Origin of the sequence: Brevibacterium sp. NPDC056726 (assembly GCF_042790515.1) — a bacterium.
Lineage (GTDB): Bacteria > Actinomycetota > Actinomycetes > Actinomycetales > Brevibacteriaceae > Brevibacterium > Brevibacterium sanguinis.
In genome coordinates, this window is the sequence record NZ_JBHTYZ010000001.1 from 271641 (window position 1) to 328490 (window position 56850).

At 66.7% G+C, this 56850-nt stretch carries 55 protein-coding genes, 1 tRNA gene and 1 pseudogene (2 of these 57 running past the window's edge); 26 read left to right on the plus strand and 31 right to left on the minus strand.

The genetic code is table 11. The features are described from left to right. On the plus strand, positions 1-104 hold the end of the coding sequence (locus tag ACFQ91_RS01215) for a helicase-associated domain-containing protein (RefSeq protein WP_376870133.1). It extends 1987 nt beyond the left edge of the window; 104 of the gene's 2091 nt are visible here — the last part of the coding sequence; its start codon lies off the left edge, out of view; it ends in the stop codon at positions 102-104. Between the two features lie 88 nt (positions 105-192). Then, entirely contained in the window at positions 193-1827 is a 1635-nt protein-coding gene (locus ACFQ91_RS01220) for a DNA repair helicase XPB (protein ID WP_376870132.1), read from the plus strand. A gap of 15 nt (positions 1828-1842) precedes the next feature. On the opposite strand, the gene ACFQ91_RS01225 is transcribed toward ACFQ91_RS01220, so the two are convergent. Next, entirely contained in the window at positions 1843-3522 is a 1680-nt protein-coding gene (locus ACFQ91_RS01225; RefSeq protein ID WP_376870131.1) for an ABC-F family ATP-binding cassette domain-containing protein, read from the minus strand. A gap of 82 nt (positions 3523-3604) precedes the next feature. Then, entirely contained in the window at positions 3605-4564 is a 960-nt protein-coding gene (locus tag ACFQ91_RS01230; RefSeq protein WP_376870130.1) for a DMT family transporter, read from the minus strand. 138 nt (positions 4565-4702) lie between these two features. Here ACFQ91_RS01230 and ACFQ91_RS01235 point away from each other — a divergent pair, with 138 nt between their 5' ends. From ACFQ91_RS01235 to ACFQ91_RS01275, 9 genes are all read left to right on the plus strand, one after another. Continuing rightward, entirely contained in the window at positions 4703-5383 is a 681-nt protein-coding gene (locus ACFQ91_RS01235; RefSeq protein ID WP_376870129.1) for a CGNR zinc finger domain-containing protein, read from the plus strand. A 173-nt stretch (positions 5384-5556) separates the two neighbouring features. Further along, entirely contained in the window at positions 5557-6312 is a 756-nt protein-coding gene (locus tag ACFQ91_RS01240) for a response regulator transcription factor (protein WP_137824402.1), read from the plus strand. A 30-nt stretch (positions 6313-6342) separates the two neighbouring features. Beyond that, positions 6343-8130 (plus strand): sensor histidine kinase, encoded by a 1788-nt coding sequence (locus tag ACFQ91_RS01245; protein WP_376904016.1) that lies wholly within the window; start codon positions 6343-6345, stop codon positions 8128-8130. After that, positions 8127-10205, plus strand: a complete 2079-nt coding sequence (locus tag ACFQ91_RS01250; protein ID WP_376870127.1) for a S1C family serine protease — start codon at positions 8127-8129, stop codon at positions 10203-10205. The genes ACFQ91_RS01245 and ACFQ91_RS01250 overlap by 4 nt, the downstream gene beginning before the upstream one ends. A 429-nt stretch (positions 10206-10634) precedes the next feature. Further along, positions 10635-10922 (plus strand): WXG100 family type VII secretion target, encoded by a 288-nt coding sequence (locus ACFQ91_RS01255; RefSeq protein ID WP_198499570.1) that lies wholly within the window; start codon positions 10635-10637, stop codon positions 10920-10922. A 387-nt stretch (positions 10923-11309) separates the two neighbouring features. Further along, positions 11310-12056, plus strand: coding sequence for a PspA/IM30 family protein (locus ACFQ91_RS01260; RefSeq protein WP_171007134.1), 747 nt, complete (start codon positions 11310-11312; stop codon positions 12054-12056). Further along, on the plus strand, positions 12056-12340 hold the full coding sequence (locus tag ACFQ91_RS01265) for a hypothetical protein (protein ID WP_198499571.1): 285 nt from the start codon (positions 12056-12058) through the stop codon (positions 12338-12340). Before ACFQ91_RS01260 ends, ACFQ91_RS01265 begins: the two co-directional genes overlap by 1 nt. A 131-nt stretch (positions 12341-12471) precedes the next feature. Beyond that, entirely contained in the window at positions 12472-13383 is a 912-nt protein-coding gene (htpX, locus tag ACFQ91_RS01270) for a zinc metalloprotease HtpX (protein WP_137827046.1), read from the plus strand. Between the two features lie 99 nt (positions 13384-13482). Then, on the plus strand, positions 13483-14079 hold the full coding sequence (locus ACFQ91_RS01275) for a hypothetical protein (protein ID WP_376870126.1): 597 nt from the start codon (positions 13483-13485) through the stop codon (positions 14077-14079). A gap of 43 nt (positions 14080-14122) precedes the next feature. Here the strand turns inward: ACFQ91_RS01275 and ACFQ91_RS01280 are convergent, their stop codons facing one another. From ACFQ91_RS01280 to ACFQ91_RS01295, 4 genes are all read right to left on the minus strand, one after another. Continuing rightward, on the minus strand, positions 14123-14749 hold the full coding sequence (locus tag ACFQ91_RS01280; protein ID WP_376870125.1) for a M23 family metallopeptidase: 627 nt from the start codon (positions 14747-14749) through the stop codon (positions 14123-14125). Between the two features lie 26 nt (positions 14750-14775). Beyond that, the gene (locus ACFQ91_RS01285) at positions 14776-15003 is read right to left on the minus strand and encodes an RNA-binding S4 domain-containing protein (RefSeq protein WP_198499574.1); all 228 of its coding nucleotides are present in this window, start codon (positions 15001-15003) and stop codon (positions 14776-14778) included. Beyond that, the gene (locus ACFQ91_RS01290) at positions 15003-15833 is read right to left on the minus strand and encodes an OadG family protein (RefSeq protein WP_198499575.1); all 831 of its coding nucleotides are present in this window, start codon (positions 15831-15833) and stop codon (positions 15003-15005) included. Before ACFQ91_RS01290 ends, ACFQ91_RS01285 begins: the two co-directional genes overlap by 1 nt. 172 nt (positions 15834-16005) lie before the next feature. Beyond that, the gene (locus ACFQ91_RS01295; RefSeq protein ID WP_198499576.1) at positions 16006-16755 is read right to left on the minus strand and encodes a sulfite exporter TauE/SafE family protein; all 750 of its coding nucleotides are present in this window, start codon (positions 16753-16755) and stop codon (positions 16006-16008) included. Positions 16756-16930: 175 nt separating this feature from the next. On the opposite strand from ACFQ91_RS01295, the gene ACFQ91_RS01300 reads away from it, so the two are divergent. Beyond that, a complete protein-coding gene (locus ACFQ91_RS01300; protein ID WP_376870124.1) occupies positions 16931-17698 on the plus strand; it encodes a DUF1707 domain-containing protein in 768 nt (255 codons plus the stop codon). An 89-nt stretch (positions 17699-17787) separates the two neighbouring features. On the opposite strand, the gene groL is transcribed toward ACFQ91_RS01300, so the two are convergent. The 5 genes from groL to ACFQ91_RS01325 form a co-directional block, all read right to left on the minus strand. After that, a complete protein-coding gene (gene groL, locus ACFQ91_RS01305; RefSeq protein ID WP_198499578.1) occupies positions 17788-19425 on the minus strand; it encodes a chaperonin GroEL in 1638 nt (545 codons plus the stop codon). Positions 19426-20003: 578 nt separating this feature from the next. Then, entirely contained in the window at positions 20004-20207 is a 204-nt protein-coding gene (locus tag ACFQ91_RS01310; RefSeq protein ID WP_009376446.1) for a cold-shock protein, read from the minus strand. A gap of 278 nt (positions 20208-20485) precedes the next feature. Further along, positions 20486-21145: a LytR C-terminal domain-containing protein gene (locus ACFQ91_RS01315; RefSeq protein ID WP_376870123.1), complete on the minus strand. Its 660-nt coding sequence runs from the start codon at positions 21143-21145 to the stop codon at positions 20486-20488. Between the two features lie 3 nt (positions 21146-21148). Further along, on the minus strand, positions 21149-21415 hold the full coding sequence (locus ACFQ91_RS01320; RefSeq protein ID WP_137826675.1) for a DUF3263 domain-containing protein: 267 nt from the start codon (positions 21413-21415) through the stop codon (positions 21149-21151). Between the two features lie 383 nt (positions 21416-21798). After that, positions 21799-23265 carry an aldehyde dehydrogenase family protein gene (locus ACFQ91_RS01325; RefSeq protein WP_198499580.1) on the minus strand — a complete coding sequence of 489 codons (1467 nt, stop codon included), beginning with the start codon at positions 23263-23265 and terminating at the stop codon, positions 21799-21801. Positions 23266-23452: 187 nt separating this feature from the next. Here ACFQ91_RS01325 and ACFQ91_RS01330 point away from each other — a divergent pair, with 187 nt between their 5' ends. Next, positions 23453-24154, plus strand: coding sequence for a uracil-DNA glycosylase (locus ACFQ91_RS01330; RefSeq protein WP_344249368.1), 702 nt, complete (start codon positions 23453-23455; stop codon positions 24152-24154). Between the two features lie 31 nt (positions 24155-24185). On the opposite strand, the gene ACFQ91_RS01335 is transcribed toward ACFQ91_RS01330, so the two are convergent. Further along, a complete protein-coding gene (locus ACFQ91_RS01335; RefSeq protein WP_376870122.1) occupies positions 24186-26060 on the minus strand; it encodes a threonine/serine exporter ThrE family protein in 1875 nt (624 codons plus the stop codon). Further along, positions 26057-27325 carry an amidohydrolase gene (locus tag ACFQ91_RS01340; protein WP_376870121.1) on the minus strand — a complete coding sequence of 423 codons (1269 nt, stop codon included), beginning with the start codon at positions 27323-27325 and terminating at the stop codon, positions 26057-26059. Before ACFQ91_RS01340 ends, ACFQ91_RS01335 begins: the two co-directional genes overlap by 4 nt. 257 nt (positions 27326-27582) lie before the next feature. Here ACFQ91_RS01340 and ACFQ91_RS01345 point away from each other — a divergent pair, with 257 nt between their 5' ends. Continuing rightward, positions 27583-28464, plus strand: coding sequence for an SGNH/GDSL hydrolase family protein (locus ACFQ91_RS01345; RefSeq protein WP_232623687.1), 882 nt, complete (start codon positions 27583-27585; stop codon positions 28462-28464). Beyond that, positions 28457-29272 carry an alpha/beta hydrolase gene (locus ACFQ91_RS01350; protein WP_376870120.1) on the plus strand — a complete coding sequence of 272 codons (816 nt, stop codon included), beginning with the start codon at positions 28457-28459 and terminating at the stop codon, positions 29270-29272. Before ACFQ91_RS01345 ends, ACFQ91_RS01350 begins: the two co-directional genes overlap by 8 nt. Positions 29273-29348: 76 nt before the next feature. Here ACFQ91_RS01350 and ACFQ91_RS01355 read toward each other — a convergent pair whose 3' ends face one another. Genes ACFQ91_RS01355 through ACFQ91_RS01365 form a run of 3 tightly spaced genes read right to left on the minus strand, consistent with a single transcriptional unit; the run spans position 29349 to position 31898 of the window. Beyond that, the gene (locus tag ACFQ91_RS01355; RefSeq protein WP_211978815.1) at positions 29349-30248 is read right to left on the minus strand and encodes a tryptophan 2,3-dioxygenase; all 900 of its coding nucleotides are present in this window, start codon (positions 30246-30248) and stop codon (positions 29349-29351) included. 52 nt (positions 30249-30300) lie between these two features. Then, positions 30301-30777: a hypothetical protein gene (locus tag ACFQ91_RS01360; RefSeq protein WP_211978814.1), complete on the minus strand. Its 477-nt coding sequence runs from the start codon at positions 30775-30777 to the stop codon at positions 30301-30303. After that, positions 30774-31898, minus strand: a complete 1125-nt coding sequence (locus ACFQ91_RS01365; protein ID WP_211978813.1) for a M4 family metallopeptidase — start codon at positions 31896-31898, stop codon at positions 30774-30776. Before ACFQ91_RS01365 ends, ACFQ91_RS01360 begins: the two co-directional genes overlap by 4 nt. A gap of 165 nt (positions 31899-32063) precedes the next feature. Between ACFQ91_RS01365 and ACFQ91_RS01370 the strand changes: the two genes are divergently transcribed. After that, entirely contained in the window at positions 32064-33422 is a 1359-nt protein-coding gene (locus ACFQ91_RS01370; RefSeq protein ID WP_211978812.1) for an MFS transporter, read from the plus strand. 320 nt (positions 33423-33742) lie between these two features. Here ACFQ91_RS01370 and ACFQ91_RS01375 read toward each other — a convergent pair whose 3' ends face one another. Continuing rightward, positions 33743-33910 carry a helix-turn-helix domain-containing protein gene (locus ACFQ91_RS01375; protein ID WP_376904017.1) on the minus strand — a complete coding sequence of 56 codons (168 nt, stop codon included), beginning with the start codon at positions 33908-33910 and terminating at the stop codon, positions 33743-33745. Positions 33911-35410: 1500 nt separating this feature from the next. On the opposite strand from ACFQ91_RS01375, the gene ACFQ91_RS01380 reads away from it, so the two are divergent. From ACFQ91_RS01380 to ACFQ91_RS01390, 3 genes are all read left to right on the plus strand, one after another. After that, positions 35411-35755: a hypothetical protein gene (locus ACFQ91_RS01380; protein WP_211978811.1), complete on the plus strand. Its 345-nt coding sequence runs from the start codon at positions 35411-35413 to the stop codon at positions 35753-35755. A gap of 489 nt (positions 35756-36244) precedes the next feature. Beyond that, positions 36245-36784, plus strand: coding sequence for a phospholipase A2 (locus ACFQ91_RS01385; protein WP_211978810.1), 540 nt, complete (start codon positions 36245-36247; stop codon positions 36782-36784). Then, the gene (locus tag ACFQ91_RS01390) at positions 36781-37032 is read left to right on the plus strand and encodes a hypothetical protein (RefSeq protein ID WP_198499591.1); all 252 of its coding nucleotides are present in this window, start codon (positions 36781-36783) and stop codon (positions 37030-37032) included. Before ACFQ91_RS01385 ends, ACFQ91_RS01390 begins: the two co-directional genes overlap by 4 nt. A gap of 201 nt (positions 37033-37233) precedes the next feature. On the opposite strand, the gene ACFQ91_RS01395 is transcribed toward ACFQ91_RS01390, so the two are convergent. From ACFQ91_RS01395 to ACFQ91_RS01420, 6 genes are all read right to left on the minus strand, one after another. After that, positions 37234-37554, minus strand: a complete 321-nt coding sequence (locus tag ACFQ91_RS01395) for a hypothetical protein (RefSeq protein WP_211978809.1) — start codon at positions 37552-37554, stop codon at positions 37234-37236. Positions 37555-37895: 341 nt separating this feature from the next. Next, the gene (locus ACFQ91_RS01400) at positions 37896-38369 is read right to left on the minus strand and encodes a hypothetical protein (protein WP_211978808.1); all 474 of its coding nucleotides are present in this window, start codon (positions 38367-38369) and stop codon (positions 37896-37898) included. Between the two features lie 11 nt (positions 38370-38380). Beyond that, entirely contained in the window at positions 38381-38548 is a 168-nt protein-coding gene (locus ACFQ91_RS01405; RefSeq protein WP_211978807.1) for a hypothetical protein, read from the minus strand. Positions 38549-38584: 36 nt separating this feature from the next. Beyond that, entirely contained in the window at positions 38585-38998 is a 414-nt protein-coding gene (locus tag ACFQ91_RS01410; protein WP_376870119.1) for a transposase, read from the minus strand. Then, the gene (locus ACFQ91_RS01415) at positions 38995-39417 is read right to left on the minus strand and encodes an IS3 family transposase (RefSeq protein WP_376870118.1); all 423 of its coding nucleotides are present in this window, start codon (positions 39415-39417) and stop codon (positions 38995-38997) included. The genes ACFQ91_RS01410 and ACFQ91_RS01415 overlap by 4 nt, the downstream gene beginning before the upstream one ends. A gap of 88 nt (positions 39418-39505) precedes the next feature. Further along, positions 39506-39811, minus strand: a complete 306-nt coding sequence (locus ACFQ91_RS01420) for a transposase (protein WP_211978805.1) — start codon at positions 39809-39811, stop codon at positions 39506-39508. A gap of 340 nt (positions 39812-40151) precedes the next feature. On the opposite strand from ACFQ91_RS01420, the gene ACFQ91_RS01425 reads away from it, so the two are divergent. Beyond that, the gene (locus tag ACFQ91_RS01425; protein ID WP_376870117.1) at positions 40152-40598 is read left to right on the plus strand and encodes a hypothetical protein; all 447 of its coding nucleotides are present in this window, start codon (positions 40152-40154) and stop codon (positions 40596-40598) included. Between the two features lie 468 nt (positions 40599-41066). Here ACFQ91_RS01425 and ACFQ91_RS01430 read toward each other — a convergent pair whose 3' ends face one another. Both ACFQ91_RS01430 and ACFQ91_RS01435 read right to left on the minus strand, forming a co-directional pair. After that, entirely contained in the window at positions 41067-42074 is a 1008-nt protein-coding gene (locus ACFQ91_RS01430) for a phospholipase A2 (RefSeq protein WP_211978803.1), read from the minus strand. A 121-nt stretch (positions 42075-42195) separates the two neighbouring features. Further along, entirely contained in the window at positions 42196-42573 is a 378-nt protein-coding gene (locus ACFQ91_RS01435) for a hypothetical protein (protein WP_211978802.1), read from the minus strand. Between the two features lie 1050 nt (positions 42574-43623). On the opposite strand from ACFQ91_RS01435, the gene ACFQ91_RS01440 reads away from it, so the two are divergent. Next, entirely contained in the window at positions 43624-44193 is a 570-nt protein-coding gene (locus ACFQ91_RS01440; RefSeq protein WP_211978801.1) for a recombinase family protein, read from the plus strand. A 191-nt stretch (positions 44194-44384) separates the two neighbouring features. On the opposite strand, the pseudogene ACFQ91_RS01445 reads toward ACFQ91_RS01440, so the two are convergent. The 4 genes and pseudogenes from ACFQ91_RS01445 to ACFQ91_RS01460 form a co-directional block, all read right to left on the minus strand. Continuing rightward, a pseudogene (locus tag ACFQ91_RS01445) lies at positions 44385-45521 on the minus strand (IS3 family transposase). 345 nt (positions 45522-45866) lie between these two features. Further along, positions 45867-45939: transfer RNA gene (locus ACFQ91_RS01450), tRNA-Thr, on the minus strand. Between the two features lie 306 nt (positions 45940-46245). After that, entirely contained in the window at positions 46246-47106 is an 861-nt protein-coding gene (locus tag ACFQ91_RS01455; protein WP_211978800.1) for a thioredoxin domain-containing protein, read from the minus strand. Positions 47107-47371: 265 nt separating this feature from the next. Then, entirely contained in the window at positions 47372-49510 is a 2139-nt protein-coding gene (locus tag ACFQ91_RS01460; protein ID WP_376870153.1) for a protein kinase, read from the minus strand. 65 nt (positions 49511-49575) lie between these two features. Here ACFQ91_RS01460 and ACFQ91_RS01465 point away from each other — a divergent pair, with 65 nt between their 5' ends. Further along, complete coding sequence (locus tag ACFQ91_RS01465) at positions 49576-51231, plus strand: trehalose-6-phosphate synthase (RefSeq protein ID WP_376870116.1); 1656 nt, start codon at positions 49576-49578, stop codon at positions 51229-51231. A gap of 8 nt (positions 51232-51239) precedes the next feature. Further along, a complete protein-coding gene (locus tag ACFQ91_RS01470; protein ID WP_376870115.1) occupies positions 51240-52238 on the plus strand; it encodes a trehalose-phosphatase in 999 nt (332 codons plus the stop codon). Here ACFQ91_RS01470 and ACFQ91_RS01475 read toward each other — a convergent pair. Both ACFQ91_RS01475 and ACFQ91_RS01480 read right to left on the minus strand, forming a co-directional pair. Further along, on the minus strand, positions 52186-53274 hold the full coding sequence (locus tag ACFQ91_RS01475) for a LacI family DNA-binding transcriptional regulator (RefSeq protein WP_376870114.1): 1089 nt from the start codon (positions 53272-53274) through the stop codon (positions 52186-52188). The two genes, ACFQ91_RS01470 and ACFQ91_RS01475, sit on opposite strands and share 53 nt — an antisense overlap. Further along, the gene (locus ACFQ91_RS01480) at positions 53271-54251 is read right to left on the minus strand and encodes a LacI family DNA-binding transcriptional regulator (protein WP_198499599.1); all 981 of its coding nucleotides are present in this window, start codon (positions 54249-54251) and stop codon (positions 53271-53273) included. Before ACFQ91_RS01480 ends, ACFQ91_RS01475 begins: the two co-directional genes overlap by 4 nt. Before the next feature lie 383 nt (positions 54252-54634). Between ACFQ91_RS01480 and ACFQ91_RS01485 the strand changes: the two genes are divergently transcribed. From ACFQ91_RS01485 to ACFQ91_RS01495, 3 genes are all read left to right on the plus strand, one after another. Next, positions 54635-55342, plus strand: a complete 708-nt coding sequence (locus ACFQ91_RS01485; protein ID WP_376870113.1) for an ABC transporter ATP-binding protein — start codon at positions 54635-54637, stop codon at positions 55340-55342. A 3-nt stretch (positions 55343-55345) separates the two neighbouring features. Continuing rightward, positions 55346-56644, plus strand: a complete 1299-nt coding sequence (locus ACFQ91_RS01490; RefSeq protein ID WP_376870112.1) for a DUF4032 domain-containing protein — start codon at positions 55346-55348, stop codon at positions 56642-56644. Between the two features lie 155 nt (positions 56645-56799). Continuing rightward, positions 56800-56850: the beginning of an SDR family NAD(P)-dependent oxidoreductase gene (locus ACFQ91_RS01495; RefSeq protein WP_376870111.1), read on the plus strand. It continues 921 nt past the right edge of the window; the window shows 51 of its 972 coding nt (coding positions 1-51); the start codon lies at positions 56800-56802; its stop codon lies off the right edge, out of view.

Sequence of the window (56850 nt, forward strand, 5' to 3'; positions counted from 1 at the left end):
TCAACGGCGGGCGCGTCCGCGGCACGGTGACGACGACCGGCGCCGAGGCGTCCCTGTCGATCGCGCGCATCGTCAGCGTCGAACCGGCGCCGGAGCCGAGGTGAGCACTCGCCGGCGGTCGGGGGCACCGGCGGGAACAATCGCGCCGCCCGGCGCGTTGACCTCGTCGTTGTCACCTCGGCGAAGGAATTCATGAACGGACCTCTCATCGTCCAGTCCGATCGGACTGTGCTCCTCGAATCGGGGCACCCCCTGGCCACCGAGGCGGCGGTGGCGATCGCCCCGTTCGCGCAGCTGGCCCGGACCCCGGAGTACATCCACACGTACACGATCACCCCGCTGGGCCTGTGGAATGCGCGCGCGAGCGGCCACGACGCCGAATCGGTCGTCGATGTCCTCCTCGAGTTCGCGAAGTACCCGGTCCCCCACGAACTGCTCGTCGACATCGTCGACATCATGGACCGGTTCGGGGTGCTCACCCTCATCGACCATCCCATCCACGGCCTGACGCTGACGTCGACGGAGACCGCACTCCTCGACCGGCTGACCGGTCAGCCCGACCTCGTCGGCAAGTTCGGCAGGCGGCTCGATGACGAATCCGTCCTCGTCCACCCCTCGGAACGGGGCGAGCTCAAGCACGCCCTCCTCCAGCTCGGGCATCCGGTCTCCGACCACGCCGGCTACGTCGACGGCGAAGCCCACGACATCGAGCTCAGCGACGACGCCCACGGCGGGGCCTGGCATCTGCGCGACTACCAGCGGGAGGCCATCGACCAGTCGCTGTCCGGGGAGTCCGGGGTCGTCGTCCTCCCCTGCGGGGCCGGGAAGACGGTCGTCGGGGTCGCGACGATGTCGCGGGTGCAGACGACGACGCTCATCCTCGTGACGAACTCCGTGTCGGCGAAGCAGTGGAAGGACGAGATCCTCGCGCGCACGACGCTGACGGAGGACGAGATCGGCGAGTACTCGGGATCGGTCAAGGAGATCCGCCCGATCACGATCGCGACCTACCAGGTGCTCACGACGAGGCGGAAGGGCTCCTACCTCCACCTCGAACTCCTCGACGCCAAGGACTGGGGGCTCGTCATCTACGACGAGGTGCACCTGCTCCCGGCCCCGATCTTCCGGCTCACCGCGAGCCTCCAGGCCCGGCGCCGACTCGGGCTGACCGCCACGCTCGTGCGCGAGGACGGCCGGGAGGACGAGGTGTTCTCCCTCATCGGCCCCAAGCAGTACGAGGTGCCGTGGAAGGAGCTCGAACGCCTCGGCTTCATCGCCACCGCCGCGTGCCATGAGGTCCGCGTCCGCCTCGACGGTGGCACCCGCACCGCGTATGCCCGCGCCGACGGCGAGGATCGCTACCGCCTGGCCGCGACCTCGGATGCCAAGCTGCCGATCGTCAAGACCCTCGTCGCCGACCATCCGGAGGCGCAGATCCTCGTCATCGGCCAGTACCTCGACCAGCTCGAGGAGATCGGCGAGGCCCTCGGCGCCCCCGTGCTCACCGGGCAGACCCCGGAGTCACAGCGGCAGGAGCTCTTCCGCGACTTCCGGTCGGGGGCGATTCGGGTCCTCGTCGTGTCCAAGGTCGCGAACTTCTCCGTCGACCTGCCCGCCGCCTCGGTGGCCATCCAGGTCTCCGGTGCCTTCGGGTCGCGGCAGGAGGAGGCGCAGCGCCTCGGCCGGATCCTGCGGCCCAAGGAGGATTCGGGCTCGGCGACGTTCTACACCGTCGTCGCCGCCGACACCGTCGACGAGCACTTCGCCGCGCAGCGCCGCCGCTTCCTCACCGAGCAGGGATACAGCTACGACATCGAGGTGCGGTAGGCGCGTCCGCGAGGCTCACCCTCGGGCGCGGGACACGCGCCCCTCGTCCCAGACGGGCTCGTTCGATTCGTAGATCTCGCCGTCGGCGCCGAAGACGAGGAACCGATCGAAATCACGGGCGAACCAGCGATCGTGGGTGACCGCGAGCACCGTGCCGTCGAAGGCGGTGAGCGCATCCTGGAGCGCCTCGGCGGAGACGAGGTCGAGGTTGTCCGTCGGCTCGTCGAGGAGGAGCAGTGTCGCGCCGGCGAGTTCGAGCAGGAGGATCTGGAACCGCGCCTGCTGCCCGCCCGAGAGCGAGTCGAAGGTCTGCTCGGCGGCCCCGGCGAGTTCGTAGCGGGCCAGGGCCCGTGACGCGGGTTCGCGCGGCAGTCCGCTGCGGTGCTCGTCGCCCCGATGGAGGATGTCGAGCAGGGTCCGTCCGACGAGGTCGGGCCGCCCGTGGGTCTGCGCGAACCAGCCGGGCCGCACCCGGGCCCCCAGCCGCACCCGACCCTCATGAGCGACAGCGGGGATGTCGATGTCGCTGACCGGCCGATGCTCGGGTTCGGGATCGGTGCCGCCGGCGGCGAGCAGGCGCAGGAAGTGCGACTTCCCCGACCCGTTCGACCCGAGCACCGCCACCCGATCGCCGTAGTGGACCTCGAGGTCGAAGGGCAGCATGAGGTCGGTGAGCTCGAGTGCGTCGGCGACGATCGCGATCTTCCCCGTCCGACCCCCGCCGAGGCGGATCCCGAGGTTCTGCTCCCTGGGCATCGCCTCGGGCGGACCGGCGGTCTCGAACCGCTCGAGTCGGGTCTGCGCCGCCCGGTACCGTGAGGTCATATCCGAGTTGTACGCGGCCTTCTGCTTGTACATCTGGACGAGGGCCTTGAGCTTCGCATGCTCCTCATCCCACCGTTTCCGCAGCTCCTCGAGCCGGTCGAACCGGGCGACCCGCGCCGCATGATACGAGGCGAACCCGCCCGGGTGCACCCAGGCGGTGTTGCCGGCGGCCGAGAGCTCGAGCGTGATGATCTCCGTCGCGGCCTGCGCGAGCAGCTCCCGATCGTGGGAGACGAAGAGGACGCTCTTGTCCGTCTCCCGCAGCTGCGCCTCCAGCCACCGCTTGCCCGGCACGTCGAGGAAGTTGTCCGGTTCGTCGAGGATGAGCACGTCGTCATGTCCGCGCAGCAGCGCCTCGAGGACGAGCTTCTTCTGCTCCCCGCCCGAGAGCGTCGCGATCGCCCGGTCCCGACACCGGTCGAAGGGGATCCCCAGCGCCGAGGTGGTGCACGTGTCCCAGAGGACCTCCGCGTCGTAGCCTCCCGCATCCGCCCACTCGCTCAGGGCGTTCGCGTACGCCATCTGGACCTCGGTCGTCTCACCGTCGGGGCCGAGCAGCCGCTCCTCGGCCCGCCGGACGACGGCGGCGGCCCGCTGGATCCGCTGGGGTGCGAGCTCCTCGAGCGCCTCGGCGACGGTGTCGGCGGTGATGAATTGGCGCATCAGGCCGACGCTGCCGGTATGGGACACCGACCCGGACTCCGGGGACAGCTCACCGGTGAGGACGCGCAGCAGCGTCGTCTTCCCTGCCCCGTTGGCGCCGATGAGCGCCGCCTTCGCCCCGTCGCCGACCCGGAACGACACCCCCGACAGCAGCGGTCTGCCGTCGGCGAGGGTGTACGCAACGTCGTTGATGTCGATGTGGCCCATGGCCTCACGCTATCAGCGCGTCCCCAGCAGCCCCAGGCTCCAGCAACCCTGCGGGCACCCGGGACGCACGCGCCTCGCCCGCTCACACCTCGGCGAGGGCTCCCGAGCGGGCGACGACCTCACGGGTGGCGATGCGCCGGGCCAGCCGGGCCTCGCCCCATTTGATGAAGACGACGCCGCCGAGGATGAAGACGCCGCCGAAGAGCTGGATCGGCGCAGGCAGCTCGGCGAGCAGGAGCCACGCGACGATGACGGAGAAGGGCACTTCGATGAGGTTGACGAACGAGCCGACGGTCGCGCCGATGTAGCGCAGGCCGAGGATGCCGGTGATGTAGGCGCCGGCGGTGAAGAGGACGATGAGCGCCATCGGCAGCACCCACGAGACCTGGAGGCCGCCGAAGTCGACGTCCGTCGTCGCCGCACCCCACGGCATGACGCCGAGGAGGACGATGAGACCCATGGTCAGCGCGCCGACGCCCATGCCGAGCCCGGTCAGCGCCACCGGCGGCACATTGATCGTGTCCTTCGCCGAGACGAGGAAGTAGGAGGCGAGGCAGACCGCGGCGGCGAGCGCCATGACGACACCGAGGACGCTGATCGAGGCCCCGCGCAGGTTGAGGACGAGGAGGAGACCGACCATCGAGACGAGGACCCCGATGAACGTCACGGTCGCCGGGCGGGTCCGGGTCCGAGCCCAGATCCAGAAGACGATGAGCATTGGCGCCGTCATCTCGAGGAGCAGGGCGACGGCGACGGTGAGGTGTTCGACGGCGACGAAGTAGAAGCCCTGCACGCCGGCCATCGACACGAGCCCGTAGGTGAGGACCGTCGTCCAGTGCGCGCGCACCTCACCCCAGCGTCCGCGGAGTGCGATGAGGCTGGGGATGAGCAGGAGGAGGGCCGAGCCGATGAGGCGGATGAGCACGACCGCACCCGGCGTCCACCCGACGGCGTACATCGTCTTCGCGATCGGTCCGGAGACGGCGAAGAAGAAGGCGGAGGCCAGGGTGAGGAGGAACCCCAGGACGACGGTGCGGGTCATTCTCAGCCTCCTGATATCGGGTGCGGTCGGCGCGAACGGATGAGCGCGCCGAGGTGGTGGTGTTCGTGTCCATCGCCAGTATTTCCCACCGCCATGAAATGAGTCAAGTGCATTTTGCTCCTTACGCGATGTGGCACAATGGCAGGCATCATGACTTTCGCGTATGACATCCGCTCGAACCTCACGATGCTCGTCGACCTCCTCAACACCGCGGGCGGCATCGCCGCGGACGGGGATCAGCTGACGACGACCGCGGGCCTCCGCGACTTCGCCGCCGGACACGACTTCTCCGGGCCGCTCACGGCGACGAAGGCCGACGTCGAGGAGACGCGCCGCCTGCGCGAGCGCTTCGCCGCCGCCTTCGAGGCGGGCCTCGACTCCGTGCCCTCAAGCGAGGCGAACCTCGACTCCGCGCCCGCGAGCGACCCGGCCGGCGACACCGACCCGGACGGAGATTCGGCGGCCGACGCCCTCGAGCGGCGCATCGTCGAGGAGGTCAATCTCACCCTGCGCGAGACCGACGCGCTGCCGCAGCTCGTGCGCCACGGCGACTGGGACTGGCACCTCCACGCCGTGGGCGCGACGGCGAGCCTCGCCGACCGCGTCGCCGCCGATGTCGCCCTCGTGCTCATCGACCTCATCCGCTCCGGCGACCTCGACCGCCTGGGCAGATGCGCGGCCGACGACTGCCGGGCCTACCTCGCCGACTTCAGCCGCAACCGCTCGAAGCGCTTCTGCGACACCGGCAACTGCGCCAACCGCACCCACGTCGCCGCCTTCCGCGCCCGCCAGAGCGACGCCGGCGACCACGCCTCCTGAACCCGACCTGCTCGCAGGCTGAAAAGTCCCGCAATTCACCACTCCGATCCTGAGAGCCGAAGCCCCTCAGGGGACTCGAATGGACTTTTCTGGGAACTTTTCAGTGACGGAGGTCACAATCGCATTCAGGCAACGCTCACCTGACTCCCAGACTCGCTCTTCACACTGAAGTCATGACTACACAGAACGACACCGACATCGAAGCCACTCTGCTCGTTGTCGACGATGAGCCCAACATCCGCGAACTCCTCTCCACGAGCCTGCGCTTCGCCGGCTTCGACGTCGTGTCGGCAGCCAACGGCGCCGAGGCCCTGCGCCTCGCCGAGCAGACCACCCCCGACCTCCTCGTCCTCGACGTGATGCTGCCGGACATGGACGGCTTCACCGTCACCCGGCGCCTCCGCCAGATCGGGATGAACGCCCCCGTCGTCTTCCTCACCGCCCGCGATGACACCTCTGACAAGATCACGGGGCTGACCGTCGGCGGCGATGACTACGTGACGAAGCCGTTCAGCCTCGAAGAGGTCGTCGCCCGCATCCGCGCCGTCCTCCGCCGCACTCGCAGCCTCGAGGACGAGGAGAACGCCGTCATCGTGGCGGGCGATCTCGAACTCGACGACGACACCCACGAGGTGCGCCGCTCGGGGATCCTCATCGACCTCTCCCCCACCGAGTTCAAGCTGCTGCGCTACCTCATGCTCAACGCCAACCGCGTGCTCTCGAAGTCGCAGATCCTCGACCATGTCTGGGAATACGACTTCGGCGGCGACACGGGAATCGTCGAGTCCTACATCTCCTACCTGCGTCGCAAGATCGACGTCACCCCGGAAACGGACGCCGCCGGTCACACCGTGGAGATGGAGTGGACGCCGATGATCCAGACGAAGCGCGGCGTCGGCTACATGCTGCGCACACCGGAATCCAAGTAGTCGCCCAAGCACGGGCGCTAGATTACTCACGTGGCAACAAAACACACCCGTCCCTCCCGACCCGGTTTCTGGGAGGAGTGGTCTCTGACCACCAAGCTCCTGGGGATCATGATGCTGCTCATGCTGCTCGTTCTCTCGGGGACGAGCGCATGGGTGCTCGAGAACCTGCGCGACAGTCTCATCGAACGCACCGACGAGCGGCTCATCAGCGCGTCCGAAACACTCGCGAAGCAGGCCTACCAGGACGTCTTCGCCCCGGCGCAGCTGCAGTCGACCGAATCCGGCGGCGACGGCAGCGCGACGACGATCGACTCGAACTCGTGGAACGAGCTCAAGAGCCTCCTGCCCGGCGGCTTCTACGTCCAGTTCTACTCGACCGACGGCAAGGCGATCAGCGATCCCGTGGCGCCCGAGCCGAAGAATCAGCCGGTGCTGCCGCCGATCACCGAATCCGATGTCTATGCGCAGGGCGGCCGGCCGTTCACGGTGTCCGGCACGAAGTCGCAGTGGCGGGCGCGGGCGATGAAGGTGCAGAACACCGACGTGCTCGTGGCGATCGCGGTCCCCTTCGACCGCGAGATCGACAACATCAACGAACGCGCCCGCAACACGATGATCGGCATCGGCCTCCTCGCCCTGGCGATGGTCGCCGGAGTCGGCTACTGGGCGATCAACAACACCTTCCGCCCGCTGCGCGACATCGAGAAGACGGCCTCGCGGATCGCCGGCGGCGACCTCAGCCAGCGTGTGCCGACGTTCCCCCGCAACACGGAGCTCGGGAGGCTATCGGCGGCGCTCAACACGATGCTCGGTCGCATCGAGGACTCCTTCGACGGGCAGACGCGGTCGGAGAAGCGGATCCGACAGTTCGTCTCCGATGCCTCGCACGAGCTGCGCACCCCGCTCGTGACGATCCGCGGCTACGCCGAGCTCTACCGTCAGGGAGCGATCACCAAGCCCGATGACATCGCGCAGGCGATGGAGCGGATGGAGTCGGAGGCCAAGCGCATGGGCGTCCTCGTCGACGACCTCGTCGTCCTCGCCCGGCTCGACGAGCAGCGCCCGACGGAGATCGGCCCGATCGACCTCTTCAAGGTCGTCCGCGACGCCGCCGCCGACGCCGCCGCGCAGGCCCCTGACCGGGAGATCAGCTTCGTCGGCCTCGACGGGGACGATGCCTCCCCGGTGCCGCTCATCCGCGGCTCGGAGTCGAAGATCCGCCAGGTCATCGTCAACCTCGCCGGCAACGCCGTCCGCCACACCCCGGAGGACGCGGCGATCGAGTTCGCCGTCGGCGTCGTCGGACTCCCCGAGGACCCCGCGGCCGAGGCCGGCACCACCGGTTCGGACGACAGCGGCAAGGCAGGGGCGAAGGAGAAGTCCCGGGAGCGCGGTTTCGTCACCGGCGGAGTCCGCATCTTCCGTCGCGGCGACGCGAGCGGAGCGGAGCCTGCCGACGCCCAGGAGCCGGCGGGCATCGTCCCCAACGTCACTGCGGCGGGCACGGTCGCCGTCGACGAGTCGCTGCGCGGCTTCCCGAACGGACGCGTCCGCTTCGAGGTCCGCGACCACGGCGAGGGCATCGACCCCGAGCTCGTCCCCCGCATCTTCGAACGGTTCTACCGGCTCGACGTCTCCCGCACCCGCGACACCGGCGGATCCGGCCTCGGACTCTCGATCGTCAAGGCGATCGTCGAGAACCACCACGGAGTCATCTCCGTGCAGCAGACACCCGGGGGCGGCGCGACCTTCCGCGTCGACCTGCCCATCCCAGATAACGAAGACAGTGCTCCAGACGCGCGAAAGGACGAGCGATGAGCAGCAACGACGGCAACACTCCCCGCAACCGGGGACGCCACGGAGACGACGACTACCGGACGTTCCCGACCGACGGTTCCCGTGCGTCATCGGACGTTCCGCGCACCTTCCCGACCTCCGATCAGGGGGCCTCGCCGAGGCGGGACGGCGCAACCGCGTCCGACCCGTCCCAGCCGGGTTCAGGTCAGGGGCAGCCTGATCCCTCCACACGCAGCTTCCCCGCCGCGCCTGGCCAGGGACAGCCCGGGACCGGTCGCGGCGAGGACACGACGCGGGTGCAGCCGACTTACGCGCAGACGCCTGGGGACAACTCCCGAGGAGTGACCGGAGCACCGCAGGGCAATGCGGGCGGCGGCCACCTCTCGGGCCCCGGCCAGCATGCGGGCTCCGGCCAGCAGTCTGGTCAGCAGTCAGGCTCGGGCCAGTCCGGCTACGGGTCCTCGGGATATGGGTCGTCGAACCAGCCGAGCACCTCGAGTCCCTTCAGCCCCGCGGGCCAGCAGTCCACGGGCGGCGCCTCGACGTCCGGACAGTCCGGTGCCGACCGGTACGGGCAGAATCCGACGTCCGGCTCGGGCCAGTACGGTGCAGGGTCCGGACAGTCGGGCCAGTACGGTGCGGGGTCCGGACAGTCGGGCCAGTACGGTGCGGGGTCCGGACAGTCGGGCCAGTACGGTGCGGGGTCCGGGCAGTCCGGGCAGGCCGGGCAACAGGGAACGACCGGTTCGACCGCGACCTTCGGCACGGCGGCGGGTGCCGGCGCGGCAGCCGGTGCCGCTGCCGGTTCGGGTTCGGCGACGACCGGTCCCGCAGGGTCCCAGCAGGCCTCACCGTACGGCGGTTACGGATCGAACGCCTACGGTTCCGGGGGCTACGGATCCGCCGCCTACGGGTCGAACCCATCAGGCCCCGGTGGACCCGGTGGACCCGGCGATCAGGGTCCGTACGGCGGTGGAGCACCGCCTCGGCGCCAGAAGCGCGGACCGGGCTGGGGGGCGACGATCGCGATCGCCCTCATCGCCGCGCTCATCGGCGGAGGCGCAGCGTTCGGCGGCAGCTACGCGGTCAACGCCCTCCAGGACGACGCCCCGCGCAAGGTCGCCGAGCAGACCATCGAGACCCCCGACTGGACTCAGGTCGCGAAGCAGGCCTCCGAGGCCGTCGTCTCGATCCAGGCCGGCGTCGGCGGACGTCCCGTCGCGCTCGGCTCGGGATCGCTCTACGACGACCAGGGTCACGTCATCACGAACAACCACGTGGTGGCGCCGTCGGACACCGCAGGCGGAGAGCTCACGGTGACGATGAAGAGCGGCGCGGCGATGAAGGCGAGCATCGTCGGGCGCGACCCCTCGACCGACATCGCGATCATCAAGCTCGATCAGGTTCCGCAGAACGTCACGCCGCTGCCGGTGGGCGATTCGAAGGCGCTCCAGGTCGGCGATCCCGTGATGGCGCTCGGCAACCCGCTCGGCCTCGCCGACTCGGTGACCACCGGCATCGTCTCCGCCCTCGACCGGCCGGTGACCACGGAGAACATCGGTGACGACGCCTCGGCCCAGCAGCGGGAGCTGACCATCACGAACGCCATCCAGACGGATGCGGCCATCAACCCGGGCAACTCGGGCGGTCCGCTCGTCGACGGCAACGGCAACTTCATCGGCGTCAACTCCGCCGCCGCCTCACTCGGCTCCGGCGAGGAGGGACAGCAGTCCGGGTCGATCGGCATCGGCTTCGCGATCCCCGCCTCGCAGGCGGTGTCGATCGCCGATCAGCTCATCGCGACCGGCCAGGCTCTGCACCCGTTCCTCGGCGTCACCCTCACCGACGGGCAGATCAACAGCGGCGGAGTGACCCGCGCCAGCGCGAAGGTGCAGACCGTCGAGGCAGGATCGCCGGCCGCAGCGGCCGGGTTCCAGGACGGTGACGACGTCATCGCCGTGGGCGGCACGAAGGTCAACAGCGCAGTGTCGCTGCAGGCCCTCGTCCGCGCTCAGCCGGTCAACACTCCCGTCGACTTCACGATCGTCCGCGGCGGCCAGGAGCAGAACCTCCAGGTGTCCCTCGAACTGAAGTGAGGCTCGAGCGCCGAGGCCGCCTCGGCGCTGCGCGTCTGCGAAACGGCGTCTCCCCACTCGGGGAGGCGCCGTTCGCGTGGTGGCACGTATGCGCGCCTGCTCCTCAGGGGTCATGTCTGCTCCTCTGGTGGCGCGTCTGCTCCCCGGGTTTGATGCCTGCTCCCCTCGCGCCACATCCCCTCGCCCGCTTCTCCCCCGGCCCGGGTCCGTCTGCTTGGTCGCCTGCGGGTGTGACTCGCGTTCATGCGGCGGTGGAGGAGGCACACACTCGGGTGCGAGACGGCTGTGGACGCTCAGCCCGTGTCCACAGGGATGCTCCGCGCCCTTGCGGCCGCGACCGCCCGATGGGGATCGTGGTCACCGCACTGACCCGGTGCGCACGCGCAGCACGGCGGAGTCCACGATCCGCCGACCATCAGAGGAGAGATCATGAGTTTCGAAGTCGACGCCGAACGCGTCTCGTCCGCGGCCACAGCGACCGCCGCATCGTCCCAGGCACTCATCGCCGAGTCGAACACGATGCTGCGGAACCTGCTCACCCTGCAGGAGTGCTGGAAGGGCAGCGCCGCCCAGAACTTCCAGGCGGTGATCAACCAGTGGGAAGGGGCCCAGAAGCAGCTGTTCGAATCGCTCACCTCGATCCACGGTGCGCTCGGCACCGCAGCCACCCAGTACTCCGAGGTCGAGGCGGCGAACTCGCGTCTCTTCGCGCCGTGACCGATCCACGAGCGAGCACTGCGGCCGTGCCCATGGCCGGGCCAGCAGCGACCACCGTGCGCGCGTCTCCTCGCACCGTGACTGGTCGAGAGGCAAGCGCCGTGATCGGGTCCGCAAGGACAACCGGTGCGACAGCCGGACTGAGGGACGGGCCGACAGAGCCCGACCACAAGTCCCCCGTCACGCATCAGGGGGTGATTCCGCGCCGTCCGCACGTGCGCGACACGCTGAGCCATCTGTAGTTCTCCCTCGCCGACATCTGGGAAACTATCAGCCTTTTTGAGTAGGCTGAAGGGGATAGTTCACGGCGATCGAGGCCGGGACACTCCGCACCGGAGGTTTCCGACCGCACTCGTCGGACCAGGACCAGAGCAGGAGTCGACAACGGTGAGCATCTTCCAACGAATCGCGACGATCTTCGGAGCGAAGGCGAACAAGGCCCTCGACAAGGCCGAGAACCCCAATGAAACCCTCGACTACTCGTACCAGAAGCAGCTCGAACTGCTGCAGAAGGTGCGCCGCGGCGTCGCGGACGTCGCCACCAGCCGCAAGCGCCTCGAACTGCAGATCAATCAGCTCGAACAGCAGCAGAACAAGCTCTCCGGGCAGGCCCAGAAGGCCATGGAGATCGGCCGTGAGGACCTCGCCCGTGAGGCTCTGACCCGCAAGTCCGGTCTCTCGCAGCAGATCACCGACCTGCAGACCCAGCACGAGGGCCTCCAGGGCGAGGAGCAGAAGCTCACGCTGGCCTCGCAGCGGCTGCAGGCGAAGGTCGATGCCTTCCGCACGCGCAAGGAGACCATCAAGGCCACCTACAACGCCGCTGAAGCGCAGTCGAAGATCGGCGAGGCGTTCTCGGGCATCTCCGAAGAGCTCGGCGACGTCGGACTCGCCGTCCAGCGCGCCGAGGACAAGACCGCGGCCCTGCAGGCGCGGGCCGGCGCTGTCGACGAACTCATCGCCTCCGGCGCCCTCGAGGACGTCACCGGCTCGTCGAAGGACGACATCAGCGCCCAGCTCGATGCCCTCTCGAGCGAGAACGACGTCGAGATGGAGCTCGCCCGGATGCGCGAATCGCTGCCCGCCGGCCAGGAGAAGAACAACCAGAAATCGCTCGAAGGCGAGGGTCAGTGATGATCATCCGCATCATGGGCGAGGGCCAGTACGACGTCGCGAACGTCGACCAGGAGCTTCTGCAGAAGTACGACAACCAGGTCGAACACGCCGTCGAATCCGGTGACGAGGAGGAGGCGAAGTCCGCGCTCAACGCGCTCCACGACTACGTCATCAGCCACGGCACGCCCGTCTCCGATGACTACCTCGGATCCAGCGATGTCGTCGTGCCCTTCGTCGACGCGACCCTGACGGAGATCGCCGAGCTGCTCACCGGCGAAGGGTTCATCCCCGACCCCGCGTGAGCCGGACCGGCCTCCGGCCCCGCAGCACGATCCCGATGAACGCCGGTGCACCGGTTCGACGATGACACCTCCGGCCCATTGCCTGCTCACCAGGCAGTGGGCCGGACCTGCAACACCAGAGAGGAATGAGGATGTCCAACCGTTTCGTCAAGGACAGCGGGCTCACGATGCGCATGGGGTGGACGATCTTCCTCAACGGCCTCATCTACGTCGTCCTCATCCTCGCCATCTGGTGGATGCTCGGCGGCAGCACGACCGGAGTCATCATCGCGGTGGTCGTCAGCGTCGGGGCGTTCTTCTTCCAGTGGTACTTCTCCGACTCCATCGCGATGAAGGCGATGGGGGCACGTGAGGTCACCCCCGAGGAGGCCCCCGAACTCCACACGATGGTCGACCGCCTCACACAGCTCTCCGATTCGACGAAGCCGCGGGTGGCCGTGTCGAACTCGGCGACGCCGAACGCCTTCGCCACCGGGCGCTCCCCGAAGCGGTCCGTGGTCTGCGTGACCCGCGGTCTGCTCGAGAACCTCGATCGCGAGGAGGTCGAGGTCGTCCTCGCCCACGAGCTCTCCCACGTCGCCCACCGTGACGTCACCGTCATGACGGTGGCGGGAGTGACCGGAGTCGTCGCCGCCCTGATGATGCGCGCCGGCTACTACATGACCCTCGGCGGGCGCCGCGACAACAACGGCGGCATCCCGATCCAGCTCCTCTTCATCCTCGTCGGAGCCGTGGTCTACGGACTCTCGTTCCTCCTCATCCGCAGCCTCTCCCGCTACCGCGAGCTCGCTGCCGACCGCGCGGCCGCGCTCCTCACCGGCCGCCCGTCGGTGCTCGCCTCGGCGCTGACGAAGCTGAGCGGAGACATGAACAAGATCCCGGAGAAGGACCTCCGCGCCACCGCCTCGGCGAACCATCTCGCGCTCATCCCCGCCGCCCACGGCGGCTCGGGCTTCGGTGAGCTCTTCTCCACCCATCCCTCGCTCGACAAGCGGCTCGCTCAGCTCGCGAAGATCTCCGCGCAGCTGTCGAAGCCGGAGTGAGCCGACGCCCTGCCTGACGGGCACCACGGCAGCAATGCGACCGACTGCCTGACCGGCGACGAATCCACCACTGACCGACCACCACCGATGAGGAGTTTCATGGGCTTCTTCGACGCCATCCTGGGACGCTCCAAACCCAAACGCGCCAACCTCGACGACCTCTTCGCGCTTCCACCGGCAGCGCTCACCCTGCAGGCGGCGACGGGATTCGTCCCGACCGGTGTCGGTGCCGTCGTCTTCCGCCAGGTCGAGGGCGCGGCGTTCGACTCCGCCGAGCAGGAGAGCGTCGCCCTCATCGGCTCGGACCCAGCCGCGAGTGTGCGACAGACGAACGACGGCTTCGGCTACACGTGGCAGGTCGTCTCCGACGCGGATGGCGACGCCGTCAACCTCGTGACGAACCTCCACGCCGTCAACTCCGCCCTCGTCAATCAGGGCTTCGACACGATGCTTCTGTGCTCGACCGTCTACTTCGCGCACCCGGACGGGCGCCGCCTTGCCCTCGTCTACCAGTACAAGCGCGGAACGTTCTACCCCTTCGCCCCGACCGGCCCGCGGCAGCGCGACAATGCGCTCGAGATCCAGGTCCGCGGCATCCTCTCCGGCGAGCTGCCGTTCGAGGACGACATGACCCGCTGGTCCCCGCTCTGGGATGCGCCGGGCATGGACGAGACCCCCCGCGCCCTCGACAGCTGACACCTCATCCGGCGCGGTGCGACAGCCGACCGCATCCCTGCGCTCACGCCTCGATGATCTCGCCGTTGCGGGGCAGGCGGCCGCGGAAGTGCAGCGGCACCGCCTCGGCGCGTTCCGGGTCGAGCCGATCCATGGCCTGGATGTGGAGGTGGGGTTCGGTGCTGTTCCCCGAGTTGCCCGTCTCCGCCACCGCCTCACCGAGGCGGACGGACTGCCCGAGGGCCACCTCGGTGCTGTGCTGTCGCAGGTGGCAGAGGACGACGACGATCCCGCCGACGTCGATGGCGATGTGATTGCCGGCGAGCGCAGGCCACCCGCGGCGCAGGCGGCGTGGTTGGGCGGCCAGATAGCTCAGCGACGGCAGTCCACGGTGTGCAGGATGGTCGGGGTGGCCGTCGTCGACGGCGACGACCGTGCCGTTCGCGGGCGAGAGCAGCGCGCGGCCGAAGCCGGGAAAGCGCTGCGGCGGTTCCGGGACCAGCAGTGAGGTGAGGGTGAACCGCGCGGTCCTCCCGGTGTCATCGACGGGAACGAAATCGATCGCCTGCCCAGTCGCGAACACTGTGGTTCCGTGACTGGGCAGGCGATCGGCTGGACTGTTCTGGACGAGCCAGCGGCCGCGGAACGGGAAGTCGAGGTCGAGTCCCTCTCCCGTGGCCCGGTTCATCATCGGCGACCGCTGCCTGGCGTCTCTGCCTACGCTTCGCCGGCGCTTTCGGATTCGACCTCGAAGGCCTCACCGAGGGCTTCGACGCGGTCGCCGGGACGGATCGTCGCCCCGCGGCGGGTCTCGACCTCGCCGTTGACCCGGACGTCACCGGCGGCGATGAGGTCCTTGGCCATGGCGCCGTGTTCGGCGACGCCGTGGAGCTTGAGCAGCTGACCGAGTCTGATCGTCTCGTCGCGGATGGTCACGACGTCCATCAGAAGTCGAAGCCTCCGAAGTCGAAGCCGCCGCCGTCGCCACCGCCGTCGAAGAAGCCTCCGCCGTCTCCGCCGCCCATGTCGCCTCCGGCGTCACCGCCGCCGTCGGCGCCCATGCCGTCCTGGTAGCCGTCGGCGTACGAGCCGTCCCAGCCACCGCCCATGCCGCCGAAGAGCATGGCGCCCATGAGGACGCCGGGGAGAAGACCCGAACCGGCATAGGAGTTGAAGTAGCCGCGGTTGTATTCGGCGTAGGCCGGTCCCGCTTCCCAGTAGGCCCGGCGGGTCTGACCGTCACCGGTGACGACCTTGCGCACGGCGGGTTCGGCGCCCACGGCGACGCGCTCGGCGTCGGCGGCGCACACGGGAACAGGTCGGAGCTGACCGCCGGCGGGAGCCCAGTCGATGTCCTCGACCGAGGGACCGTGCTGCGGATTGAAGAAGCACGGCGGGCGGCGCACCGGAAGCGGCTTGCCCTCGACGCGGGCGCGCACGCACTTCGCGGCGTAGCGGCCGTCCTCGAGCGCCTCGGTGACGTGGCGGATGTCGGTGGGCTCGTCGACCTTCTCGAGCGTCTCCTTCGCGACGTCGTAGGAGTCGAGGGCCTGCTTGTAGTCCTGCTGGCCACCGGTGTCGAGCTCGACTCCGGACGTGATGATGTCGAGTTCGGCGACTTCCTCACCGAACTCGGTGACGTCCTCTTCCGCTGCCTTCTTCACGAGTTCGAGTTCCGCTGCGTGAAGCTCTTGCTTGCGCTTCTTCTCCTTGCGGTAGCCGACGAAGAAGATGGTGCCGAGAACGATGAGTATGAGCAGGAATACTGTTCCCACGATCAATGCCTCCCAGATGGACGGATCACTGTCCAGTATGCCCGACGAAACTGGCAAGCGACTGAGCCAACCCCGCATGCCGCCTCCGCTTGTCCGGCCTGCACCCCTGGGTGCTCGCAGGGTGTTTGCGGGCCTGCGCAGTCCGGGTCAGCGCGATGCCCCCGCAACGTCGTCAGCCGAAGAGGCCGAGACCTTTGGCGAGCGTCGCCGCGCCCCCGCCGAAGGCGAGGACGATCATCGCGATCCGCGCCGCCGTCGGTGCGACCTTCTGTGCGAGCAGATCCCCGCCGAGGAGGCCGGCGACGAGGACGATGCCGATCCCGATCCAGATGGCCGGGTCGAGCTGCGGCCACACCCCGCCGTCGACGATGACCTTCGCGATGATCGCCGAGGCGGTGCCGACGACGAGGAACGGCTGCAGGGTCGCCGCGAACGGCCGGTGCTCCCACCGGGTGAGCACCGCATACGCGCTCACCGCGGGTCCCCCGGCGCCGGCCGCTGCCGACATCGTGCCGGAGACGAAGCCGGCCGAGAACTGCGTGCCGAAGTTCGCCGGCATCGTCGTCCCGACCCGACCGATGAGCAGGGAGACGGCGAGCGAGGCGATGATGAGGGCGCCGATGAGCACCTGCAGCGACGCCGTCGGCAGCGCCGTCGTCAGCAGCGCCCCGGGCACCGTGCCGACGACCGTGCCGACCGCGAGCTTCCAGAACACCGGCCATTCGACCTCGCGCCATGTCCGCGCGAAGACGGTGGCGGCCGCGACGATGCCGCAGAGGTTGACGAGGAGGACCCCGGAGACGGGATCGAGGAGGAGGACGAGGAACGGCCCGGAGACCAGGCCGAAGCCCATTCCGGTGATGCGCTGTGCGAGTGCCCCGATGAAGACCGCTGCGAGGATGAGCACGACCACAGGTTCCACCTGAGCAAGTGTAGTGGTTTCACCCCCGCTCAGAGGGGGCGCCCGCACCGTGAGTCGCCGTGCCTGGAGAGGAGTCTCCACGACCGGACAGCGGCTGTGGCGGACGAGATTCTCTCGCCGCATTCGCCGCGACGTCCCAGGATTGCGGCCGTGGGAGCGGGGTTACAGTAGACAGATGGAAAGTCGTCCACTCTGGTCCCGCTTCAGCGCCGACCCGCGCGATTACGGGCAGGTCAGAGCCTCCGATGCCGATCGAGCCGTGGTCACCGACGTGCTCTCCGAGGCGTATGCCCTCGGACAGATCGATGCCGAGGAGTTCGATGAGCGCACCGAGGCGGCGGCGCGGGTGAAGACGCTCGGAGAGATCCCGTCGCTCATCGACGATCTCGTCATCGCCGAGGCCGAACCCGTCGATCCCGACCACCTCGACGAGGCGAGCCGGGCTCGCGCGCTGGCTCAGCTCAGCGATGATCGGATTCCGATCACGCCCGAGCAGATCCAGGAAGCCGCGGAGAAGTTCTACCGCGACCGCGTCAAACGCGCCCTCATCGGTCTCATGGCCGGTCCTGCCGGTTTCATGCTCCTCATCTGGGGAGCGACGAGTCTCTTCTCCGGCGGCCTCATCTTCTTCTGGCCGATCTTCATCCTCGGTCCGATGTTCTTCGGCGCGGTCGCGCAGATGACCGGCAAAGAGGAGATCATCCGCAAACGCAAACAGGAGCTGACGAAGCGCGCCCGGGCCCACCTCGGTGATGAGGAGGCGAAGCGCCAGCTCGAGGAGCAGCCGCGACAGGACGACGACTACGAGGAGAACTTCGGCCACGGCCTTCAGCCTCCCCACCCGCTCGCCCCGCCCTACGCTCCCGGGCAGGAGCCGTCGACCGACGAACTGCGACGGCGGAGGGAAGAGCGGCGGCGCCGTCGCGGCAACCCCTGGGACTGAGCGGGGCAGCCGAGTGCAGGAAAGAGAAGAGCCGCGCCACCACCCCTGCGGGTGATGGCACGGCTCTCTCAGTGCCTGGCGGGCGTGGGTCAGAAGCCCATGCCGCCCATGCCCTCCATGCCGGCAGCGGCTGCGTCAGCACCCGGTGCGGCCTTCTCGGGCTTGTCGGCGACGACCGACTCGGTGGTGAGGAACAGACCGGCGATCGACGCGGCGTTCTGCAGAGCCGAGCGGGTCACCTTGACCGGATCGTTGATGCCGGCCGCGAGCAGGTCCTCGTACTCACCGGTGGCGGCGTTGAGGCCCCAGCCCGGTTCGAGGTTCGCGACCTTGTCGGCGACGACTCCGGCTTCGAGTCCGGCGTTCGTGGCGATCTGCTTGAGCGGCGCCTCGATGCCGACCTTGACGATGTTCGCACCCGTCGCCTCGTCGCCGGTGAGCGAGAGGTCGTCGAACGCCTGCTTGCCGGCCTGGATGAGAGCGACGCCGCCACCGGCGACAATTCCCTCTTCCACAGCGGCCTTCGCATTGCGCACGGCGTCTTCGATGCGGTGCTTGGTCTCCTTGAGCTCGACCTCGGTCGCGGCTCCGGCCTTGATGACGGCAACACCGCCGGCCAGCTTGGCCAGGCGCTCCTGCAGCTTCTCACGGTCGTAGTCGGAATCCGAGTTCTCGATCTCCGCACGGATCTGGGCCACGCGGCCGGCGATCTCGTCGGCGTCACCGGCGCCTTCGATGATGGTCGTCTCGTCCTTGGTGACGACGACCTTGCGTGCGGTGCCGAGCAGGTCGAGGGTGACGTTGTCGAGCTTGAGCCCGACTTCCTCGGAGACGACCTGGCCACCCGTGAGGATGGCGATGTCGGCGAGCTGCGCCTTGCGACGGTCACCGAAGCCCGGTGCCTTGACGGCGACGGACTTGAAGGTGCCGCGGATCTTGTTGAGCACGAGCACGGCCAGGGCTTCGCCCTCGACGTCCTCGGCGATGATCAGCAGCGGCTTGTTGGTCTGCTGCACCTTCTCGAGGACGGGCAGCAGGTCCTTGACGTTGGAGATCTTCGAGTTGACGATGAGGATGTAGGGATCCTCGAGGACAGCTTCCTGACGGTCGGTGTCGGTGACGAAGTAACCGGAGATGTAGCCCTTGTCGAAGCGCATGCCCTCGGTCAGTTCGAGTTCGAGTCCGAAGGTGTTGGACTCCTCGACGGTGACGACGCCTTCCTTGCCGACCTTGTCGATCGCCTCGGCGATGAGCTCACCGATCGCGGGATCACCGGCGGAGATGCCGGCGGTCGCAGCGATCTGCTGCTTCGTCTCGATCTCGATGGCGTTGTCGAGCAGGACATCGGTGACGGCCGCGACGGCCTTCTCGATGCCGCGCTTGAGGCTGAGCGGGTCAGCACCGGCTGCCACGTTGCGCAGACCCTCGCGGACGAGTGCCTGAGCGAGAACGGTGGCGGTGGTGGTGCCGTCGCCGGCGACGTCGTCGGTCTTCTTGGCGACTTCCTTGACGAGCTCAGCGCCGATCTTCTCGTAGGGATCCTCGAGTTCGATCTCCTTGGCAATGGACACGCCATCGTTGGTGATGGTGGGTGCGCCCCACTGCTTTTCGAGCACGACGTTGCGACCGCGGGGTCCAAGAGTCACCTTGACCGCGTCCGCCAGCTGGTTGAGGCCAGCTTCGAGTCCCCGACGAGCTTCTTCGTCGAATGCAATCATCTTTGCCATAGTGGCCTAGATCCTCCCTGATGGAGTGGACTGGAATCGCAGAGCAGTCGTCAGCGCCCGCGACGGCAGAGAGTGTGTCCGCATGTTCCATTCCACACAGGGACCACGCTCTCGAGACGACTGATGAAATCCCGTGGTTTTCACCAGTACTAGATTTAGCACTCTCAGGGGGAGAGTGCAAACGAAATCCTGCCGACGCCAGTGATTCCGGGCGTTTCGTCAGGCGCGTTTCCGGGCATCGCCGAGGCGTTCGGCTCAGCGCGAACGCGTGGCACGGGCTACCGGGCCCCCACTGTCGAGGGCCGGGTCACCATAGCCAGCTGACGGCAATCGCGGATCCCCGGCGTCGGACATCAGCGGCCGACAGCGCCGTCCCCGGCACCCCGCCCCCGACGCAGAAGACGCCGAGTCGCGTGCGACTCGACGTCTTCTCAATGCCGACCGTTCGGCGGTCGACGGCGTTCAAACCACGTCGGAGCGAATGATCCGCAGCAGCTCGGGGATCGACGATCAGCGCAGACCGCCGACCCGATGCTGCGACAGCCTCAGGCTCCCGACTCGGATGTGATCAGAGACGATCAGAGGAGGGTGACGGATTCCGCCTGGGGACCCTTCTGTCCTTCTCCGACCTCGAACTCAACCTGCTGGCCCTCTTCGAGCGAGCGGTAGCCGTCCATCTGGATCGCGCTCCAGTGAACGAACACGTCCTGGCCATCGCCTTCGAGCGTGATGAATCCGTAGCCCTTTTCGGCGTTGAACCACTTGACGGTGCCTTGTGCCATTGCTTCTCCATAAAATGCAGTGTCATTTGAAATTCGCCCGACCCCACAGCTCAGTGGCGAAGAGCGAACGCTAGTAAACCTCAACAGACCCCGCGATTTCTCTCATTGACCTCTGGAGATTGATCTCGGTGAAGCACGATCAGAACACAAGGTGCAGTGCTTGCCTAGCTGGTAAAACTCTACCCCAGCGTGGTGCGCGTCTCAGGTTCGCTCAACACTGTTATCAATTCGTTACATTTGAATTCCAGCGGCGTTCACCCTGGTCAGTCGCGCAGTGCTCAGCCCTCGCCGAGGCTGCCGTCCGTCGAATCGCCACCGGTCGTCCCAGCGCCGTCAGCGGCCGTCGTTCCGCCGCCCTGGGCTCCCGACTCCTCGGTGCCGGCGAATTCGCCGCCGCTCGAGGCGGGTCCGCGCTGGGCGATGTCCGAGCAGATGAGCACCGTGAGGTCGGCGGTGAAGTCGTTCGACTGCTCGGTGGCCTCGATGCCGAGGGCATCGGCGACGAGCTGGGCCTGCGCCTCATCGGCGTCGTCGCGGTAGTAGACGACCGAGTCGCTGCGGGCCGTCGAGTAGTTGCCGACCTGGCCGACGGTCCAGCCCTCCTCCTCGACGACCGAGGAGAAGTCCCGCGCGACGCCGGAGACCCCGGAGCCGTTGAGGACGTCGACCGTGAGTGAGGAGTCGGCGACGCTGACTTCGCTCTCCGAAGGCGTCGGCGTCGCCGGGGCCGAGGTCTCCGGCGCGGGTTCGGCGACGTTCGACTCGGGATTGCGCATCGACGAGGTGATGATGTTGATGGCCGCGACGACGAGCAGCACGGCCACGAGGGCGAGAACGATGACGAGCACGATCGCGCCGACGTTCGACGAAGCGGCCGCCTCCTGGCGATGAGCTCCGCTGCGGCGGCCCGGTTCGATGTCGTCGTAGTCGTCAGCCATGTGTCACCTCGAGACGCGAGCCTGAGCGCGTTCGCTCTGGCGCGTGGTGCGGATGCGTCGCAGGCGCTTGACGAGCATGGGGTCGCTTGCGAGGGCCGCAGGATTGTCGAGCAGGGAGTTGAGGATCTGGAAGTAGCTCGTGGCGGACATGTCGAAGCGCTCGCGGATCGCGTGGTCCTTCGCTCCCCCGTACTTCCACCAGCGCCGCTCGAACTCCAAAACGGACACCTCGAGCTCACTCAGTTCAGAGGCGCCATCGTTCTGCGGCATAGGGGGTCTGCTCCTTCACGAGTTTTCTTTGAGCTTATGCTATCGGGAGAATGACACGGCTGTCATTCTCGGCACGCCCGCCTCCGCGCCGCAGCGAGCCGGCCGCACCTCCCGGTCACCACCGTGAGCACCGCGCGACCAGCGCTCATGCGCGATCACGGGGCAGTCTGCCCTGTCCGTCGCCCGCCCCCGACAAGCGCCGAGGCGGACGCTTCAGGGTCATGGACATCACATCGGTCGGTCGCCTCGGCGAGGGGATCGCGCGCCCGGACGCGACGGAGGGCAGGGGATCACTCCCCTGCCCTCTGTGGGTCACCGGCGCAGCCGAGCCGGAACCAGCCGAGCCGGCACGCGGCTGAGCCGGAGCACTCGGTTCCGGGCGCTCAGCGGATCCGGATGTTGACCTGCTTGATCTGCGTGAAGCCCTCGAGCATGCCCTCGAGCGAGGCCTCACGACCGAAGCCCGAGTTCTTCATGCCGCCGTAGGACTGTCCGGCCAGCTGCCCGCCGCCCTGGTTGACCTGGATCCAGCCGGACTCGATCCGGTCGGCCATCGTCAGCGCCGAATCGAGGTCCTTCGTGAAGACGTAGGCGGCGAGGCCGTACTCGTTCGTGTTGGCCATCGAGATGACCTCGTCGACGGTCTTCCACGGGATGACGGAGAGGACGGGACCGAAGATCTCCTCCTGGCTCGTCTGCCAGTCGTTCTGCGCCTTCGAGAAGATCACCGGCGCATGGTAGAAGCCGGGTTCGCCGACGTTGAGCTCGCCGTGGCCGTCGTAGGCGACCTCGACGCCGTCCATGCCCTTGCCGATCTCGATGTAGTTCTCGACCTGGTCGTACTGCTTCTGGTTGATGATCGCGCCGATGTCCGTCTCCTCGTCGCGCGGGTCGCCGACCTTCATCTTCGCCACCGCGGCGACGAGCTTCTCGAGGAACGAATCGTAGATGTCCTCGTGGAGGAAGAGGCGCGAGCCCATCGTGCACGACTGGCCCTGCCGGGCGAAGCGCGTCGAGAGGAGGACCTGCTCGACCGTGTCCTCGTCATCGGAGTCGGGGAAGATGATGTTCGGGCTCTTGCCGCCGAGCTCCATCGACGAATGCGCGAGGCGATGGCCGGCGACCTCGGCGACGTGGCGGCCGACGTTCGTCGACCCGGTGAAGGAGAGCTTGTCGACGTCGGGGTGGACGTTGAGGGCCTCGCCGATGACCGAGCCCTTGCCGGTGACGACGTTGAGGACGCCGGGCGGGAGGATGTCGGCGATGAGCTCGGCCATCTTGAGGATGGTCAGCGGGGCGTCCTCGGCGGACTTGAGGACGATCGTGTTGCCGGCGGCGAGCGCGGCCGGGGTCTTGAACGCCGCGATCATCAGTGGCGAGTTCCACGGCAGGATGCCGGCGACGACGCCGAGGGGCACGCGCTTCGTGTACTGGAACTGCTTGTCACCGGCCGGCAGGGTCGTGCCCTTGACCTCTCCGGCGACGCCGCCCATGTAGCGGAAGAGGTCGGCGAGGATGACGGTCTCGGGGCGCGCCTGGGTGCGGATCGCGTTGCCGGTGTCGAGTGCGGTGAGCTCGGCGAGCTCCTCCGACCCGGCTTCGAGGGCGTCGGCGCACTTGATGAGCAGCTTCTGCCGCTCCTTGAACGGCAGTCCCGCCCAGCCGGGGAACGCGGCGCGTGCGGCCTTGACGGCGCGGTCGGCGTCGGCCTCCTTGCCCTCGGGCACCGTGGCGATGACGACGTTGCGGTCGATGGGGGTGATGACGTCGTGCGTGCCTCCGTCGAGGGCGTCGACCCATTCTCCGCCGATGAGCATCTTCCAGGCCTTGGCCTCGGGGAATTCCGACATACTTCGCTGTCCTCTCGCCAGTCAGGTGTTCTTCGATGAACTCTCTGTCTCGAGCATAGCTGTGACGCCGCCGGAGCTGAACGGCTGGGGTCTGCGCGATCGCGCACAGCCGATCTGCGCGCGATGCACAGACGGTCTGCCCGGCGGGATTCCCGGCGCCGAGGCGGTCCTCGCTAGACTCGCGGACATGACCTCGACAGCGCAGCTGAGCACGATCATGTCCCCCGACTGGGCCGACGCCCTCGCCGACTCCGAGGCCGGGATCCACGCGATGGGCGACTTCCTCCGCGCCGAGATCGCCGCCGGCCGATCGTACCTGCCCGCCGGCGACGCGGTGTTCCGGGCATTCGCCGAACCGCTGTCCGAGGTCAAGGTCCTCATCGTCGGGCAGGACCCCTACCCGACTCCCGGCCATCCCATCGGACTCTCCTTCTCCGTCGACCCCGAGGTCAGGCCCCTGCCGCGGTCCCTGACGAACATCTACAAGGAGCTCGCGGACGACCTCGGCGTGCCCCCGGCCGCCCACGGGGACCTGCGCGCCTGGTCGCGGCAGGGCGTCATGCTCCTCAACCGCGTCCTCACCGTCAGCCCCGGTCAGCCGGCCTCCCACCGCGGCAAGGGCTGGGAGGCGATCACCGAGCGCGCGATCCGGGCGCTGGTCGCTCGCGACCAGCCGCTCGTGGCGATCCTCTGGGGTCGTGACGCCCGGAACCTCGCTCCCCTGCTCACCTCGGGCACCGCCGAGGTGGCGATCATCGAATCCGCGCACCCCTCACCGCTGTCGGCCTCGCGCGGGTTCTTCGGATCCCGGCCGTTCTCCCGGACGAACGACCTGCTCGCGCAGAAGGGCCTCGACCCCATCGATTGGCGACTGCCCGCACAGGCGTGAGGCGACGTCGACCCGCGCGCGGCAGACCCGCTCAGCCCTGCGCCGGGCCGGTGTCCGTACCGGTCGGCGTGTCCCCGGCGCGCACCGAATCGGCGACCTTCTCCGCCTTGCGGCCCTTGAGCGGCCGGGCGAGGTAGCTGCCGAGGACGGCGCCGACGGCAAGCGCGGCGTTGGCGAGGATCGCGGTGAACAGCGCTGAGAGACCGACGGCGAACGAGGTCGTCTCCGTCTCCGCGACGATGCGGTAGACCGCGGTGAAGATCGAGAGCCCCTGGAGGAGGGTGTAGATCGCGGGAATCGTCAGCACGATCGCCGGCGCCCCGAGCCGCAGTGCGAGCGGCCGGGCGAGGAACCCGGCGACGGTCGCCGACAGGAGACTCGCGAGCACGTTGTCGAGGCCGAGCAGCGTCAGCGAGGTCATCGTGATGAACGAGGCGAGGCCGACGAAGGCGGCGGGCAGGATGAACCGGCGGGAGGCCTGCATGCCCACGGCACCGGCCATCGCGACGATCGCGGCGGCGCCGAGGGAGACGATGACGGCGACGACGTGGACCCCGGAGCGGGGCACGAGGATCTCGATCGGCTGCATGCCCAGCGCCTGCCCGCACACGACCCCGAACGCCAGTCCCGACACGATGCCGGCGAAGGAGATGAACACCCCGACCAGGCGCCCGGCGGCGGTGAGCGGGAAGTTCGTCAGGGCGTCCTGGACGGCGGAGTAGAGGGCCTGGGTGGGCAGGAGGAGGACGATCGCGGCGGCGACGAGGTACTGCGGGGAGTCGATGAGTCCGAAGTTCCCCGCCGCCATCGCCACAAGGGTGCCGATCGCCGCCTGCAGCGCGGTGATGAAGAACGACGGCAGGCTCGTGCGGCCGATGAGCTTGCCGAGTTCGAAGATGAAGACGGCCATCGCGATGCCGAGGACGATCGCGATCGGACCCCCGCCGAGGAGGAGGACGAGGCTGCCGACCATCATCCCCCACGCCCCGGTGACGAACCATTCCTTGAACGGCCGCCGCTGGGAGCGGATCGCGTCGAGGCGGCTGCGGGCCTCCATGAAGCCGATGCGGCCGTCGACGAGGTCGGAGACGAGCTTGTGGACGGAGGCGAGCTTCGCGTAGTGCGTCGACTCGCCGCGGTTGACCCGCATCACCGTCATCAGGCGCCCGTCGGAGGTCGAATAGTGGACGACGAGGGTGTTCGAGGTGAGGTCGATCTCCGCGGTCGCGAGTCCGCACGCCGTGCAGGCGGCGATGACGGAGACCTCGATGTCGTTCGTGCCGGCGCCGGCGCGCATCATGATCGCGGCGATGTCGGCGGCGAGGTCGAGGATCATCCGCGCCTCGTCCTCGCTCGGTTCGCTCGCCTGGACGGGAGCCTGGTACGGCGTGCCCTTGAGGGCGGTGATGATCGGCACCGGCTGGGTGTTGACCGAGGTGCCGGTGACGAGCCGGCCGACGGTGCGCCGGGCCACCCGCTGGGCGACCCGCTGCGAGGCGCCGAGGGTCGTGTCGGTGCGCGGCTTTCCGGCTTTCGGCCCGCGCGGCTTGGGCGCACCGGTGCTCTGGAGTTCGGCCAGACGCTGCGCGCGGGTGCGCTCGAGGAGTTCGCGCAGCGCCGTCGACCCGGCTTCGCTCCGCTCCCGGTTCCTCACCGGGCCTGTCGCCTGCTCCTGGTCGCGGACCACCTCGGCGCCCTGCCCCCGGTCGAGGGGGATGTCCGCTGTCGTCGCGTCCTCGGCCTCGGTGGCGGTCGCGGCGGATTCGACGATGACTTCATAGGCGGTGACCTCGGTGGCCGTCGTCGTCGCCTCGACGGACACCTCGGCGGTCGTGGCCTCATTCGCGTCGACCGGAGTCGCCTCGTCGGCTCCGTTCCCGGTGCGGTCAGGGGGCCTCTGCGTCACGGCTCGCTGATGAGAGTCGGGCCGAAGGGGTCGGCCACCTCGGCGGTGCCGGTGTCGGCGTCGAATGCGTAGACCCGGCGACCGTCGACGAAGACCTGCTCGGCCCGCGAATCGAGGTCGAGGGGATCACCGGACCACAGGACGAGGTCGGCGTCGCGGCCGGGAGCCAGCGAGCCGAGGCGGTCGTCGAGGCCGAAGATCGCGGCCGGGTTGATCGTCAGCGCCTCGAGGGCGACGACGGGGTCGAGGCCCTCCTTGACGGCGAGCGAGGCCTCGTGGATGAGGAAGTTGATGGGGATGACCGGATGGTCGGTCGTCAGCGCGATGCGCACCCCCGCCTCGGCGAGCGCCGCCGCGGTGGCGAGCGTCCGGTCGCGCAGCTCGACCTTCGACCGGCTCGTCATCAGGGGTCCGAGGATGACGTCGATGCCCTTCTCGGCGATGTAGTCGGCGATCTTGTGGCCCTCGGTGCCGTGGTTGATGACGAGCCGGTACCCGAACTCCTCGGACAGTCGGATCGCGGTGGCGATGTCGTCGGCACGGTGGCAGTGCTGGTCCCAGGCGAGGGTGCCGTCGAGGACCGCGGCGAGGGTCTCGCTGACGAGGTCACGTTCGAACGGGGTGCCCTCGGCTTCGGCATGGGCGCGCTTGGCCTGGTAGTTCTGCGCGTCGACGAAGGCGTCGCGGATGATCTTCGCGGTGCCCATCCGCGTCGACGGGGTGACCTTCTTGTCCCCGTAGACCCGCTTCGGATTCTCCCCGAGCGCGGACTTCACCGACAGATCCTCGGTCACGAGCATCTCGTCGACGATCCGTCCCCAGGTCTTGACGAAGGCGGTGCGCCCGCCGATCGGATTGCCCGATCCGGGTTTGATGAGCGCCGAGGTGATCCCTCCGCGCAGCGCGTCCTTGAAGCCGAGGTCGGCGGGGTCGATGCCGTCGAGCGCCCGCAGCCCGGCGCCGTTGGGATCGGTCATCTCGTTCGTGTCGTCACCGGACCAGCCCTCGCCGTCCTCATGGACGCCGAGGTGGCCGTGGGCTTCGATGAAGCCCGGCAGCACCCAGCGGCCGGCGGCCTCGATGACCTCGGCGCCCTCGGGGACCTCGACATCAGAGCCGACGGCGGTGATGACGCCGTCGGAGATGACGATCGTGCCGGTCTCGATCGGTTCGGCCCGAGTGCCGTCGGCGTTCGCGATCGGCAGGATGCGGGCGCCGGTGATGGCGACATCGTGGCGAGGGGGAACGGGGACCGAACGATACATCGTGCTCCTTCGACGGCGGTGGTTCGCGACGGGACGAGTCTACGCCACGAGGGGGTCCGCACACCGTCTGGACCATGCCGTCGACCGGAGTGCGCGGCGACCTCTGCGCGGGCGTGGGCCGTCGCCACAGACGACGCGCCGAGGCGGCACAGTCACCGTGTCGTCACCGCTCAGACTTCGCGGCTACTCACGGGTACACCTGGCCTGATCATGGGTATAGGTTGGACGCAGCGGACCAACGAGTCAAGGAGAGGGCGATGCTCGAGACCATCACTTCCTACGTCGCGATCGGCGACTCCTTCAGCGAGGGCCTCATGGACCCCGACCCCGACGGCACCCCCGATCGCTTCCGGGGCTGGACGGACCGCCTCGCCGAACTCCTCGTCGACTCGCCGGCCGCCGGGCCCGAGCTCCTCTACGCGAACTTCGCGATCCGCGGCCGCCTGCTCCAGGGCGTCATCGACGAGCAGGTGCCGAAGGTCCTCGACCTCAAGCCGGACCTCGTGAGCTTCTGCGCCGGCGGCAACGACTGCCTGCGCCCGCGCACCGACATCGACGGTCTCGCCAACCAGTTCGAACGCGCCGTCATCGCGATGCGCGAGGAGGGCATCGAGGTCGTCATGGCCAACGGCTTCGACACCGAGACGATGTCGCCCCTGCTGCGGGCGGTCCGCCCCCGGGTCGGCGTCTACAACGCGCACCTGTGGACGATCGCGCAGCGCCACGGCTGCCACATGGTCGACGTGTGGGGGCTGCGTCCGCTCTACGCCGAGGACATGTGGGCCGAGGACAAGATCCACCTCTCCCCGACCGGTCACGACCTCGTCGCCCGGCAGGCGCTCGCGACGCTCGAGTCGGGGCATTCGCTGCCGACGACGGGGTTCGGGATGCCGCCGCGGACGCCGCGGACGACCCGCGAGGTCGTCGTCGAGGAGTCGAAATGGGCGCGCGAGCACCTCGCCCCGTGGGTGGGCAGGCGCTTGCGCGGGGAGTCCTCCGGTGACAAGCTCTCCCCCAAGGTTCCCGATCTCTCGCCCGTCAAGCGCATCGTCGTCGATGAGGAGCACGTCGAGGGCAGGGACGTCGAGGTCGAACGCATCATCAGCGATGACGCAGTGAGTGAGGGCAGGAATGACTGAATCGACGAATCCGGGGTCGCCGGCACGCCGGACCACCGAGGATGAGCGCAGCGACGCCCTCGATGCCCTCGGGCAGACGCTCGGCACCGCACCGAACGTCGTCCGCCACGCGTACGGGGACGATGCCGACCAGTTCGTCGAGGTCCACGGGGACCCGGCGACCGCCTCGGCGGTGGTGATCTTCGTCCACGGCGGGTACTTCCGGCCATCTATCGACTTCGTCCACGCGCGACCGCTCGCCCAGGACCTGGCCGGTCGCGGTCTGCTCTGCGTGCTCGTCGAGTACGGGCGCATCGGCGGGCAGCCGCGCTGCCTCACCGATGTCACCGCCGCGATTCGGTTCGCCCAGGACGCGTTCGCGGCGTGGGGCGTGCCCGCTGCGGCGCGCGAGCGGCCCGTCGTCGCCGGTCATTCGGCAGGCGGCTGCCTCGTGCTCAGCTGGGCGAGCCACCTCGGCGAGGACGGCGCGGAGTTCCGTCTGCGTCCGCTCGCGCCGATCTCGGATCTGCTCCGGGAGGTCAACGACGGGCTCGCCGACGGCGCGGTGCTCGACTACATGGGGGCGCCTCCCCAGGAGGATCTCGCGGCCTACCTGTGGCAGGATCCGCGCTCCCGGGCGGTGCTCATTCCGGCCCGCGCCAATGCGCACATCATCCACGGTGACGCCGACGGGATCGTCGCTGTGTCGTTCTCCGAGAACTATCCGGCGCCGCTGACGATCCTGCCCGGCGCCGATCACATGGACCTCGTCGACCCCGAGTCGTCGTACTTCCCGCAGGTGATCGAGCTCCTCCTCGCCGACCGCTGAGCAGCCGCCGTCCGGACGCTGAACACGGTAGGGCTGTCCTCCGCGGCGCAGGGGTACCGAGCGCCCGGACAGTGGCTCAGTGCTTCGGAGCCGTCTGCGTGCCCGGGCCGTTCTCGATGCCGGTGCGGATGTCGAAGAGCTCGGGGAAGAACGTGAGGTCGAGGGCTTTCTGGAGGAAGCCGACGCCGCTCGAGCCCCCGGTGCCGCGCTTCATGCCGATGATGCGCAGCACCGTGCGCATGTGGCGGTAGCGCCAGAACTGGAAGTTCTCCTCGAGATCGACGAGTTCCTCGCAGCTCTCGTATTCGAGCCAGTACTCCTCCGGGTTCTCGTAGATGATGCGGAAGGTCTCGAGCAGCTCCTCGTCGAAGGTGTGCGCGACCGACACGTCCCGGTCGAGGACCCGCTGCGGGACCGGGAGTCCGCGGCGGGCGAGGAAGCGGAGGAACTCGTCGTAGACGCTCGGCTCCTCGAGGTACTGCCGCAGCACGGCCTGGGCCTCGGGCTCTGCGTCGAAAACCTTGAGCATGCCCTTGTTCTTGTTGCCGAGGAGGAACTCCACGGCGCGATACTGCCAGGACTGGAAGCCCGAGGACTGGCCGAGCTCGTCGCGGAAGCCGACGTACTCGCTCGGCGTCAGGGTCGCGAGCACCGACCACTGCTCGGTGAGCGTCTTCTGGATGTGCTTGACCCGGGCGATGCGCTTGAGCGCGAGCTGCAGCTGGTCGGCGGCGATGAGCCGCCGGGCATCGAGGAGTTCGTGGATGACGAGCTTGAACCACAGCTCGGTCGTCTGGTGCTGGATGATGAAGAGCAGTTCGTCGTGGTGCTCGGGGCTGCTCACCGGATGCTGAGCGCTGAGCAGATCGTCGAGGTCGAGGTACGACCCGTACGTCATCTGCTCCCGCAGGTCGGTGTGGATCTCGTCCTCGAGCGCGCGCTCGTTCTTCTCAGCCGTCGACGTGTCGTGTGTCATCCCACCAGCATGTCATGGGCGGGCGCCGGGCCTGCATCGGGTGGGTGCCCGGTCACTTCCCGCCGGGCGGGCGGCGTTCGGGTTCGGCGACGTCGCGGACGTGGTCGACGAGGTCCTTCCACTCCCCCGTCAGCTCCTTCTCCCCGAAGCGGGCAGAGCCGAAGCGGCTCTCGATGAGGTAGACGTACCGGTCGGCCGAGGAGGGCCCGGGGGCGGCCTGTGCGCCGGCGGCACTGCTCCCGGCGCCTGCACTGCTCTGGGCACCCTCACTGCCCCCGCTTCCCGAATCACAGCCGTCGTCCCGGTGCGGCCAGGGCAGGTCGGCGACCCGTTCGCCGAGCTGCTCCGGCTGCGCCGTGGCGTCGATGTTGAGATCCCAGACGAGGAGGAAGCCGCCGATCCCGCCGCTGCGTTCGACGAGGACGTGGCCGAAGCCGCGCTTGTCGGCACCACCGCCCTGTGCTGAGCCACCGCCCGGAGCCGAACCACCGTCGCCCGCTGCCCCGCCGGCAGCCGACTCGGCGTTCACCAGCTGCTCCCGCGGTTGCCCCGCTGGGAGGCTCCGGTGTCGACGCCGACGGTCGTCCAGCCCTCGATGACGGCGTCGTGGACGTCGGAGCCCTCACCGAACTGCTCGGCCGCCTCGGCGACGGTGAGCGCTGCGAACTCGGCGAAATCCGTCTTCGTCGTGATGGCGGGACCGGTGAGCACGGCGTACCAGACGGGACCGACGGTCTCCCACGCCGGCCCGCCGAGGCTCGTCGCCGCGACCGCAAACGCGCGGTTGGGGATCCCGGCGTTGAGGTGGACGCCGCCGTTGTCGGACTCGGTGGTGACGAAGTCGTCCATGTGCGCCGGCTGCGGGTCCTTGCCGAGGACGCCGTCGTCGTAGGCGGTGCCGGGTTCGAGCATCGAGCGCAGGGCCTTGCCGGTGACCGCCTCGGTGAAGATGCCCGCCCCGATGAGCCACGTCGCATCCTCCGCGGACTGACCGGCCGCGTGCTGCTCCGTCAGCGCACCGAAGACGTCGGAGATGTGCTCGTTGAGGGCGCCGGGCTGGTCGAAGTACTCGAGGTCGGCGGTGTTCGTGATGACGCCGTGGCTGAGTTCGTGGCCGATGATCGACAGGGACCCGGTGAAGCTCGTGAACACTTCGCCGTCACCGTCGCCGAAGACGAGGAGGCGGCCGTCCCAGAAGGCGTTGTCGTAGTCCTGACCGTAGTGGACGCTCGCGATGAGCGGCATCCCGTTGTCATCGAGGGAGTCCCGGCCGAAGGCCTCGGAGAAGAGGGCGTAGGAATCGCCGAGGCCGTCGTAGGCTTCGTTGACCGCCTCGTCGGCGACGGGGGCGTCCCCTTCGGCGCGGGCGAGGACACCGGGGAGGTCCTCTTTGTTCTGAGCGTCGTGGACCTGGCGGTTCGGTCCTGCTCCGGCGGCCTGCTGGTCGGCGCTGACGGTCCGCGCGGTGGCACCGTCGCCGGATGTGCGCAGCCCTTGTGCGCGGAGCTCACGGACCCGCTGGTCCTGGGCGAGGAAGGAGCGGGCGGCGACGGCGGCCTTGGGGAACTTCGTCGCGCCGTTCTCGGCGATGGCGTTGAGGAGGTAGGGCGGGACGACGGTGGACAGCGATGGCAGATCAGTGCGTGTCATGTGACCAGGCTCTCACTTCCGTCCGAGATTTCAATGGGAGTTGCCTCCACTGCGCAGCAACAGGGGTTGCCTCGGTCGGACTGGCTGGACCGCACCGCCGCGGCGGACCTGGCCACCACTCGACCTCCTCGGCGGGGGTGAGGACACCGGATCTACACTGACGACGTGCTCAAACCCATCCTCTGGCCGGTCCTCATCCCCTCGCTGCTCTTCGCGGTCGGGCTGGGGTCGATCCTCCCGGTCCTCGTGCTCGGGGCCCTGTCGCTGGGGGCGACGGCGGCGTTCGCGGCGGCGGTCGTCGGGGTCATGGGGGCCGTCTCGCTGCTCGCCACGGTGCCGGCGGGGCTGCTCATCGACCGCCTCGGCGATTTCCGTGCGATGGTCGTCGCCACGCTCACCGCGATCGTCGTCCTCGGGGCCATCGTCGCCGCGTTCGTCTGGGAGTCGCCGGCCTCGCTCATCGTCTACACCGTCGCGCTCATGCTCTTCGCCCCGGTCTCCGATGTGTGGAATCTGGCCCGGCAGGCCGTCGTCGCCGAGGTGATGCCCGCCGCCGATCTCGCGAAGGCGATGACGGCGCTCGGCGGGAGCATGCGGGTGGGCAACCTCCTCGGACCGATCATCGGCGCCGGCCTCATGCTCGTCTTCCCGCTGTGGTCGGTGTTCGTCTTCGCCGGGGTCGCGGGGCTCGCCGCGATCGGGGTGATGGCGCTGCCGAGCGCGCGCATCCCCGACTACCCGGGCACGCGGGTCGGCGGCAGCACTGGGAAGGCGCAGGCACACCCCGCCGAGGCGGTGGCTCAGGAGGCCAACTCCACCGAGGCGGTGGCCCCGACCTCCGACGACCTCGCAGTCGGCGTCCCCTCCGCCCCGCCTCGGCGGGCACGGCTCGATGTGCGCTGGGGCGCGGTAATCCTCGTCGGGATCTCGATCATGACGCTGACGATCGCCCGGTCTGCTCAGCCGGTCGTCATCCAGCTGTGGGGAGTGACGATCGGACTGCACGAGTCGGAGATCTCGCTGCTCATCGCGTTCGGCGCCGGGCTCGAACTCGTCTTCATGTTCCTCGGCGCCTACATCAAGGACCGCCTGGGCCGGGTCGCCACGCTCGTCGCCTGCCTGACGATCTTCGGTGCCGGGTTCATCGTCATGGTCTGCGCGCCGAGCCTCATCGGCATGATCGTGTCCGTGGGCATCATGGCCGTCGGCAACGGCCTCGGAGCGGGGGTGAACATGACGATCGGGGCGGACCTTTCCCCCGCCGTCGGGCGCGCACGGTTCCTCGGCATCTGGGCGATCTTCTCCAACGGCGGCAAGCTCGCCGGGCCGACGCTCATCTCGCTCGTCATCGCGATCGCGTCCCTGCGCTTCGGGGTCCTCTTCACCGGTGTCTTCGCGATCGCCGGCGCGCTCTGGGTGCTCGTGTGGGCCAGGCGGATCGGGCTGCCCGGTCGCGCCGCCGGCCGGGAGCGTCGAGCGAGCCGGGACGACCGCCGCACCGCGCGCTCGTCGACGGGCGGGTGAGGGCGCGATCGCGCGAACACTGAAGGGCGGAATGCGCTCAGGGGCGGCACCCGATTCCCCGAGTGCCGCCCCTGATGAATGAGCCCCCTGTCAGACTCGAACTGACGACCTTCGCTTTATAGGGCAGAATGTCCCTCATGGTTCTCTTTGGTTTGCATTGGCTCTCCTCTGACCTGCAAATATGCATGCTTTCAGGACTTGCGGGGAAGCCCCCCCTGGTGGCCCTGCGGTGACGAATCGAGCGCGATTCCGTGTCGTAACCGTGCCGCAACCTTGCTCAGGCCAACGTCCCTCTGCGAAGACTGGCGACCCAAGGAGTTCTACCGATCGATATACCGGCGAAGCTCCTCCGGTGAGTATCGATACATGCCTCCTACAGCTATGGCAGGGAGATCTCCCCGCCCACGAAGTCGGTAGACATGCTGTACCGAACAATTCAGTATTTCTGCCACCTGTTTCGCAGTGAGCAAACGTTCGAGATTAATCAACTTGGCGTCCCTTCATTGCCCGAAATCCGACCTTCTTCATGTCGGTCGAGCCACTCGTTGACCGCAGACTGCCTTGTACCTCGCGTTCGCGGACGCCATGAGTTTCCAGCTTGAATCCACTTGGGGACACGATCACCGCCATCTCCGCGGTCAAGGGCACGATTCGCCTGAAGCTTAGATTTCGAGCAACCAATCCGCTCGGCCACCTCGTCATCGGAAAGTAGCCTCCTCACTTGCTTGCTCACCCGTCTTTCCTTAACACTGATTACGCGGCGCCAGGCGACAATCCGAGCTTCGAGTTCTTCAACGCTCGGCCCTCCCGGGGTGTAGGCGCGTTCCGCGGCTTCGCGGGGTGTGCCTTCCTGAAGGCGGCGGAACCCCTCTGCCAGGGCACGACCGGCGTGCTGGATTGCTTCGTCGTAGGTGGTCAATTGGATCCTCCTGGTTCTTCTTCTATGCGGACCCTGCAACCTTGGACCACGGCACGGACATGAACCTTCTAGCTGTCACTAATTCAGCATGGCCTTGATACGTCTCAACAGCGTCACACATCCAAGCGTGCGTTGGTCGATGTTGCAGGCGCAATCACCTGACGGAGGCAATCTCCCCGAACGTCGTCGAACATCTCATTTTGGCCACAGTTTGGACCCCGGCCCACATTCTCCGACCAAGGAGAGATTTCTGCTGCTTAGTATCGGCTCACCCAACTCCGACGCTCGGTCGCACTGTCGCTTCCGGGGAGGACCTATAAGAACGGGAAATGCAGTGAAACCATTCAAGACAGTCCTGGCCATCAGCGCTTCTTTGCTCCTAGTCGCTGGCACGACTTCACCAGTCGCGGCAGAAGAAGATGAGGACGCGCAAATTAGTACGTCCTCCATGCAGCAATACGAAGCTTGGGCCGAAAGAGTCGAGACCAGCGCATTGAACATGCCGGAAGAAGAACTCCTAAGACAAGCGAACGATTCTCGTGACTACGTCGAGACGACTGTGACGATCGGCGGTCAAGTCGCAGCCAGAAGCGCAGAGTCAGCCGAAGAGCAAAATGCTCGTTATGTTAAGTGCACTGCAAGAGTTGACAACCCGCATTATTCTTCGGGCGCTGGCGGAGCCATTTACAAGACTCGTTACAAGTGCGAGTCAAAGGGAGTGAACACCAAAGTCAGTTTGCGTGTCAAGGGGCTTTTAAGCTTGTATCCCGCCGCCAGCTCGAGCTCGAGGCCAGGAAAAGCTCAGAGCAGAGCATACAGTGATGCACGGATTACCGTCACGGCTAACACTGGACAGTTTTCCACACCATACTACACTCCAGTTGTTGGCTCAAATGGCGGACGGGGCACGGGATTTTGGAATGCCACTAGCACCTGGATCATCACAAGTCATGCCTCTTTGTCGGGAAAGCGAACAGCTTCCCAATCGAAGAGCATCTGGAGGAAGATCTGATTCCTGGAAAATTGGTTCGGCAGTCAATATGACTCCGCTTAGCTGAGGCGAGTATTGATGAAAAATCACGGCTTTCAATTGATCGACGAGCGCGATGTACGGCGCGAGGGAGAGGTTGATGCTTTTCGAGTGGCGTTCTGGCACGGCCAACATGATGACTCGCAAGACCTCACCTCCGTCGCTGTTTTTGAATCCTCCGAGGCCACGCTTGATGAAACGTTGAGCTGGGCCAAGCGAGATCAGATTCCACCTCCGCGCCTCATCGAAATCTTTGCAATGGTCTGTTCGGGCACGAAAAAGGATAGTGTGCTAATCGCGAGGTATGATTCACGGCCCCCACTTGATCCAGGTGAAACTCGTGACCTCGAGTGGGTCGAAGGTGCTGCTTATCTGCATTCATGAACCTCCTCAAGTCCCGCTACTTGATGCGACTTGACCAATTAGCGGGACTTGAGCCGGGGTGGGCGCGCAGGGCAGGGCTCGGATCGTTGAATTCTCGCCGTTGGCACCCCCATGAACCACTACGTACCACGGCGTATATGTGGGCAACTGTGGGCGAATTGTGGGCACGAGAACCTCACTCGTTGTCCCGCAGCAGTTTCGCCCGCCAGTACGGGTCGCCCTGATACCTGCTCTTGTCGAGGGTGCATCCGCGGAGGGTGACGATGTCGGCAGTCGAAGGTTACGAAAGCCCTCAAGTACGACGAAGCGGCCTCCACCGTGGTGACGGTGGGGGCCGCTTCGTGCGTCGGGGTCCGGCGTCGAGTGTTGCGCGCATAGCGGCGTCCTTGGACTCGAGAAGAGGGAATTCATACTTTTGTGCGATGTGCACGCCTGGAATCTCTGCGAGAGTCTTCTTGCATCTAGAGTCAAGTGCAGAAAGTTGACCCCATGAAATTTGGACCTCACCGTCTTAGACTAGTAGTCGCTTCGTTGATCGCAGTTGTTCTCACCGCAGCACTCACAGGTGCTCCCGCCAGTGCTGCCGAGCCTGACACTGTCGACCGTGATGCCATATCGGAGCTGAGTGCGGCATTGCAGACCTTGAAGGACGAGGGCGTCGAGGTCGACGGTGATATCTCCGAGGATGCTCTGATTGAGGACTACTATGGTTCAGACTCGCTCGGTCCGATCGTCCTGCAACCATACGCGAAGCCCAACGGGTGCTCGACGCCGAAGCAATTGAAGAAGGCAGCGGCGAAATGGAACAAAATATTCAAACCAGCGTGTGATAACCACGATCTGTGCTACGGGAAGAACTCGAAGACCAACAGGAACGTCTGCGACGCGAGATTCCGCGAGAATATGAAAAGCATATGCAACAAGAGGAAAAAGGAAGTATTCGTTTGCAAGACAGTTGCAGTGGTTTACTTCGAGGCTGTGCGAATCGGCGGTAAGAAGCACTACAAAGGAAAGGGCAACCCCTGGTGATCCCGAAGAGAAAAATCCTGAAAATTGCATATTTGTCATTGCTTAGCGTAGCGACACTGATGCTAGTGGGCAGCGTTGCCATGACGGTGTGGGCGAACACCGCTGAGGACGGGTGGATAACAGTCACTGCCTTTACGCTGCTGAGCTGGCTGGTGAGCGCGCCGTTCATCCTCGGCTCGGTGATCTGGACGGCACTTCTCCTCAGTGGTAGAGGCAAGTCGAAATCCGAGCCCCGCATCCGCAGCTGATGAGTGCGACATGACGAGCGAGCCGACCAATACCGGCTGGGATCACAATGCGCCAGTCGTGAGACGACCTAACGTGTGCACCAGCGGAGAGACGCTCCATAGTTCGCCGAGGGCGATAGTACGACGACCCCTACGGGATCAAACGTGAATGACGAATCGGCCCCCACCGCTTCACGTGGTGGAGGCCGATTCGTCTATGTGTCAGGCGAGCTCGAGAAGCTCGCTGCGGTTCCCACTGTTGACATACGGCAATCGATTCTCCTGCTTGCCCGCCTCTTCGAGGGCTTTCGCGATCTCACGGCGGGCCTTCTGCTCACCCTCTTCAGCTGTCTCGGCCTCGACCGCGACTTCGATCTCCATGTCGCCGGCGGCGAGGTCGACAGATACCGCGGGGTCCATGATGATCTTGTCGCGAGCTTCGAGGAACAGCAACTCCTCCATCACCGCGTCGAACTGTTCGCGCAGAAAGTCACGGGCGTCACCATCGACATGCAACGTCATGCCAATTCCGATGAGTTTCATCTCTGCTCCTGGGGGTGCATGCACTCCTGGCGGTTCAGCCACCTCAGTGCTTGGTTTGAGTAGTTCCGGTTGCTCGGGGTGAGGTGAATCTGCCTCATATGGTCCCCACAGGGGCACTTCACCGTGTAGTACTTAGGCGGGTCCTCAATCGTCCACCCAGCTTCATGGAACTGTTGTAGAACGCTTTCGAGTTCAGGCTTCTGGTGCCTCTTCCAGTACCCCACCTGGCCCCCTGCAACGTCTACGAGTTGTCATTATTGCACAAGTTTATGTAGGTTCAACCAGCTTCAGCTACGACGAAACGCCCCGCCGCTCGGTGTGAGCGACGGGGCTGAGTTGTGTCAGTGGCGGGGTTCGTAACCCTCAGCAGGCGGGGTAGCGTCGGGCTCGGTGAGTCCGAGGTCGTCGGATTCGTCGAGGTCTTCATTACCGTCATCCTCGAGGGGCGCAACCTCGTCCGAGTCGGCACCGGACCAGTTGCCGGGGATCTGATCGGCAGGGGCGGCTCCGGTCGATCCGACCGCCTGGACGGCCACAGCAGCGCCGGTGGGCTTCCACAGGCCGTAGTACATACCGACGGCGATGAGGAACGACGTCAGACCCGTCATGAGCCCCTGCCCGAGGTCGTAGACCTGCCCGGCAGTGTTGGCCGCCAGTGCCTCGGTTCCCAGAGAAGTGACGAGAGCGATCACCGCAAGCAGGACCGCCCGGACCCCACCAGAGGTGGAGAGCTTCGTGACGAGGCCGACGAGGAGGGGGAACACGGTGGAGACGCAGAGCTGGATGATCTGCCAGATGTCGAGGTTGAATTCCATGATGAGTCCTCTCAGTCCCGTGCGCCCTGCACCGAGACGTTGCTGATGGTGAGATCGCGCGGTGCACCCTTGATGAATGCGCGCAGGCGCGGGCTCCTGCCCTTCCAGTCCTTGAACAGCTGCCAGGGCGGTGCGGTGACCGTGGCGGTGGTGGTGCCGGGAGTTCCGATGAATGTCAAGCTCCGGGTTTCTTAGAGGCTCCTCTTCTTGGTTTCCTAAGCAGCCACGGGTTCTGCCGCGAACTGGTTGACCCATTCCGAATGGACCTCGTACGGCGGACGGTAATCGATCGCTGAATGCAACCGCTCCTGGTTGTACCAGGCCACCCACGCAGACGTCTCCGCGAGCACCTCGATCAACCCTGACCAGACCCGTCTGTCGATCAGCTCAGCCTTGTACACCGAGTTCAGAGCCTCAGCCATCGCATTGTCATTCGAATCTCCCCGCGATCCCACCGACGCAACGAACTCGGATTCCGCGAGAGCCTCGCCATAGCGAATCGACCGAAATTGAACGCCGCGGCCACTGTGGTGGACCAGCCCCGACACATCTTCACCAGCCCGGAATTTCGCCGCTAGCGCCATCGTCAAAGCGTCCCTGGCCAGAGACTCCCGCAGATGGTTCGTCACCTGCCAGCCACGATCTCCCTGGTGAACACATCAAGGATGAACATCGCGTACACCCACCCAGCCTGCGTCGGCACGTACGTGATATCGGCGACCCAGACGCAGTTCGGGCCCGGTGCTGTGAACTCACGATCAACAAGGTCGTCCGGGCAGTCCTCAGCCCTGGCCGAGGCCGTTTTCGGACGCTTCCGTCTCCGCCGGATCCCGTCGATGCCCAACTGGCGCATCAACCGCTCCACCGTGCAACGGGCCATCGACCCGAACCGGTCGGCGTAGTCGCGGTTGACCGCGCGCCACAACTTCCGCACCCCGTAGCAGGAGTAGTTCGCTTCATAGACGTCCCTGATGACGACCCTGAGTGCAGCATCCCGCAGAGCACGAGCGGAAGGGCGGCGCTTCTTGTACGCGTAATACGAACTCACAGCAATCCGTGCAGCAGTCCCGGACAGGGCGCGCACGATTGTGGTTCGACTCCGAACTCGTATTTGTTCTCGTCGATGAAGGCGACGATCACTTGGATGGGCGGTCGAGCTCCGCCGCGAAGAAAGCCGACGCTCGGCGCAGAATCTCATTGGCCCGTTTCGCCTCAGCCAGCTCAGCCCGTAGCCGGCGGTTCTCCGTTTCCAGGTCGACTGACTCAGTCGGTGTGGCTTCGCCGGATTCCTTGTGCTTGCGAACCCAGACTCGCAGGGTCTCTTTGCTTAACCCGAGTTCTTTCGCGACACGGGTGATTGCCCCGTTCGCAGTGTCCGGATCGGCCTGGGCATGGATGACGAGCTCGACGGCACGCGCCTTGAGTTCGTCGGTGTACTTCACTGGCAAGAGAGAATCTCCTTCTTCCAATCTCCCAGCCTCTATTATCCCCGGGGCATGACACTCAGCTGGGCTGCGAAAGTCTCCCGCACCCAGCAATGGTTGCACAGCGACGTTCCTCCACCCGTTCGCGAAACTCTGCCATGGGATCCCTCCTGGCATCAGCTCGTCAGCATGGATCCGCGCGAAAACTTCCACGGCGAGCTCACCGACGCTGACACAGCTGAGACGATCATCGACTCCTGCCAACGTCCAGCCTCGCAACCTCTCACCGGCCCCGGTGCAATGATCACCGGTTCGCCCCCCCGAGACCGACGAACAGTCTCGCCTGTGGGAAACCACCATGCTTGCTCTCACCGATCAGGTCGCCGCTCGCCGTGCCGTTCTCGCAGCTGATCCGCCGGATTGGTTCGTCCACCTCACCCAACGCCTCGCGTCACACCCTCGTCGCGACGATGTCGTGGACGCCGTCATCGTCTGGCGCGGGGTCTCCGATCAGACCGATGCAGCCACCGCCTTCGGCAAGGAACCCAACTATCGCGACTACCTCAGACCCTATTGGGACCGACTGCAGAGTCTCGTCGACGAGCCTGCACCACTCGAAATCGCCGACGATGACAACCCCGCGGCCGGCTTGACCCCCGACCCGATCGACTGGGAGAGCGTGGCTGCCGAACCCGCCTTCGACGCGCTCGACGACTGTCGTTCCGGCCCAGCACAGCCGGTGCCATCCTCAACCACCCCACCCTCGTCAGAAACCCACAGTCCAAACCCCAACGGTCCGTCCTGAATCCGTCACGAAATCACGCTCGCACCGTCACACAATTCGAATCCTGAGGAGTCCACCATGAAGCTCGCGATCGCAGATCCGCCCTATCTCGGAAGCGCGAACTGCTGGTAAATCGGGGTAAGGCCGAACCAGACGGCCCCCTCAAGAGCAGTGGGACGGTCAGCGTCGCCACCGTCATCGTGTGGCGCGGCGTTTCCTCTCCAACCGGTGGAGCCACTGCACAGCGCAAGGAACACCCTGCCGGTGATCACCTTAGGCCCTACCGGGATCGACAACACAAAGTCCTCGGCAACTCCGGGCTGCATGAACACTCCACAAAGAACAGAGATCCGACCGAATTGTCCAAACACGCTTCAACAAACCTTCGCGAGCACCATTCGAAGTCCCGAGAGGCTCAGTTCAGTTTCGGACATAGAAGTGGGGTCTTCGCGCACGCAAAGACCCCACTTCCTGATCGTAGCGAACTACTCAGGCTCCCTTACCACTCCAGCGGTTCGTAACACCCGAAACTACACGATAGTAGGTTGAAGCTATTGATCGACAGTTTGACTTCAGAGCTCTTCCAGAACTAGTACTTTGGTAAAATGCGTTCGAACAATTTTGATACATACGATCACGAAATACCCGATCGGCAGTTCTTCTTTTGCTTCGTTTGGTGCCTACGGTCCCCCCTTGTTTAAGAATTTTCGCGATGCCCATGTCGTGCCTCGCGCAAGGTCCACGGAAGTCGACCGTTCTTGACGTCCTTCCCGCATACACAACCGGACGGTCTGGTGACCAAGAACAGTAATCGTGCAATCGAGGCGGCTGACATCTCTTGTATCTCGGTCGATCGTAGAAACTGCACCAAACATAAGTACTCGGGATACCGACCTTTGAGGGCCGGCTAGCAGAAAGATAGGGACTCACACCGGTGCGCGCTGCCACCTCTCCGCTGTCACCCTCGTCGAAAGCATCTTTCAGCTCTTCTTCTTCAGCATTCAGCTCCGTCTCGGTCAATATTCCCGCATCCGACTTAGTCATCTCGATCACAGATTGACTGATCTCGCCAGACGTGATTCCTCCAGCTACACCCGCCTCGACAGCATAAACCGTAAAAGTGAGATCCTGACTAATATAACCACTAGGGATGAACTCCGCTTTCACCACAATCGACGTTCCGCTTATACGACCCGTCGCGACCATCTCTACGCCATCATCCGCGAATGCTGACGCGGTAAAGGAGAATTCTTTCCCATCGCAAGAGTACTTCGTTGCACCATTTTGTCCTGAGCAACCCGCCGGAAGAGTGAAGTTCACAGTTCTGTTTTTGAACCTGTCAGCATTCCCGGGGCTGGCGACGACCGCATCGAATAGAGTAAAGTCTTGCTCGATCGGATCACCGTCACCTCCTGTTTCTGGGGGTTCATCGCTCTGGCTAGTAATCAACATTGGTTGTCCGACGAGGGGCGTATTCGCTTCAACTGAAGTAGCCACTCCAGCGCTTCCGACTAAGACCAATCCTGCAACTATAGAGCATCGCTTCAAGAGCCATTGACGCATGGATCTACCCTTCTAATCTCCATTGGTTAGGCCTGCAGAGGTTGCAAAACTGTTATTAGGACGTTGCCCTCGATGACTGCCTTCGATCACCAACAAGAGTCACCACAGCAATGACGATCGTTATCACACTCGCGAGTCCTAATAGCGGCAAAAGTGCAGTTAGCGCAATGACGCTAACTAAGGGGGCACCACTCGCGTTCGCAATCACCAACAAGAAAGCCGCCGCGAGAATCGCGAGGACGAATATCGTCAGCTCGAAGATACGCAATTCAATCCTGTTTCGCCTCGCGTTGGAAGTTGAAGCGACGACCAGCGTAGCCGCCACCATCAAGCACATGGCTGCGAGTGTTTCATTCACCGCCACGTTACCCTCATCCGCATTGGCGTAGGCGTGCAGCACATGGGCCGCCCACACGCAGGCCACCGAGCTCACTGCCGCACATACTCGAAACACTTGCAACTCCTCATTCCAGCAAGATCACCAACGGTTTTTCGCACCAGTGATGCCCGCCCAACCTCAGTGTTGAGCACTCTCTGACTATAAGAACTTTATGTGAATTCAATGAGCGTTCTCGTCGGAACAATGTCACGATCCGATAACAGTTCGGAGGGACGGGGCTAGTCTTCTACCTGTTCCAGCAGGAGTGATTTCACTACGTTCGCTGAGAGTCCTGTCACTTCGCACACTTCCGTCTTCGCCATGCGGGTAGCGAGAAGTTTTCGGATTACCTGCCGGTAAAGGTGATCAACCTCTTCCTGGTCTTTCCGCACCTTCTCTTCAAGCTCTCGAGCTCGAGTGAGCACATCAGCCATATGACGTGGAAGCTGAAAATTTACTGTAGCAGTGAAATCTTGAGATGCCCTTCCAGTCCAAACTGAAGCAAGCTTCTCCGCAGCTCTCCCGACGGAGGTAGCCCTGGCGCTCTGTCCAATCGGGATCAACTTCAGCTCAGGAGATACTGGCGAAGCAATGCTCAGATCTGGCAGAGAAAAGCTCCACCACTTGCCCTCTCGGAAAGCGACTACTCGTAGTTCCTCCACCATCAGCCGCCTGCTCTCGGATCCAGCCCCGCAACCTTCGAAGCCTGAACTATCACAGCGGAACTTACTTCGCCGTAGCCGGACGGCAAAGTAAGTCTATTACCGTCCATATCTTCCCATAATTGGAACCCGTCCTCCTGACTCCGGACATTTCGCCACCCTCGGCACAAGAGTTCCTCACGAACTTTTTCAACCAACTTCGGTTTCATAGGAACATGCTATTCGTTCTGCAACGCCACTCGTGCGCTTCGGAGTGTCTTTTCAAACCATAGACTCCCCGCGGGTGAGACAGTTCATGAAAAACGACTATGTGAGACACCACCATAACCACCAGTCCAACTGATTGAATCCCCCGATTCGAATCACCTGCACAGTCTCTACAAGTTGTGCCTTTCCAAGACTCTCGCTCACCCGTGCCCCTCCGCTCGGTCATACTGGTCGCATGCGACTCATCGGCTATACCCGCGTCTCAACGAAGCAGCAGGATTCCACTCTCCAGGTCTCAGCGCTCGAAGACTGTGGCGTTGAGCGACGCGACATCTTTTCCGATGTCATCACCGGGTCTCGGCCAGCCGTGAAGCGTCCCCAGATGAGGAATCTCCTCGCCTACGCTCAACCGGGCGACATTGTCGTCGTGTGGCGACTCGATCGGCTTGGCCGTTCTCTGCCGGACCTCCTCAAGACCGTCGACGTCCTCACACACCGCGACGTCGGCCTCCGGTCTGTCGTCGACGGCATCGATTCCTCCACTCCCACCGGGCGCCTTATGATCGGGCTGCTCGGGACGCTGGCGGATTATGAGCGTGAACTCATCGCCGAACGGGTGCAAGCCGGTGTCGATGTCGCTCGCGCGCGCGGCACCCGGTTCGGTCGTCCTCCAACCGATCCGGACGTGATTCGGCGCAAGCTCGACATCGTCAATGCCGAACGGGCGAAGGGTCGCACCGCGGCGGAGGCGGCAAAACTCGTTGGCTGGTCTCGAGCAACGCTCTACCGGCATCAGAAAGGGTGACGGAACACCACGCGCTCTCGTCACCCTCTCATCGTCGTCGTTGATCAGCCGACGAGATCCTTTGGATCTCCGCAGTTCGGGCAGACCATTCGTCCACCATCATCGTCGACGTACGCGAGCTGTGCTGCGCACCGGGAACATCGCTTCAGCTCTTCGAATGGGACTGCTGAGGGTTTGGTTGACTCCGGGGTTTATGCCGCCAGGGCGACGGCCTCGTGGTGAACCAGTTCGTATTCAACTGGGGTCAGTTTACCCAAATGCCTCTGCCGACGCTTCCTGTGATAGGTCCTCTCGACCCAGTGCACGATCGCCTTCCGCAACCTCGCTCGCGTGTCCCAGCGACCACGGTCGAGGACGTTCTTCTGCAACACGGCGAAGAACGATTCCATCGCCGCATTGTCGCCAGCAGCTCCGACCCTACCCATCGACCCGACGAGCCCATAATGCCGTACAGCGTGCTGGAATTTTCGGGAACGAAATTGCGACCCGCGGTCGCTGTGAACGAGGCAACCGGCCACGGTTCCAGGCCCGCCGCGACGGGCCACAGCATCCTCGATCGCCGCGACCGCCAGGCGCGATTTCATCCGCGAAGCGATGGCGTATCCGACGATTCTGTTGCTGAACACGTCCTTGACCGCGCACATGTAGAGCTTGCCCTCATCCGTGTGGTGCTCCGTAATGTCGGTGAGCCACACTTCGTTGATCCGGCTTGAGGTGAAGTCGCGTTTGACGAGGTCATCACAGACCGGCGGGCCGGGCTTCTTGCCGTGTTTTCGGGCTCGTTTGATCGTGTGGGAGAACAGTTGCTGCTGAGAGCACAATCGCCACACACGTCGCTCAGACGCCCCGTAGCCGGCAGCATGGAGTTCATCGGCGATGAACCGGTGTCCGAACTCCGGATCGTCCGTATGGACGTCGTAGGCGGCATTGAGCAGGTGTGTCTCGTCCCAGTCCCGGTCCGAGACCGGACGTGCACACCATTGGTAGAACCCTTGCTTCGTAAAGCCGAGCACCCTGCAGGTCACTGCCACCGGGATACCGGTGGCAGCAAGGTCACGGTACCTGCGGGTACATCATTGTGGGTGGTGACCACCGAGCTTCAAGTTCGCTTGCGAGAGATACGCTGCGGCCTCGCGGAGGATCTTGTTCTCCCGCTCAAGCTCGCGGATGCGCTTGAGCGCTGCTGCCTGGGCGCGGGACTCGTCAGGGTCATGCGCGGGCTCAAGGCCGTGCTCACGCAGACGTGCATCACGCACCCAGGCCTGCAGGGCTGATTTCGAGATGCCGAGGTCGGCGCAGACCTGCTTCTGGGTCATCCCGTCGTTGATGAGGTCGAGTGCTGACTACTTGAACTCATCGGTGTAGATCTTTGGCATGACCTCTCACCTTCCTGGAATTTATCCAGTCGTGAAGTCAACCAAACCCTCAGCAGTCCCTGGCGACAAACGTGTACCGCACTTCCGACCTGCAGCACGCGAGTTCACAGCTGGGTCATTCGGAGATCGGTGTAACGAGCAAGCACTACGTTGAACGCGACAATCGCGGGCCGGCTGAAGTCGTCGCAGTCATGGATGAATTCGTGGCGAGCGCCGAAATTGACGATGAAAGCGTGTCGTAAACGTGTCTTTAAAAGCGAACCCGGCCGGATGTAATATCATCCGGCCTGGTGAGAGAGCCCCCTGTCAGACTCGAACTGACGACCTTCGCTTTACAAGAGCGGTGCTCTACCAACTGAGCTAAGGAGGCGGCTGCGCCTCCACGATAGTAGTGCATGCGGGCCATGGGCGACAAAGCCGTCGGACCGCCAGGCGCATTTGTGGTCGAAACACCGAGCAGATTCTGCCGAATCGCCGCATCACGCTCGGCTCTCTGATCACAAACGGGTGACCACACGCCGCTGAGCTTCCAAGGAGCGACCGATCACAGGTCGGCGAGACCGCAGACGAACGGCCGGCCGCACCGGGGCGAGTGCCCGGGTGCGACCGGCCGTGCGGTCTGGGTTGTTCCGGAGGCCGAGACTCCGCGGAGGTACAGCCCCCGCGGACTACCGGGTCAGTTCTGGACTTCGCCGGTGGCCTGGAGGATCTCGACGGCGAGCGCCTGGGCGTCACCGGTCTGCTGGGTCGGCTGGCCGTTGATGAGCACGGTCGGGGTCGCGTCGACGCCCGAGTCGAGGGTCTCCTGCGTGGTGTTGGCGACGTACTTCGCGAAGGTCTGATCCGTCACGCAGCTCGCGATCGTCTGCTCCGGGTCGGCCTGGAGCGGAGCGTTCGTGTCGACGCCGGCATCGGTGGCGACCTGGAGGAGCTCTTCGTCGGTGCGGCCGCTCGTGCCCTCCTGGGGCTGCTGGGCGAACATCGCGGCGAAGAAGTCCGCGGTCTTCTCCGGCTGGGCGTCGACGACGCAGGCGGCGATGTTCGCCGAGCGGGTCGAGTACTCGTTGCCGTTGGAGAAGCGGTCGAGGATCGCGATCGGCTTATACTCGAGCACGATCGAGCCCTCGTTGACGAGGTTCATGAGCATTTCCGTGTTCGTGTCCTCGAACGCCTTGCACGCCGGGCACTGGAAGTCGATGTACGCGGTCACGGTGGCCGCGTTCTCCTTGACGCCGGAGTCGGCGGCGGTCGGCAGGCTCGACTCCTCGCCCTCGGGCATGTTCATCGGCTGGACGACGGTGTTGTCCCTGGCGACGTTGACGCCGCCGGCGACGTAGTTCGAGGGGGAGACGGCCGGCTGCGCCTGCTGCACGATGAGCAGCGTGACGATGACCGCCACGGCGACGACGACCACGCCGATCCCCGAGTAGAGGATCGTCTTGGCGGTCTTCTCCTTCTTCGCCTGAGCTGCTGCGATCTGGCGGGCGTTCTCGCGTGCCTTGTTCCGCCTCTGCTCAGCGGAGTTGTCTTTCGCCATGGTTCCTCACGTTGTCGATCGTCCGACTGGGGCCGGTCCCTGTCGGCGCGCGCCGACTGCAGGACCCGTCGAGCGGTCCATTCCCTCGACGCCCCCACTGTACCGAAACCGTCTGTGGCGCGGCTCCCAGTGAAATTCAAGGTTCAACCACTTCATCCGCCGAGGCGGCAAGCCCCCATGACAGGGCACGCTGGCAGCCGGGCCGGCGGGCATCGCGCGGGAGCGTCGTCGCGTCCGCGATGCGTGCACCCCGGTCATCCCACGCTCACACAGGGCCGGGCAGGTAGGTGAAGGGGCTTTCCGGCAGCGGCCACCAGTTCATCGCCGCCCCCGAGGTGATGACCATGATCGCGAGCACGATGAGCACAGCGATGACCCCGAGAGCGATGAGCCGACCGAGACCGCTGCGGGTGGCCCCGCTGACGAGGAGGCGCGACCCGTAGCGCAGGCTCGCCGCGCCCGGCCCGATCCACAGCACGAGCGCCCCGGCCGCGGCCGCCGCCCACACCGACCACTGCTCGGACAGCTCGCCGGGGACGATGCCGGCGACGTCGAGGCGGGTGAGGACGAGCATGGCGATGCCGGCGACCGCCGGCAGCAGGAACGTCGCGACGGAGGTGAGCACGGAGGCCAGCAGGGCTCCCGGCGCCGAGGCGACCGACCGCAGCGTGCCCCCGCCGTCCTCGCCGCGTTCGTACCGGTACTTCTGGACCTTGTGGTCCAGCCGCGTCGCGGTGCGGGCGAGCACCGACCACGCGAAGGCGAAGGCCGTGATGACGAGCGGGCTGAGCGGGGTGATGGCAACAGCGAAGACGACGAGGGCGAAGACGACCCAGCCGCCGGTGCGCACCGACCGATACGTCATCGGCGCCCACGGCGGATTGTCCGGTCCGCCGGACACGTCGCCGGAAGGTCCACCCGCAGGGCCGGGGCCGCCGTGACCCGCGCCCGGTCCCTGCCGGCTGCCGATGTCAGTACCGGCCATCTGCGAGCCGGGGCCGACCTGGATCGCCCCGTTGGGATTGTGGATCGGCCCGGCTGTCGCCTGGCGCATCGCCCCACCCTGCCCGCCGGCGACCTGACCGGGGTGCTGTCCGGGGGGCTGAGCGAACCGCTGCCGCATCTGCGGCTGTCCCTGCGGGGAGGACAGCGGTCCGCGCATCTGCCCCGGCATCGGACCGGGATGCCCTGGGTTGACCTGGCCCTGGTTGAGCTGGCCCTGCCTGAGCTGTCCTTGGCCGGCCTGTCCCTGATTGAACTGCCCCTGACTGAGCTGTCCGTGGTTGAGCTGCCCCTGACCGGGGGCCCGTCCCTGTCCTGCAAACGGCTGGCCGGGCCCCGGACCCCGACTGCCGCCCTGGGCGAAGGCGGCGGGGTCGGCGATCCGCGTCGGCGGACTGCCGGCACCACCGGAGCCCATCGCCCCGGCAGCTGCCCCGAGGCCAGCCCCACCGACAGCCCCAGCACCGCCAGCCGCCGCACCGCCTGCCGCCGCAGCCCCGCCGGGGTACCCGCCGCGCAGCGACCCGCGTCCCTCAGCGGTGTCCTCGACGGCCGGCATGACGGCGGTGCGCTGCACGGAGCCCTGACCGGACCCCGATCCGAGCTGCGGGGGCCGGCCCGACTCGATGTCGACGAGCGCGTCGAGGATCATCTGACCGCTCGGGCGCCGCTCCGGCTTCGGATCGAGGCACGCCTTGAGCAGGGGGATGAAGTTGCGGGGGGTGTCGTCGAGGTCGAACTTGCCCATCGCGACGCGACCGAGCACCGCCTCGAGGGGGCCGGCACCGTACGGGTTGCGTCCGGTCGCCGCGAACGCCATCGTCGCAGCCCACCCCCACCAGTCGGTCTTCTCACTGGAGGCCTTGCCGTCGGCGATCTCCGGGGACAGGTAGCCGGGGGTGCCCATGACGAGCCCGGTGGCCGTCACCCGCACCTCGTCGGCGACCTGGGCGATGCCGAAGTCGATGACCATCGGCTCGCCGTCCATGATCATGACGTTTGCGGGTTTGAGGTCACGGTGGATGACACCGGAGTCGTGGACGGCGCCGAGGGCGTCGAGCAGGGCATGGCCGAAGTGGACGAGCTCGTCCTCAGCGAAGGGACCGTTCTCCCGCACGTCGTCGGACAGGGTCTGCCCGTCGACGAATTCGGTGATGATGAACGGCTGCGCGGAGTCGAGTTCGGCGTCGAGCACCTCGGCGATGCGGGGGTGGCGGATCCGCCGCAGCGTGCGCACCTCCCGGGCCAGCCGTTTGCGCGCGGTCTCGTCACCGGCGATGTGCGGGTGGAGGACTTTGACGGCCACAGGATTGTTGCCGCCGTCGACACCGAGGTAGACGACGCCCATGCCGCCCGAGCCGAGCTCCTCGATGAGGCGGTAGCCTCCCAGATCCTGAACCATCACGGTCACAAGGGTAGTCGAGCGAGTAGAGTTCGTTCCAAGCAACGACACATGAGGAGGCGCAGATGAGCACCGTCGACGCCACTGAGAACGCGACTGCGGACACGTACGGCGACAGCGATTTCGTCGTCGTGGCCAACAGGCTTCCCGTCGACCGCGACGCCAGCGACCCGGACCGGGAATGGCGCACTTCACCAGGAGGTTTGGTCACCGCGGTGGCCCCGGTGATGAAGGCGCAGGAGGGGGCGTGGATCGGCTGGACCGGTGTGCCCGACGTCGAGTTCGAGCCCTTCGACATCGACGGCATGCACCTCATCCCCGTGACGCTGACAAATGAGGATGTCCTCAGGTACTACGAAGGGTTTTCCAACGCCACCCTGTGGCCCCTCTACCACGACGTCATCGCCCCGCCGGAGTACCACCGGACGTGGTGGGATGCGTATGTGCGGGTCAATGAGCGCTTCGCGGCCAAGGTCGCCGAGGTGGCGGCGAAGTCCGCGACCGTGTGGGTCCACGACTACCAGCTCCAGCTCGTCCCGCAGCTCGTGCGCCGGATGCGCCCGGATCTGGAGATCGGCTTCTTCAACCACATCCCGTTCCCGCCGTTCGAGCTCTTCGCGCAGCTGCCGTGGCGCGACGAGATCCTCCGCGGCCTCCTCGGCGCCGACCTCATCGGCTTCCAGCGGCCCGCGGATGCGGCGAACTTCCGGCGCGCGGTGCGCGGTCGCCTCGGCTTCCAGACGAAGGGGTCGACGGTCACCGTCCCCGCCGGTGACGAACTGCCCGCGCATCTCGTGCGCGCCGAGGCGTTCCCCATCTCGATCGACACCCCCTACCTCGAGGAGCTCGCCCGGGATCCGGCGATCATCGAGCGCGCCGCCCAGATCCGCGAGGAGGTCGGCAACCCGAAGGTCATCATGCTCGGCGTCGACCGGATGGACTACACGAAGGGCATCCGGCACCGCCTCAAGGCGTACGGGGAGCTCCTCGCCGAAGGCCGGCTCAACGTCGAGGACGTCGTCCTCATCCAGATCGCCACCCCGTCGCGGGAGCGCCTCGAGCAGTACAAGCTCATCCGCCACGACGTCGAACTCGCCGTCGGCCGGATCAACGGCGAACAGGCCGACATCGGCACGATCGCCGTCCACTACCTCCACCACTCCTATCCGCGCGATGAGATGACGGCGTTCTTCATCGCCGCCGACGTCATGCTCGTCACCGCCCTGCGCGACGGCATGAACCTCGTGGCCAAGGAGTACGTCGCGTGCCGCCTCGACGACGACGGCGCGCTCGTCCTCTCGGAGTTCGCCGGTGCCGCCGAGCAGCTCGCCGGCGCCGTCCTCGTCAACCCGCATGACATCGGCAACCTCAAGGCCGGCATCATGGAGGCCGTCACCATGGACCCGAAGGCCCGGGCCCGGCGGATGCGGCAGATGCGCAAGAAGGTCAAGACCGACACCGTGACCGCCTGGTCGAAGCGCTTCCTCGGCGAGCTCGAAGCCATCCGCGCCAATCCTGAGGCCGTCGTCCCGGACCGTCCGGCGACCGCGGGGCGTCCTGCCGCCCAGCCGCCGGCCCCCGAGGCGGTGCCCGTGACCCCCGTGGCAGCGGCTCCCGCGTCGACCCCGACAGCATCGACGTCGACGCCGACCCGACCCGCCGCACCGGCGTCGAGCGCCGAGCAGCCGCCGCCCGCCCCTGAATCCCGTTCCGCGACTTAGGAGACCCCGTGACCTCGGACTCGACCTCGATGCCGCCTGCCGTTTCCGATCCACTCGTGCCCCCGCTCGTCGATCCCGGCGAGATCGATCTGCGCCCCCTCGCCGAGGCGGACGTCCTCCTCGTCGCCCTCGACTTCGACGGGGTGCTCGCCCCCCTGCAGGACGATCCCTCCCGCAGCCGGGTGGTGCCCGCCTCGGCGGAGGCGATCGCCGAGCTCGCCCGGCTGCCGCGCACCCAGCTCGCCCTCGTCTCCGGTCGTGACGTCGAGACGCTGCGCAGGCTCGCCTCTCCCCCGCCGGAGACGATGATCGTCGGCTCCCACGGGGCGGAGATCGACCTCGGCGACGGCAGCGACGATGCAGGCGCGACTCCGGCGGAGGCTCCCGGCGCCGAGGTGAGTATCGACAACGCCGGGGACAGCGATGACGAGGCGGCAGCCGAGCAGCGGGCCGCGGAGGCGAGCGCCCTGACGAACGACGAGACCGCTCTGCTCGCCGCGATCGATGACCACCTCACCGAGCTCGCCCGGGTCAGCGACCGCGACGGCTTCGACCTGCGCATCGAGTACAAGCCGTACTCGCGGACCGTCCACACCCGGGGCATGGCGCCGGGACTGGCGAAGGAGCTGCGCACCCACGTCGTCGCCGTCCAGTCCGAGCACGGGGGCATCCGCGTCATCGAAGGCCACGACATCACCGAACTCGCCGTGAGTCAGGCGACGAAGGGCACCGGCATCCGCGCCCTCGTCGGCGCCGTCGACCCGACCGCCGCGCTCTACCTCGGCGATGACATCACCGACGAGGACGCCTTCGCGGAACTGGCCGACATGGACGACGAGCTCACCGGGGTGGGCATCAAGGTCGGGGAGGCACCGACGCAGGCCGAGTTCCGCGTCGCCGATCCCGACGCCGTCGCCGCGCTGCTCACCCGGCTCGCCGAGCAGCGGCGCGGGGTCACCGCCGCTGCGGGGGAACCGCACTCGCCCGCAGGACGAGATCAGGAGTGACGGAGTAGTCGACCCGCGCCGCGTTGCCGGGATTCGCGATCATCGCGAGCACCTCGTCGAGAGCGGATGCCGCGACCGTCTCCCAGTCGTAGCTGACCTGGGACAGGGGCGGGGCGATGACATCGGCGTCGGGCATGTCGCCGACCGTGAGCAGTGAGAGGTCCCGGGGCACATCGAGTCGGGCCCGCGCAGCCGCCTCGAGGATGCCGAACGACAGGGACGGGGCACACGCGATGACGGCGGTGCAGCCGATGTCGAGGAGCTCCTCGGCGGCCGCGACTCCGGCCATCGGGCCGCCTGCGGCTTCGACGACGGGGGCCTGATCGCGGGTCGCCGGGATGTGGAGGACCGCGGCCATCGACTTCCGGAATCCCGCGATGCGCGCGGCCGCCGCCGTGTCCCGGAGCACCGCGAGCCCGATCCGCCGGTGCCCGAGGTGGACGAGATGCTGGACCGCGGTGGCGATGCCGTCGGTGGCGTCGAGGATGATCCGTGAGAGACCGTCGCCGTGCCGGGCGTTCGAGACGCGGATGAGCGGCAGTCCCCGCCCGGAGAGCCGGGCCGCGAGCGCTCCGGCAGCACCCCCGCCGAGGACGATCGCCCCCGCGATCTGCGGGCCCGCCGTCCGCGTGGAACCGAGCGCGGACGCCCCGGCGGCCGCTGGCCCGGCGTCATCGCGGGGTGGTCCGACGAGGCACTCGGTGAGCTGGTCGAGGCGGTCGGCCTCGGCTTCGACGTGGACGACGGCGATGCCCTGGGCGAACATCCGGTTGGTGAGGATCTCGAAGAGATGCGTGTACGGGTCGACGTTGCCGGCCGGGGCGGCGGGGCGCACGAGCGCGATGAGGGGCACCGCGGCGGACTCCGCCGCCGGGACCTCGACGCCGAGGACCGCGAGCGCCTGCCGCACCGCGGCCAGGGAGGGCCCGGAGACGGCCTGCGGGTCGCGCAGGGCCCGGGAGACCGTGGCCTTCGAGACACCGGCGAGGTCGGCGATGTCGGCGAGGCGGACCTGCCGGGACTGACCGGCGCTCACTGCCGGGCCGCCGCGGTCGAGCCCCTGGCCAGGAGCCGGGGACGGAAGACGGGCGGCACCGACGGCAGCGGCGCATCGGTGAGCTTGAGCGTGCTCAGGGTGGCGTCGATGAGGGCGGTGGAGAGACCGTCGACGTCGATGCCGAGCACGGTCGCCGGTGGGCCGGTGAACTTCATCGTCGGGGAGTCCCCGAAGCCGACGAGCGACATGTCGCGCGGCACCTGGAGGTGCCGGTTGCGCAGCCCGTGGAGCGCCCCGTGGAGTTGGAGGGCCGATTGGACGATGACGGCCGTGCACGTGGCGTCCTTGAGTTCGAGGACCGCCCGCGACCCGCCGGAGAACGACTTCGGCACCGGGGCGATCCAGTCCTCGAGCGGCAGACCGAAGGAGCGTGCGGGGTGTTCGGCGAGGAACCGCTTGATCAGCTGCGCGGCGAGCTCGCCGGTGTCGTTGCAGATCAGTCCGATGCGGCGGTGGCCGATCGCCCGCAGATGCTCGAACGCCGTCGTCATTCCCCCGCCGAGGTCGAGGCGGGCGGCGATGATGTCGCCGCTGGCGTTCTCCCCGCCGCCGGCCGACTGCTCGTCGACGCGGATGCAGGGGATCGTCGTCTCCAGGGAGGTCAGCGTCGGGGTGACGAGAGCAACGGCACCGGCCGCGATCGCGAGGTCGAGCGGGGCCGACTCCGTCTCCACCGGCGGGCGAGTGATGAGCAGGCCGCGGTCCTGCAGCGCGGTGGCGACCCGGGTGCACACCTGCGTCTGCCAGTACTCGGGGTTGCCTGGGGCGCCGACGGCCACGAGCCGCCGCGGCGCATCGGGCAGCAGCGTCGAACGGGTGTAGCCGAGGGCGTCCATCGCCTCGAGGACGGCGGTGCGCGTCGTCGCCGCGACGGTGCCGCGGCGCCCGATGACCCGCGAGACCGTCGCCAGCGACACTCCCGCCCGGGCGGCGACCTCCTCCAGCGTGACCCTCATACCGCGAGTGTACGGTCAGTGGCCGGCCCACCGGGAACTGCGCCCGGGCCGCCCGGCCGACCGTCACCGGCGTCGTGGCCGGAACCGTGCAGGGAACCGCGCCCCGCACGCAGGGACACTGCCGTGGGCACCCGGGCCCCACCTCGGCGCGAGGGCCTTCCCGGATCGCACGCCGATCCGCCTGATTCCCGACAAGGCACCTGGTTGCGTTCAGCCCGCCCTCAGGCGGACGGGCGGGGCCTGTCACAGTGCTGAGAATCACTCTACGCCGTGTCGAATTTCCTATCTCCCCCCTGCGCGCACCGCATAGGATGGTGAGTGTTGGGCAACTCCGCCGGGAAACCGGCGATCATCTGCTCACGATCGATGGAGAAGGAGTTGGCATGTCAACAGTGTCGTTGAACGGTCTCAGCCACGTGTATGAGAACACCGTGTCGCCCTCGGTCCATCCGTTCAATCTCTTCATCGACGACGGCGAGTTCCTCGTCCTCTACGGCCCGTCCGGGTCGGGCAAGTCGACGATCCTGCGGATGCTCCACGGACTCGAGGCACCGAAGTCGGGCACGATCCTCATCGACGGCGTCGACGTCACGCACGCGGCGGTCAACGACCGCGATGTCACGCTGGCGCTCGAGTCCTACGCCCTCTACCCGCATATGAGCGTGCGCGACAACCTCGGGTTCGCCCTCCGCGTCGACGGCCTGCCCGGCGAGGAGATCGCCGCCCGCGTCGAATCCGTGGCCGCGACGATCGGGCTGAGCGACCTCCTCGACGCCGTTCCCGGTGATCTCTCCCCGCTCCAGCGGCAGACGATCGCCCTGGCCCGCGCGGTCGTGCGCCAGCCGAAGGTCCTCATCATGGACGAACCCGTCGTCAACCTCGTGCCCGAGCACCAGGCCGACACGATCCGCCTCATCAAGGGCCTCCAGCAGGACTTCGGGCTGACGACGCTCTACGCGACGTCGAACCTCGAGGACGCGAAGGTCCTCGGCGACCGCATCGCCTTCCTCGACCGCGGTCGGCTCATCGGCGTCGAGAAGCCGGAAGTCGCCGAGGCGCTCGTCGCCTCCGCCGCCGACCCGGAGGTCTGAGCCGTGCCCGGTTCCCCGGGCGCATCGGCCACTCCCCCGACCGAGACCGGCCCGCTCATCCACACCATCGACCCCGCCGACCAGGCGGCGCTCGCAGACCTGCCCTGGGAGCTCCCGCTCGAGGACTGGCCGGCCGACATCATCGGCGGGATCCCCCGCGGCATCTCCCGGCACATCGTCCGGTTCATCGAGAACGGCGCCGAGGTGCTCGCGATCAAGGAGACCGAGGACCGGCAGGCGCTGCGGGAGTTCGACATCCTCGGCGTGCTCGAGAACCTCGACGTGCCCAGCGTCGAACCGCGGGCCTACATCACCGGCCGCCGCACCCCCGACGGCGAACCTCTGCCCGGGGCGCTCGTCACCTCGCACCTCGACTTCTCCCTGCCGTACCGGGCGCTGTTCTCCCGGTCGCTGGCCGAGGACACGGCCGGTCGCCTCGTCGACGCTCTCGCCGTGCTGCTCGCCCGGCTCCACCTCGTCGGGTTCTACTGGGGCGATGTCTCCCTGTCGAACACGCTCTTCCGGCGGGACGCCGACGCCTATGCCGCGTACGTCGTCGATGCCGAGACCGGGGAGCTTCACGACCGCCTGTCCGACGGGCAGCGGGAGATGGATCTGCGGATCGCGCGGACGAACATCGCCGGGGACTTCCTCGACCTCCAGGCCGCCGGGCTCATCGAGGCCTCGGTCGATCCGCTCGCCGCCGGCGACCGCCTCTACGAGGCGTACAACGGCCTGTGGGCCGAGCTCACCCGAGTCGAGGAGTTCTCCGTCAACGAACGGTGGCGCATCGACGAGCGGATCCGTCGGCTCAACGACCTCGGCTTCGACCTCGGCGAGCTCACGGTGACGACGGACCTCGACGGGGTCAGCCTCCTCGTCGAACCGAAGGTCGTCGAACCCAACCACCATTCCCGGCGCCTGCTGCGGCTGACGGGGATCGGGGCGAACGAGAACCAGGCGCGGGCGATGCTCAACGACCTCGATTCGTACCGGACGGCTCCCGGGTTCACCGGGGGTGCGCACGGCTCGGGTGAGCACCATGCGGAGCTGAGCGAGGAGGAGGCCGCGCGGATCTGGCTCGACGAGGTCTACAAGCCGCTGTTCGGAGCGATCCCGGACAGCCTGATGAACAAGCTCGAAGCGGGGCAGATCTTCTACGAGTTCGCCGAGCACCGGCGGGTCATGGCCCACGCCCGGCAGCGCGACATCCCGCTGCGGGAGGCGATCGCGTACTTCATCATGGACGATCTCGCGAAGCTGCCCGACGAATCCCGGTACGTCCAGCCCCCACCGCGGTGAGGTGCCCCGCGGACGCGGCGGCGGTGACGCGGACGGCAGGGCGAACCTCGGTGAGGTGAACTAGGGTGAGCGCAACGGCACCCGCGGGCAGGCACCTCGCGGGCGCGCACCACCGCACCCTGACCGGCGACGATGCCGGACGGAAAGGACCTCCGATGACCCCGGATCCCACCATGCCGACGAACGCGGCCAATCCGTCGATCCCC

Bases quoted from the DNA above. Each gene is read 5' to 3' on its own strand.
- ACFQ91_RS01480 (WP_198499599.1), bottom strand. From the start codon at position 54,251: ATGAGGGTCACGCTGGAGGAGGTCGCCGCCCGGGCGGGAGTGTCGCTG.
- ACFQ91_RS01225 (WP_376870131.1), bottom strand. From the start codon at position 3,522: ATGGGCCACATCGACATCAACGACGTTGCGTACACCCTCGCCGACGGC.
- ACFQ91_RS01250 (WP_376870127.1), top strand. From the start codon at position 8,127: ATGAGCAGCAACGACGGCAACACTCCCCGCAACCGGGGACGCCACGGA.
- ACFQ91_RS01240 (WP_137824402.1), top strand. From the start codon at position 5,557: ATGACTACACAGAACGACACCGACATCGAAGCCACTCTGCTCGTTGTC.
- ACFQ91_RS01485 (WP_376870113.1), top strand. From the start codon at position 54,635: ATGTCAACAGTGTCGTTGAACGGTCTCAGCCACGTGTATGAGAACACC.
- ACFQ91_RS01330 (WP_344249368.1), top strand. From the start codon at position 23,453: ATGACCTCGACAGCGCAGCTGAGCACGATCATGTCCCCCGACTGGGCC.
- ACFQ91_RS01230 (WP_376870130.1), bottom strand. From the start codon at position 4,564: ATGACCCGCACCGTCGTCCTGGGGTTCCTCCTCACCCTGGCCTCCGCC.
- ACFQ91_RS01235 (WP_376870129.1), top strand. From the start codon at position 4,703: ATGGCAGGCATCATGACTTTCGCGTATGACATCCGCTCGAACCTCACG.
- ACFQ91_RS01385 (WP_211978810.1), top strand. From the start codon at position 36,245: ATGAAATTTGGACCTCACCGTCTTAGACTAGTAGTCGCTTCGTTGATC.
- ACFQ91_RS01320 (WP_137826675.1), bottom strand. From the start codon at position 21,415: ATGCCGCAGAACGATGGCGCCTCTGAACTGAGTGAGCTCGAGGTGTCC.
- groL (WP_198499578.1), bottom strand. From the start codon at position 19,425: ATGGCAAAGATGATTGCATTCGACGAAGAAGCTCGTCGGGGACTCGAA.
- ACFQ91_RS01400 (WP_211978808.1), bottom strand. From the start codon at position 38,369: ATGGAATTCAACCTCGACATCTGGCAGATCATCCAGCTCTGCGTCTCC.
- ACFQ91_RS01425 (WP_376870117.1), top strand. From the start codon at position 40,152: ATGCTTGCTCTCACCGATCAGGTCGCCGCTCGCCGTGCCGTTCTCGCA.
- ACFQ91_RS01315 (WP_376870123.1), bottom strand. From the start codon at position 21,145: ATGGCTGACGACTACGACGACATCGAACCGGGCCGCCGCAGCGGAGCT.
- ACFQ91_RS01220 (WP_376870132.1), top strand. From the start codon at position 193: ATGAACGGACCTCTCATCGTCCAGTCCGATCGGACTGTGCTCCTCGAA.
- ACFQ91_RS01300 (WP_376870124.1), top strand. From the start codon at position 16,931: ATGGAAAGTCGTCCACTCTGGTCCCGCTTCAGCGCCGACCCGCGCGAT.
- ACFQ91_RS01440 (WP_211978801.1), top strand. From the start codon at position 43,624: ATGCGACTCATCGGCTATACCCGCGTCTCAACGAAGCAGCAGGATTCC.
- ACFQ91_RS01380 (WP_211978811.1), top strand. From the start codon at position 35,411: ATGAAAAATCACGGCTTTCAATTGATCGACGAGCGCGATGTACGGCGC.
- ACFQ91_RS01255 (WP_198499570.1), top strand. From the start codon at position 10,635: ATGAGTTTCGAAGTCGACGCCGAACGCGTCTCGTCCGCGGCCACAGCG.
- ACFQ91_RS01365 (WP_211978813.1), bottom strand. From the start codon at position 31,898: ATGACACGCACTGATCTGCCATCGCTGTCCACCGTCGTCCCGCCCTAC.
- ACFQ91_RS01275 (WP_376870126.1), top strand. From the start codon at position 13,483: ATGGGCTTCTTCGACGCCATCCTGGGACGCTCCAAACCCAAACGCGCC.
- ACFQ91_RS01350 (WP_376870120.1), top strand. From the start codon at position 28,457: ATGACTGAATCGACGAATCCGGGGTCGCCGGCACGCCGGACCACCGAG.
- htpX (WP_137827046.1), top strand. From the start codon at position 12,472: ATGTCCAACCGTTTCGTCAAGGACAGCGGGCTCACGATGCGCATGGGG.
- ACFQ91_RS01340 (WP_376870121.1), bottom strand. From the start codon at position 27,325: ATGTATCGTTCGGTCCCCGTTCCCCCTCGCCACGATGTCGCCATCACC.
- ACFQ91_RS01310 (WP_009376446.1), bottom strand. From the start codon at position 20,207: ATGGCACAAGGCACCGTCAAGTGGTTCAACGCCGAAAAGGGCTACGGA.
- ACFQ91_RS01355 (WP_211978815.1), bottom strand. From the start codon at position 30,248: ATGACACACGACACGTCGACGGCTGAGAAGAACGAGCGCGCGCTCGAG.
- ACFQ91_RS01460 (WP_376870153.1), bottom strand. From the start codon at position 49,510: ATGGTTCAGGATCTGGGAGGCTACCGCCTCATCGAGGAGCTCGGCTCG.
- ACFQ91_RS01265 (WP_198499571.1), top strand. From the start codon at position 12,056: ATGATCATCCGCATCATGGGCGAGGGCCAGTACGACGTCGCGAACGTC.
- ACFQ91_RS01285 (WP_198499574.1), bottom strand. From the start codon at position 15,003: ATGGACGTCGTGACCATCCGCGACGAGACGATCAGACTCGGTCAGCTG.
- ACFQ91_RS01345 (WP_232623687.1), top strand. From the start codon at position 27,583: ATGCTCGAGACCATCACTTCCTACGTCGCGATCGGCGACTCCTTCAGC.
- ACFQ91_RS01465 (WP_376870116.1), top strand. From the start codon at position 49,576: ATGAGCACCGTCGACGCCACTGAGAACGCGACTGCGGACACGTACGGC.
- ACFQ91_RS01280 (WP_376870125.1), bottom strand. From the start codon at position 14,749: ATGATGAACCGGGCCACGGGAGAGGGACTCGACCTCGACTTCCCGTTC.
- ACFQ91_RS01455 (WP_211978800.1), bottom strand. From the start codon at position 47,106: ATGGCGAAAGACAACTCCGCTGAGCAGAGGCGGAACAAGGCACGCGAG.
- ACFQ91_RS01325 (WP_198499580.1), bottom strand. From the start codon at position 23,265: ATGTCGGAATTCCCCGAGGCCAAGGCCTGGAAGATGCTCATCGGCGGA.
- ACFQ91_RS01395 (WP_211978809.1), bottom strand. From the start codon at position 37,554: ATGAAACTCATCGGAATTGGCATGACGTTGCATGTCGATGGTGACGCC.